At 68.4% G+C, this 57553-nt stretch carries 49 protein-coding genes and 2 tRNA genes (1 of these 51 cut by a window edge); 20 read left to right on the top strand and 31 right to left on the bottom strand.

Features of this window, described 5'->3' with window-relative positions:
• From atpD to B7Z76_RS07475, 14 genes are all read right to left on the bottom strand, one after another.
• Positions 1-467, bottom strand: the 5' portion of a protein-coding gene (atpD, locus tag B7Z76_RS07540; RefSeq protein ID WP_174504344.1) for a F0F1 ATP synthase subunit beta. It extends 964 nt beyond the left edge of the window; only the first 467 of its 1431 coding nucleotides appear in the window; the start codon lies at positions 465-467; its stop codon lies beyond the left edge, outside the window.
• A gap of 19 nt (positions 468-486) precedes the next feature.
• Positions 487-1377 (bottom strand): F0F1 ATP synthase subunit gamma, encoded by an 891-nt coding sequence (locus B7Z76_RS07535; RefSeq protein WP_291343107.1) that lies wholly within the window; start codon positions 1375-1377, stop codon positions 487-489.
• A 16-nt stretch (positions 1378-1393) separates the two neighbouring features.
• Positions 1394-2926 carry a F0F1 ATP synthase subunit alpha gene (gene atpA / locus B7Z76_RS07530; protein WP_174504346.1) on the bottom strand — a complete coding sequence of 511 codons (1533 nt, stop codon included), beginning with the start codon at positions 2924-2926 and terminating at the stop codon, positions 1394-1396.
• Between the two features lies 1 nt (position 2927).
• Positions 2928-3521, bottom strand: a complete 594-nt coding sequence (locus B7Z76_RS07525) for a F0F1 ATP synthase subunit delta (protein WP_174504347.1) — start codon at positions 3519-3521, stop codon at positions 2928-2930.
• A 154-nt stretch (positions 3522-3675) separates the two neighbouring features.
• On the bottom strand, positions 3676-5832 hold the full coding sequence (locus B7Z76_RS07520; RefSeq protein ID WP_174504348.1) for a primosomal protein N': 2157 nt from the start codon (positions 5830-5832) through the stop codon (positions 3676-3678).
• Between the two features lie 15 nt (positions 5833-5847).
• Positions 5848-6942, bottom strand: a complete 1095-nt coding sequence (gene ychF, locus B7Z76_RS07515) for a redox-regulated ATPase YchF (protein ID WP_291343103.1) — start codon at positions 6940-6942, stop codon at positions 5848-5850.
• Between the two features lies 1 nt (position 6943).
• On the bottom strand, positions 6944-7522 hold the full coding sequence (gene pth / locus B7Z76_RS07510; RefSeq protein WP_174504350.1) for an aminoacyl-tRNA hydrolase: 579 nt from the start codon (positions 7520-7522) through the stop codon (positions 6944-6946).
• 18 nt (positions 7523-7540) lie between these two features.
• Complete coding sequence (locus B7Z76_RS07505) at positions 7541-8194, bottom strand: 50S ribosomal protein L25/general stress protein Ctc (RefSeq protein ID WP_174504351.1); 654 nt, start codon at positions 8192-8194, stop codon at positions 7541-7543.
• A gap of 129 nt (positions 8195-8323) precedes the next feature.
• Entirely contained in the window at positions 8324-9127 is an 804-nt protein-coding gene (lptB, locus tag B7Z76_RS07500; RefSeq protein ID WP_291343101.1) for an LPS export ABC transporter ATP-binding protein, read from the bottom strand.
• Positions 9124-10137 carry an LptA/OstA family protein gene (locus tag B7Z76_RS07495; RefSeq protein WP_291343099.1) on the bottom strand — a complete coding sequence of 338 codons (1014 nt, stop codon included), beginning with the start codon at positions 10135-10137 and terminating at the stop codon, positions 9124-9126. The genes lptB and B7Z76_RS07495 overlap by 4 nt, the downstream gene beginning before the upstream one ends.
• Positions 10134-10874 (bottom strand): LPS export ABC transporter periplasmic protein LptC, encoded by a 741-nt coding sequence (gene lptC / locus B7Z76_RS07490; RefSeq protein ID WP_291343097.1) that lies wholly within the window; start codon positions 10872-10874, stop codon positions 10134-10136. The genes B7Z76_RS07495 and lptC overlap by 4 nt, the downstream gene beginning before the upstream one ends.
• On the bottom strand, positions 10871-11905 hold the full coding sequence (locus B7Z76_RS07485; RefSeq protein ID WP_174504353.1) for an SIS domain-containing protein: 1035 nt from the start codon (positions 11903-11905) through the stop codon (positions 10871-10873). The genes lptC and B7Z76_RS07485 overlap by 4 nt, the downstream gene beginning before the upstream one ends.
• A 63-nt stretch (positions 11906-11968) precedes the next feature.
• Positions 11969-12625 (bottom strand): ribonuclease D, encoded by a 657-nt coding sequence (locus B7Z76_RS07480; protein WP_291343095.1) that lies wholly within the window; start codon positions 12623-12625, stop codon positions 11969-11971.
• Between the two features lie 37 nt (positions 12626-12662).
• A tRNA-Leu gene (locus B7Z76_RS07475) sits at positions 12663-12748 on the bottom strand.
• A gap of 153 nt (positions 12749-12901) precedes the next feature.
• On the opposite strand from B7Z76_RS07475, the gene B7Z76_RS07470 reads away from it, so the two are divergent.
• The 3 genes from B7Z76_RS07470 to gltB all read left to right on the top strand — a co-directional run bounded on the left by B7Z76_RS07470 (position 12902) and on the right by gltB (position 20025).
• Positions 12902-13852 (top strand): complex I NDUFA9 subunit family protein, encoded by a 951-nt coding sequence (locus B7Z76_RS07470; RefSeq protein ID WP_174504355.1) that lies wholly within the window; start codon positions 12902-12904, stop codon positions 13850-13852.
• A gap of 177 nt (positions 13853-14029) precedes the next feature.
• Positions 14030-15481, top strand: coding sequence for an NAD(P)-dependent oxidoreductase (locus tag B7Z76_RS07465; RefSeq protein WP_291343091.1), 1452 nt, complete (start codon positions 14030-14032; stop codon positions 15479-15481).
• 5 nt (positions 15482-15486) lie between these two features.
• Positions 15487-20025 carry a glutamate synthase large subunit gene (gene gltB / locus B7Z76_RS07460; protein WP_291343089.1) on the top strand — a complete coding sequence of 1513 codons (4539 nt, stop codon included), beginning with the start codon at positions 15487-15489 and terminating at the stop codon, positions 20023-20025.
• Between the two features lie 15 nt (positions 20026-20040).
• Here gltB and rdgB read toward each other — a convergent pair whose 3' ends face one another.
• Together rdgB and rph are read right to left on the bottom strand one after the other, a co-directional pair.
• The gene (gene rdgB, locus B7Z76_RS07455; protein WP_291343087.1) at positions 20041-20628 is read right to left on the bottom strand and encodes an RdgB/HAM1 family non-canonical purine NTP pyrophosphatase; all 588 of its coding nucleotides are present in this window, start codon (positions 20626-20628) and stop codon (positions 20041-20043) included.
• A 7-nt stretch (positions 20629-20635) separates the two neighbouring features.
• Entirely contained in the window at positions 20636-21367 is a 732-nt protein-coding gene (rph, locus tag B7Z76_RS07450; RefSeq protein WP_291343085.1) for a ribonuclease PH, read from the bottom strand.
• A gap of 65 nt (positions 21368-21432) precedes the next feature.
• On the opposite strand from rph, the gene hrcA reads away from it, so the two are divergent.
• The 4 genes from hrcA (at position 21433) to B7Z76_RS07430 (ending at position 28075) form a co-directional block, all read left to right on the top strand.
• Positions 21433-22536 carry a heat-inducible transcriptional repressor HrcA gene (hrcA, locus tag B7Z76_RS07445; RefSeq protein ID WP_174504360.1) on the top strand — a complete coding sequence of 368 codons (1104 nt, stop codon included), beginning with the start codon at positions 21433-21435 and terminating at the stop codon, positions 22534-22536.
• A complete protein-coding gene (locus B7Z76_RS07440) occupies positions 22533-23162 on the top strand; it encodes a hypothetical protein (RefSeq protein ID WP_291343084.1) in 630 nt (209 codons plus the stop codon). The genes hrcA and B7Z76_RS07440 overlap by 4 nt, the downstream gene beginning before the upstream one ends.
• 179 nt (positions 23163-23341) lie before the next feature.
• Positions 23342-24739, top strand: coding sequence for a glycosyltransferase family 2 protein (locus B7Z76_RS07435; RefSeq protein ID WP_291343082.1), 1398 nt, complete (start codon positions 23342-23344; stop codon positions 24737-24739).
• A 510-nt stretch (positions 24740-25249) separates the two neighbouring features.
• On the top strand, positions 25250-28075 hold the full coding sequence (locus tag B7Z76_RS07430; protein WP_291343080.1) for a ribonuclease E/G: 2826 nt from the start codon (positions 25250-25252) through the stop codon (positions 28073-28075).
• A 147-nt stretch (positions 28076-28222) separates the two neighbouring features.
• Here B7Z76_RS07430 and mltG read toward each other — a convergent pair whose 3' ends face one another.
• The 6 genes from mltG to B7Z76_RS07400 form a co-directional block, all read right to left on the bottom strand.
• Complete coding sequence (gene mltG, locus B7Z76_RS07425; RefSeq protein WP_291343078.1) at positions 28223-29227, bottom strand: endolytic transglycosylase MltG; 1005 nt, start codon at positions 29225-29227, stop codon at positions 28223-28225.
• 17 nt (positions 29228-29244) lie between these two features.
• On the bottom strand, positions 29245-30513 hold the full coding sequence (gene fabF / locus B7Z76_RS07420; protein ID WP_174504364.1) for a beta-ketoacyl-ACP synthase II: 1269 nt from the start codon (positions 30511-30513) through the stop codon (positions 29245-29247).
• A gap of 19 nt (positions 30514-30532) precedes the next feature.
• Positions 30533-30772 (bottom strand): acyl carrier protein, encoded by a 240-nt coding sequence (locus B7Z76_RS07415; RefSeq protein ID WP_007422686.1) that lies wholly within the window; start codon positions 30770-30772, stop codon positions 30533-30535.
• A gap of 172 nt (positions 30773-30944) precedes the next feature.
• On the bottom strand, positions 30945-31694 hold the full coding sequence (gene fabG, locus B7Z76_RS07410) for a 3-oxoacyl-[acyl-carrier-protein] reductase (protein WP_291343071.1): 750 nt from the start codon (positions 31692-31694) through the stop codon (positions 30945-30947).
• Positions 31684-32643 (bottom strand): ACP S-malonyltransferase, encoded by a 960-nt coding sequence (fabD, locus tag B7Z76_RS07405; RefSeq protein ID WP_174504366.1) that lies wholly within the window; start codon positions 32641-32643, stop codon positions 31684-31686. The genes fabG and fabD overlap by 11 nt, the downstream gene beginning before the upstream one ends.
• 149 nt (positions 32644-32792) lie before the next feature.
• Positions 32793-33380: a polysaccharide biosynthesis/export family protein gene (locus tag B7Z76_RS07400; protein WP_174504367.1), complete on the bottom strand. Its 588-nt coding sequence runs from the start codon at positions 33378-33380 to the stop codon at positions 32793-32795.
• Positions 33381-33518: 138 nt separating this feature from the next.
• Here B7Z76_RS07400 and B7Z76_RS07395 point away from each other — a divergent pair, with 138 nt between their 5' ends.
• The gene (locus B7Z76_RS07395) at positions 33519-35690 is read left to right on the top strand and encodes a polysaccharide biosynthesis tyrosine autokinase (RefSeq protein WP_291343068.1); all 2172 of its coding nucleotides are present in this window, start codon (positions 33519-33521) and stop codon (positions 35688-35690) included.
• The gene (locus B7Z76_RS07390; protein ID WP_291343067.1) at positions 35644-37065 is read left to right on the top strand and encodes a hypothetical protein; all 1422 of its coding nucleotides are present in this window, start codon (positions 35644-35646) and stop codon (positions 37063-37065) included. Before B7Z76_RS07395 ends, B7Z76_RS07390 begins: the two co-directional genes overlap by 47 nt.
• On the opposite strand, the gene B7Z76_RS07385 is transcribed toward B7Z76_RS07390, so the two are convergent.
• The 3 genes from B7Z76_RS07385 to B7Z76_RS07375 are packed head-to-tail and all read right to left on the bottom strand — an operon-like array spanning position 37023 to position 39173.
• Entirely contained in the window at positions 37023-37244 is a 222-nt protein-coding gene (locus B7Z76_RS07385) for a hypothetical protein (RefSeq protein WP_174504369.1), read from the bottom strand. The two genes, B7Z76_RS07390 and B7Z76_RS07385, sit on opposite strands and share 43 nt — an antisense overlap.
• A 7-nt stretch (positions 37245-37251) precedes the next feature.
• Complete coding sequence (locus B7Z76_RS07380; RefSeq protein ID WP_291343064.1) at positions 37252-38247, bottom strand: acyltransferase; 996 nt, start codon at positions 38245-38247, stop codon at positions 37252-37254.
• Entirely contained in the window at positions 38244-39173 is a 930-nt protein-coding gene (locus B7Z76_RS07375; protein WP_174504371.1) for a glycosyltransferase family 2 protein, read from the bottom strand. Before B7Z76_RS07375 ends, B7Z76_RS07380 begins: the two co-directional genes overlap by 4 nt.
• Positions 39174-39250: 77 nt before the next feature.
• On the opposite strand from B7Z76_RS07375, the gene B7Z76_RS07370 reads away from it, so the two are divergent.
• From B7Z76_RS07370 to B7Z76_RS07325, 10 genes are all read left to right on the top strand, one after another.
• Positions 39251-40504, top strand: coding sequence for an outer membrane beta-barrel protein (locus tag B7Z76_RS07370; protein WP_291343120.1), 1254 nt, complete (start codon positions 39251-39253; stop codon positions 40502-40504).
• Positions 40501-41379, top strand: coding sequence for a WecB/TagA/CpsF family glycosyltransferase (locus tag B7Z76_RS07365; RefSeq protein ID WP_291343062.1), 879 nt, complete (start codon positions 40501-40503; stop codon positions 41377-41379). Before B7Z76_RS07370 ends, B7Z76_RS07365 begins: the two co-directional genes overlap by 4 nt.
• Entirely contained in the window at positions 41321-42928 is a 1608-nt protein-coding gene (locus tag B7Z76_RS07360) for a carboxyl transferase domain-containing protein (protein WP_291343060.1), read from the top strand. Before B7Z76_RS07365 ends, B7Z76_RS07360 begins: the two co-directional genes overlap by 59 nt.
• Positions 42929-42932: 4 nt before the next feature.
• Positions 42933-43721, top strand: coding sequence for an enoyl-CoA hydratase-related protein (locus B7Z76_RS07355; protein WP_291343058.1), 789 nt, complete (start codon positions 42933-42935; stop codon positions 43719-43721).
• 3 nt (positions 43722-43724) lie between these two features.
• Positions 43725-45713 carry an acetyl-CoA carboxylase biotin carboxylase subunit gene (locus B7Z76_RS07350; protein ID WP_291343056.1) on the top strand — a complete coding sequence of 663 codons (1989 nt, stop codon included), beginning with the start codon at positions 43725-43727 and terminating at the stop codon, positions 45711-45713.
• Positions 45714-45734: 21 nt separating this feature from the next.
• On the top strand, positions 45735-46034 hold the full coding sequence (locus B7Z76_RS07345; protein ID WP_291343054.1) for a putative quinol monooxygenase: 300 nt from the start codon (positions 45735-45737) through the stop codon (positions 46032-46034).
• Positions 46035-46178: 144 nt separating this feature from the next.
• Positions 46179-46655, top strand: coding sequence for a 30S ribosomal protein S6 (gene rpsF / locus B7Z76_RS07340; RefSeq protein ID WP_174504377.1), 477 nt, complete (start codon positions 46179-46181; stop codon positions 46653-46655).
• A 3-nt stretch (positions 46656-46658) separates the two neighbouring features.
• Positions 46659-46946, top strand: coding sequence for a 30S ribosomal protein S18 (gene rpsR / locus B7Z76_RS07335; protein WP_174504378.1), 288 nt, complete (start codon positions 46659-46661; stop codon positions 46944-46946).
• 12 nt (positions 46947-46958) lie between these two features.
• On the top strand, positions 46959-47519 hold the full coding sequence (gene rplI / locus B7Z76_RS07330) for a 50S ribosomal protein L9 (RefSeq protein WP_174504379.1): 561 nt from the start codon (positions 46959-46961) through the stop codon (positions 47517-47519).
• Between the two features lie 199 nt (positions 47520-47718).
• Positions 47719-48993 (top strand): cyclopropane-fatty-acyl-phospholipid synthase family protein, encoded by a 1275-nt coding sequence (locus B7Z76_RS07325; protein WP_291343050.1) that lies wholly within the window; start codon positions 47719-47721, stop codon positions 48991-48993.
• On the opposite strand, the gene murA is transcribed toward B7Z76_RS07325, so the two are convergent.
• The 3 genes from murA to B7Z76_RS07310 are packed head-to-tail and all read right to left on the bottom strand — an operon-like array spanning position 48930 to position 50914.
• Positions 48930-50186, bottom strand: a complete 1257-nt coding sequence (gene murA, locus B7Z76_RS07320) for a UDP-N-acetylglucosamine 1-carboxyvinyltransferase (RefSeq protein ID WP_291343048.1) — start codon at positions 50184-50186, stop codon at positions 48930-48932. The genes B7Z76_RS07325 and murA overlap by 64 nt on opposite strands.
• 6 nt (positions 50187-50192) lie before the next feature.
• Positions 50193-50747: a dCTP deaminase gene (dcd, locus tag B7Z76_RS07315; protein WP_174504382.1), complete on the bottom strand. Its 555-nt coding sequence runs from the start codon at positions 50745-50747 to the stop codon at positions 50193-50195.
• Entirely contained in the window at positions 50738-50914 is a 177-nt protein-coding gene (locus B7Z76_RS07310) for a hypothetical protein (protein WP_174504383.1), read from the bottom strand. Before B7Z76_RS07310 ends, dcd begins: the two co-directional genes overlap by 10 nt.
• Positions 50915-51002: 88 nt before the next feature.
• Between B7Z76_RS07310 and B7Z76_RS07305 the strand changes: the two genes are divergently transcribed.
• A tRNA-Thr gene (locus B7Z76_RS07305) sits at positions 51003-51077 on the top strand.
• 91 nt (positions 51078-51168) lie between these two features.
• On the opposite strand, the gene B7Z76_RS07300 is transcribed toward B7Z76_RS07305, so the two are convergent.
• From B7Z76_RS07300 to B7Z76_RS07290, 3 genes are all read right to left on the bottom strand, one after another.
• Complete coding sequence (locus B7Z76_RS07300; RefSeq protein WP_291343047.1) at positions 51169-54939, bottom strand: glycosyltransferase; 3771 nt, start codon at positions 54937-54939, stop codon at positions 51169-51171.
• A 31-nt stretch (positions 54940-54970) separates the two neighbouring features.
• Complete coding sequence (locus B7Z76_RS07295) at positions 54971-56227, bottom strand: FkbM family methyltransferase (RefSeq protein WP_291343045.1); 1257 nt, start codon at positions 56225-56227, stop codon at positions 54971-54973.
• Positions 56228-56672: 445 nt separating this feature from the next.
• Positions 56673-57248 carry a carboxymuconolactone decarboxylase family protein gene (locus tag B7Z76_RS07290; RefSeq protein WP_291343044.1) on the bottom strand — a complete coding sequence of 192 codons (576 nt, stop codon included), beginning with the start codon at positions 57246-57248 and terminating at the stop codon, positions 56673-56675.
• Positions 57249-57553 lie beyond the last annotated feature (305 nt).

Below are 57553 nucleotides of genomic sequence, written 5' to 3'. Positions count from 1 at the left end.
ACGCCGGCGCCGCCGAACAGGCCAATCTTGCCGCCCTTCAGATACGGGGCGAGCAGGTCGACGACCTTGATGCCGGTGACGAGGATCTCGGCCGAGGTGGCCTGCTCGTCGAAGCTCGGCGCCTGGCGGTGGATCGGCGCGGTGCGGGTGGTCGGAACCGGCCCGCGCTCGTCGATCGGCTCGCCGATCACGTTGAGGATGCGGCCGAGTGTCTCGGGGCCGACCGGAACGGCGATCGCCTTCCCGGTATCGCTCACCTCGTCGCCGCGGGCGAGACCGTCGGTGCTGTCCATCGCGATGCAGCGGACGGTGCGCTCGCCGATTTCCTGCGCCACTTCCAGCACCAGCCGGCGGTCGCCCACCTTGGTTTCCAGCGCGTTAAGGATGTAGGGCAGTTCGCCCTCGAACTGCACGTCGACCACGGGACCCATGATCTGCGTGATGCGGCCGGTAACGTTCTTTGCCATATGCGTAATTCCCTAAGCCTCAGAGCGCTTCCGCGCCGGAAATGATCTCGATCAGTTCCCTGGTGATGTTCGCCTGACGGGTGCGGTTGTAGTTCAGCGTGAGACGGTTGATCATCTCGCCCGCATTGCGCGTCGCATTGTCCATCGCGGTCATGCGCGCGCCCTGTTCGCCGGCGGCGGATTCGAGCAGCGCGCTGTAGATCTGCACCGCGAGGTTGCGCGGCAGCAGACGGTCGAGCAGCGTGCTGTCATCCGGCTCGATCTCGTAGTCGCCGGCGTGCTGGCCGGCCCCTGCATTGTCGTTCGCGGCCTGGCCGGCGCTCGCCGGGATCAGCGGCGTTTCGCTCGGAACCTGCGCCATCACCGAGACGAAGCGGTTGAACATCAGCGTGCAGATGTCGAACTTGCCGCCATCGAACGCGGCGACGATCTGCTGCGCGATCGCTTCCGCGTCGGCGAACTCGATCGTCTTCTTGCCGACGAAATTCGCCTCGCCGATGATCTTCTCGCGCATGTCGCGCCGGAAGAAGTCGCGACCCTTGCGGCCGACCGTGAACAGACGGACCTGCTTGCCCTCGGCCTCAAGCTTGCGCACCCGTGCGCGGGCGGCGCGGTTGATCGAGGAGTTGAACGGGCCGGCAAGACCGCGATCGGCGGTGACGACGACGATGAGATAGGTGCGGTCCGCCCCGTTGCCGACGAGCAGCGCCGGCGCGTTCGGGTTTGCCGCCGCGCCCTCGGCGAGGGCGCCCATCATCGCGGCCATCCTTGTCGCGTAGGGCCGCGCCGCCTCGGCCTGCGCCTGGGCACGGCGCAGCTTGGCGGCGGCGACCATCTTCATCGCCTTGGTGATCTTCTGCGTCGACTTGACGCTGGAGATCCGGTTCCTGAGGGCTTTCAGGCTGGCCATCTGTGCCGAGCGCCCCTTACGCGAAGCTGGACGCGAAGGACTTGACGAACTCGATGAGCTTCGCCTCGGTCTCCTTCTTGATCTCGCGGTCGTTGCGGATCGCGTTGAGAATGTCGGGCGAACGCGCCTTCATCTCGGAGATCAGCTGGGCCTCGAAATCGCCGATGCGGTTGACCGGCACCTCGTCGAGATAGCCGCGGGTGCCGACGAAGATCGACACGACCTGCTCCTCGACCGGCAGCGGCTTGAACTGCGGCTGCTTCAGCAGCTCGGTCAGGCGCGCGCCGCGGGCGAGCAGCTTCTGGGTCGAGGCATCGAGATCCGAGGCGAACTGCGCGAAAGCCGCCATCTCGCGATACTGCGCGAGGTCAAGCTTGATCTTGCCGGCGACCTGCTTCATCGCCTTGATCTGCGCGGCGGACCCGACGCGCGAGACCGAGTTGCCGACGTTCACCGCCGGGCGAATGCCCTTGAAGAACAATTCGGTCTCAAGGAAGATCTGCCCGTCGGTGATCGAGATCACGTTGGTCGGGATATAGGCCGAGATGTCGCCCGCCTGGGTCTCGATGACCGGCAGCGCGGTGAGCGAGCCGGCGCCGAACTCGTCGGACATCTTCGCGGCGCGCTCCAGCAGGCGGGAGTGCAGGTAGAACACGTCGCCCGGATAGGCTTCGCGTCCCGGCGGACGGCGCAGCAGCAGCGACATCTGGCGATAGGCAACGGCCTGCTTCGAGAGATCGTCGAACACGATCAGCGCGTGCATCCCGTTGTCGCGGAAATATTCGCCCATCGCGCAGCCCGTGTAGGGGGCGAGGAACTGCATCGGCGCCGGCTCGGATGCGGTTGCGGCGATGACGATGGAGTATTCCATCGCACCGTTTTCCTCGAGCGTGCGGACCAGCTGCGCGACGGTGGAGCGCTTCTGCCCGACCGCGACATAGATGCAGTAGAGCTTCTTGCTCTCGTCATCCTGCGCGTTCAGCGGCTTCTGGTTGATGAAGGTATCGACGATGATCGCGGTCTTGCCGGTCTGGCGGTCGCCGATGACCAGCTCGCGCTGGCCGCGGCCGATCGGGATCAGCGCGTCGATCGACTTGATGCCGGTCTGCATCGGCTCATGGACTGACTTGCGCGGGATGATGCCCGGCGCCTTGGTCTCGACCAGGCGACGTTCGGTCGCCTCGATCGGGCCCTTGCCGTCGATCGGGTTGCCCAGCGCGTCGACCACGCGGCCGAGCAGGCCCTTGCCGACCGGCACGTCGACGATGCGGCGGGTGCGGGTAACGGTGTCGCCCTCGCGGATCGCCTTGTCGTCGCCGAACACGACGACGCCGACATTGTCGTTCTCGAGGTTCAGCGCCATGCCCTGAACGCCGGCATTCGGGAACTCGACCATCTCGCCGGCCATCACGTTGGCCAGGCCGAACACGCGCGCGATACCGTCACCGACGGACAGGACCTGGCCGGTTTCGGCCACATCCGTCTCGGTGTCGAAGCTCGCGATCTGCTTCTTGAGGATCTCGGAGATTTCGGCGGGGCGGATCTCCATATCAGGCGGCTCCCTTCATCACATGGCGCAGGCGTTGCAGGCGCGATTTCAAACTGGTGTCGTAAAGCTTCGATCCGATCCGCACGGTGAGCCCGCCAAGCAGCGAGGGGTCGACCGTTTCGCGGATGGTGACGCGTCCGTATCCGGCCTCGGCGAGGCGGGCGGTGAGCTGGGCGCGCTGGGTGTCGGTCAGCGGATGCGCCGAGGCGATATCGGCCGCGACCACGCCACGCTTCTCGGCGACGTAGGACGCGAAACCGGAGAGCAGCGCCGGCAGGTCGGCAAGGCGACGATTGGCAATGGCGGTGCCGATGAAATTGCGGACGAGATCGGATGCACCCTGGCTGGCGAGCACCGCCTCCATCGCGCGCCCGGCCTCGCGCATGTCGATCGCGCGGCTGGCGATCAGGCGGCGCAGCGACGGGTCTTCGGCGAACAACCGGCCGAGCGCCGCCATTTCGGAGACGACGGCATCGAGGACCTTGCGTTCGTCGGCGAGCTCGTACAGCGCCCGCGCATAGCGGGCGGACAGGCCGGACGCACGATCCTGCTGGGGGGAATTGGCTTGCGGCGATGCGGAAACGGCGGACGACACCAGTATGACCCTGCCTTCGATCTCGATTCTTGCGTTTCAACCCCGGATCGATCCGCCGCATCCCGTCAGAAGGATTGCGGACACACCTTTCCGTGCGCTTTTTCAAGCGATGCGCGCCAGTAGCATACGGCCCCCGCCCGCGCAACGCATGCGCTCACAGGAATGAGATCGGATCGACGTCGATATCGACCCGCGCGGCGCGGGGCAGCCCCCCGGCGCGGGCGCGGGCGAGCCAGTCGCGCAGCACCGGCTGGACCGCAACCCCGCGCGGGGCGCGCAGCAGCAGGCGACGACGGTGCCGGCCGCGCAGCATGGCGAAGGGCGCGGGGGCGGGGCCGAGCACCTGCACGCCCTCCTGCGGCTGGGTGCGGGCGAGGGCGGCGGCGGCGGCATCCGCGATGGCGGCGTCATCGGCGCTGACGATCAGCGCGGCAAGGCGGCCGAAGGGCGGCCAGTGGCCCGGCGCGCGCAGATCGGCCTCGGCGCGGCGAAAGCCGGCAAGGTCGTTGCTCACCAGCGCGCGCATCACCGGATGCTCCGGCGCGTAGGTCTGCAGCAGCACCCGGCCTTGCAGGCGTCCGCGCCCGGCGCGGCCGGCCACCTGGTGCAGCAGCTGGGCGCTGCGCTCGCCGGCCCGCAAATCGCCGCCGCCAAGGCCGAGATCGGCATCGACCACGCCGACCAGCACGAGATCGGGGAAGTGCCAGCCCTTGGCGATCATCTGCGTGCCGATCACGAGGTCGATCTCGTGCGCGACGATCGCGCGCAGCGCGGCCTCGGCCTGTTCGGCTGTGGTGATCGCATCGCTCGCCATCAGGATGGTGCGGGCGGTGGGAAACAGTTCCGCGACTTCCTCGGCGATGCGTTCCACCCCCGGGCCGATCGGCACGAAACTCTGCTCGGCGGCGCAGTCCGGGCATTTGGGAGGCACCTGTGCGGCGTGGCCGCAATGGTGGCAGAGCAGGTGGCCGGGACGGCGGTGTTCCACCAGCCAGGCGGTGCAGTTCGGGCAGGTGAGCCGGTGCCCGCAACCGCGGCAGAGGGTGAGCGGCGCATAGCCGCGGCGGTTGAGGAACAGCATCGCCTGGCCGCCGCCTTCCAGCGTGGTCTCCAGCGCGCCGGCCAGCACGGGCGAGAGAAAGCGCCCGCGCGCAGGCGGGGCGGCGCGCAGGTCGATCGCCTCGATCGCCGGCAGCGTCGCGCCGCCATGGCGGGCGGCGAGGGTGATGTGGCGGTAGCGGCCGGTCTCGGCGTTCACCGCCGATTCGAGGCTCGGCGTCGCGGAGGCGAGGATGACGGCGCAGCCGGCGATCCGCCCGCGCACTACCGCCATGTCGCGCGCGTGATAGGTCACGCCGTCCTCCTGCTTGTAGGCCGCCTCGTGCTCCTCATCGACCACGATCAGCCCGGGATCGGCGAAGGGCAGGAACAGCGCCGAGCGGGCGCCGAGCACCAGCTTCGCCGCGCCGCTCGCGACCGCGTGGTAATTGGCGCGGCGGGTCGCTTGCGTCAGGCCGGAATGCCACAGCGCCGGTGCGGCGCCGAAGCGGGCGGCGAAGCGCGCGGCGAACTGGGCGGAAAGCGCGATCTCCGGCACCAGCACCAGCGCCTGTCGCCCCTCCCGCAGGCAGGCGGCGATGGCCTCGCAGAACACTTCGGTCTTGCCCGCGCCGGTAACACCTTCGAGCAGCGTGACCTCGAATCCACGTGAAGCGACCGAGGCGCGCAGGGCGGCGGCGGCGTCTTCCTGGGCCGGCGACAGCGAAGGTGGCGCGTGGTCGGGGTCGGGCAGCGGAACGGACGGATCCCGCGCGGCGGGGCACAACAGCCCGGCATCGGCAAGGCCGCGCACCAGGGCGGCGCTGGTGCCGGCGGCGGCGGCAAGTTCGGCGGTGGTCGGGCGGTCAAGCGTCGCCAGCGTATCGAGCACGCGCTGGCGCGCCGCGGTGATCCGCCCGGCCGGTGCCGTGCCCGCCGCCCAGCCGGCGCGGGGGGCGGGCGGTTCGAGCAGCGCGGTTTTCAGGGCAAGGGCGAGAACCTCGCCGCGCGGCGCCATCGTGTACTGCGCGACCCAGTCGATGAAGCGGCGCAGCGTGTCCGGCAGGGCAGGGGTGGCGATAACGGTGTGCAGCCGCTTCAGCCGGGCCGGCGCGATGTCCGGCTCCGCCGCGTCGTCCCACACCACGCCATGCGCGATCCGGCGGCCGAGCGGGACGGTGACGACGGTGCCGGGCGGCGGCGCGCCCTCCGACGCCTCATAGGTGAAGGCGGCGTCGAACGCGTAGGGCAGCAGGACGGAGACCAGCGCCATCAGGCGCGGGCCGGGTCAGACGTTGAAGCGGAACAGCAGGACGTCGCCATCCTGGACAATATAATTGCGCCCCTCGATTCGCAGCTTCCCCGCATCGCGCGCGCCGGCCTCGCCGTTGCAGGCGACGTAGTCGTCATAGGCGATGGTTTCGCAGGCGATGAAGCCGCGCTCGAAATCGCCGTGGATCACGCCCGCGGCTGCCGGGGCGGCGGTGCCGCGCGTGATCGTCCAGGCGCGGGTCTCCTTCGGGCCGCAGGTGAAATAGGTGATGAGGCCGAGCAGGTCGTGGCCGGCGCGGATCACCCGGTCGAGCCCGGAATCGGCGAGGCCCAGCCCGTCGAGGAACTCCTCGCGCTCGCCGGCGGGCAGCTGCGCCACCTCGGCCTCGATCGCGGCCGAGACGATCACATGCGCCGCCCCCTGCGCCACCGCCATTTCGGCCACCCGTGCCGATTGCGCGTTGCCGGTCGCGGCCGAGGCTTCCTCGACATTGCAGACATACAGAACCGGCTTCGCGGTGAGCAGTTGCAGCCGCCGCACCGCCTCCTCCTCGCCGGCGGGAATCGCGGTACGCGCCGGCTTTCCGTCTTCCAGCACCTTCAGCAGCGGCTCGATCAGGGCGAGTTCGGCGGCGGCGGCGCGGTCATTGCCGCGGGCCTTCTTCTGCAGGTTGGGCACGCGCTTTTGCAGGCTTTCGAGATCGGCCAGCATCAGCTCGGTCTCGACCGTGTCGGCATCGCGCAGCGGATCGATATGGCCCTCGACATGGGTGATGTCGTCATCCTCGAAGCAGCGCAGCACGTGGATGATGGCGTCGACCTCGCGGATATTGGCGAGGAACTGGTTGCCGAGCCCCTCGCCCTTCGCAGCCCCGCGCACGAGGCCGGCGATGTCGACGAATTCGAGGCTGGTGGGCACGGTCTTCACCGACTTGCCGATCTTTGCCAGCACGTCGATCCTGGGATCGGGCACGGCGACGCGGCCGACATTCGGCTCGATCGTGCAGAATGGATAATTCGCCGCCTGCGCCGCGACGGTCGCGGTCAGCGCGTTGAACAGGGTCGACTTGCCGACATTGGGCAGTCCGACGATGCCGCAGTTGAAACCCATCTCAGGCGGTGTCCTTGGTCAGGAGGGCGACTTTCGTCATGAAATCTTCCGGCTTGCCGGCAGCGAGCAGGGGGGCGGCGTCGGAGACGGCTTCGAGCGTATCGACCAGCCAGTCCTCGTCCGTCTTCGCGAAATTGCCGAGCACATGGCCGTGCACCCGCGCCTTGTCGCCCGGATGGCCGATGCCGAGGCGCACACGCCAGTAATCCTGGGTGCCGAGCGTGCGGTCGATGCTGCGCAGGCCATTATGGCCGGCCGCGCCGCCGCCGCGCTTCACCCGCACCTTGCCGGGGATCAGGTCGAGCTCGTCGTGAAACACGGTCACGGCATCCGGCGCCAGCTTGAAGAAGGCGCTGGCCGGCTGCACCGCGCGGCCCGACTCGTTCATGTAGGTCAGCGGCTTGAGGGCGACGATCTTCTCGCCGCCGACGCTGCCCTCGCTCACCAGGCCGGAAAAGCGCTTCCGCCACGGTGCGAAACCGTGGCGGTCGGCGATCACGTCGATCGCCATGAAGCCGATATTGTGACGGTTCCGTGCCATCCCGGGTTCGGGATTGCCGAGGCCGACCCACAGCTTCATGGCGAGGGTTCCGCGATATTACTTCTTGCCGCCCTTGGCGCCGCCCTTGGCACCGCCCTTGGCCGGCGCGGCCGCGGCACCTTCGGCGGGCGCGGCCTCGGCCACCACGGTCGGCGGCGCGATCGTCGCGATCACGAAGTCACGGTCGGTGATGGTCGGCTTGGCAACGCCGGTGCCCTTGAGATCGGACCAGCGGATGTTGTCGTTGATGTCGAGCGGGCCGAGATCCGCCTCGAAATGATCGGGGATGTGATCCGGGTCGCACATCACCTCGACGGCGTGGCGCACGACGTTCAGCACGCCGCCACGCTTCATGCCCACCGAGATCAGCTCGTTGAGGAAGTTGACGTTCACCGCGACGCGAACCGGCTCGCCGGCGGCGAGGCGCTGGAAATCGACATGCTCGGGCTGGTCGGTGACCGGATGCAGCTGGATGTCGCGCATCAGGGCACGGGCCTTGCCCGTCGCGGTCTCGATCTCGTAGAGGCGCGAGCGCCAGCCGCCACGCTTCATCTCGCGCAGCACGATACGCGGATCGAGCGCGATCAGGGAGGGTTCCTGCTTCGCCCCGTAAATCACCGCCGGCACCTTGCCGGCCCGCCGTGTCGCCCGCGCCACCCCCTTGCCGGCCCGCGTGCGATCCTCGGCCGCAATGGTCTCAAACTTGGCCATTCTTCGCTCCATGAACTCAATGAAAAAAACCGGCCTCCAGGGGTGCCGGCAGGGTTCGCCTAGCCCATCGGGGCCGGCGTGACAAGATTTGCCGCCGCATGCACGCGTTTCGCGCGGCGGCGGGCGGGGTCAGAGCATGAAACGGTCGCCGAGATACACGCGGCGGACCTCGGGATGCGCCACCACCTCGTCGGGCACGCCCTCCATCAGCACATGGCCCTCATGCAGGATATAGGCGCGGTCGATCACTTCCAGCGTCTCGCGGACATTGTGGTCGGTGATGACGACGCCGAGGCCGCGCTGCTTGAGCTGGGCGACCATGTCGCGAATCTCGCCGACCGCGATCGGGTCGATGCCGGCCAGCGGCTCGTCGAGCAGGATGTAGCTCGGCCCGGTCGCCAGCGCGCGGGCGATCTCGACGCGGCGGCGCTCGCCGCCGGAGAGGGCCAGTGCCGGGGTGCGGCGCAGATGCGAGATGCCGAACTCGGCGAGCAGGTCGTCCAGCATCGCCTCGCGGCGGTCGGGGTCGGCCTCGACCACTTCGAGCGCCGCGGTGATGTTCTGCTCCACCGTGAGGCCGCGGAACACGCTGGCCTCCTGCGGCAGGTAGCCGATGCCGAGCCGCGCGCGGCGATACATCGGCAGGGTCGAGATGTCGGCGCCGTCGAGCAGGATCGAGCCGGTATCCGGCTGGATGAGCCCGACGATCATGTAGAAGGTGGTGGTCTTGCCGGCGCCGTTCGGCCCGAGCAGGCCGACCGCCTCGCCCCGCCGCAGCGTCACCGAGACATTGCGCACCACGGGACGCTTGCGGAAGCTCTTGCCGAGGCCGCGGGCGACGAGCCCGTGCTCGGCGGCGGCGGCGGCGGCGGCGGGCGTGCTGCCCTGCTGTGCCGCGATGCCGCCCGGTATGACGCGAAGCTGGTCCTTCATGGCCCTGCCTTCGCGCTCGAATGCGGCGATTTCGCGGCGCCTTGCCGCTGCGCTTGTGTGGTGTCGGGAATGATCAGCCCCTCGACTCGGTGGCCCGGACGGGAGACCAGCGTCGCGATGCCGGTCTTCATGTTGATCTGCGCGATCTGGCCGGCGAGCTCGTTGGGGCCATGGGTGATGTGGACATTGCCGGTCAGGATCGCGATGCCGCTCGCCGGATGGTAGACGCCGTGATCGCCGGTCGCGACATCGCTTTGCGTGGTCACCACCACATGCCCCTCGGCCACCACCTTGCGCAGCTTGCTGGCGTCGGTTTGCGCGGCGGAGGGCGGAGCGCCGGCAGGCGCCTTGGTCACGGGCGCTGCCTGCGGCTTCGCCGCGGGCGCTGCCGGCGCGAAATAGCCGGTCAGCCGATCGGCGGTGACCGAGCGGCCATCCTTGCCGACCACCCTGGCATGCCCGATGGCGACCGCCTTGCGCGCATCGGACCAGTATTGCAGGGCGCGTGTGGCGGTGACGGTCTCGCTCGGCGTGACCAGCCTGAGCCCGTGGCCGGTCAGCACCAGCTCGTGGCGGCTCATGTGATAGACCGCGAGATCGCCGAAGGCCTGTTCCGTCGCGGTGAAGATGTGGACATGGCCGACCGCTTCGAGCCGGGTGATCTGCGAGGCGCCGGAATCGAGCCCGCCGAGGCCGGTCGCCGGGGTCGTCTGCTGGGGCGTCTGCGGGGTCGCCTGCGGGGCGGCCGGCTTGCCAGCGCCGGCCGGGGCCGGGCTGTAATGGGCGACGAGCTGGTCCGCCGTCACCGTGACGCTGCCGCGCACCGCCTTCGCATTGCCGCTGGCGGTGACGATCCGCGTCTTCTGGTTCCAGGCGATGCCGTTCTGCGCGGTGATGTCGATCGGCGTCGGTTGGCCGCCGGCGGGACCGAAGCCGAGCGACTGCGCGACCGCGGTGCCGGGGAGGGCGACGAGGAGCAGCGCTGCGGCGCGCCGGGCCTGTACGATCATGAGCCGCTTCCGTCCTGTCCGGGGGGGGATGACAGGTTCGCCTGGTCGAGCACGAGATGCGAGGGGCCGGTGAAGGTGACGGTCTGGCCGTGGTTGCGGGCGACGAAGCCATCCGCCGCGGTCAGCGTGCCGAACGGTCCATAGGCGGAGACCGGCGTCTTGCCGGTCGCGACGCCGGCCTTGATGTCGATCGTCGCACGGCGCGTGCGCATGGTGGTGCCGTCGGCGCGGTAGAGCGTGACCTTGCCGGCCAGATCGAGACGCTGGGATTTCTGGTGGTAGACCCCGTTGCTCGCATCGAGCATGAACCACGAGCCGCTGCGGGTCGTGATGTCGCCTTTCGGCCGGTCGAGATCGAGCTGGTCGCCGCCGCTCTGCACCGCATGGCTGGCGGTGATGGTGAATTTCTCGCCCCGCGCGTCGATTCCGCGATATTGCGCGCCGGTCAGCCGCGACAGCGCGGCAGCGTTGCTGCCCGGCATCTCGCGATAGGTGACGCGGCCGAAGCGCGCGCCGCTGCGCAGGCCGGGAAAGATGACGATGGCGACGAGCAGGATCGCGGCCAGGGCGGGAAGGATGACCTTGGCGGCGCCGACGATGCGCCGCTGGCGACCGAGCGCGGCGCGCTGGCGATCGCGCGAGTCGGTGAGGGAGGCGAACCATGCTTCGGACCGGCTCCGCAGGCCGCCCCGCGGCCGCGGCGGGCCGGGCTGGTGCGGTGTGCGCGCCGCGTTCACGCGACACCCGCCCGCAACAGGTCGTGCATGTGGACGATGCCGAGCACGCGCGTCGCGCCATCCACCACGAACAGCGACATCACCCGCGGGGTCAGCGCCGTCATGTCGTGCAGCGCGTCCTCGGCCAAGCGTTCCGGCCCGATCACCCGCGGGTTCGGGGTCATGACCTGGCCGACCTCGCGGGCCAGCAGGTCCGGCGCCATGGCGCGGCGCAGGTCGCCATCGGTGACGACGCCGAGCAGATGACCCCCGCCGTCGACGACGCCGAGGCAGCCGAAATGCTTTGCGGTGATCAGCAGGATCGCCTGGTCCATCCGCGTGCCCGGGGCGGCGAGCGGCACCTCCTCGCCGGTATGCATCAGGTCGCGGACCCGCCGGAGCCGGGCGCCGAGCTTGCCGCCGGGATGGAACAGGCCGAAATCCGCGGCGGTGAAGCCGCGCCGGGCGAGCAGGGCGACGGCGATGGCATCGCCGAGCGCCATCTGCATCGTCGTGCTGGTGGTCGGCGCCATGCCGATCGGCCCGGCCTCGGGGGCTGTGGGCAGCAGCAACACGAGATCGGCGGCGCGGGCCAGCGTGCTCTCCGCCCGGCTGGTGATCGCGATCAGCGGCAGCGCGAAGCGGCGGACATGGGAGACGATGTCGGCCAGTTCGGCGGCCTCGCCGGAATTGGACAGGGCGATGACCGCATCGCCCGGCACGATCATGCCGAGATCGCCATGGCTGGCCTCGGCCGGATGGACGAACAGCGCCGGCGTGCCGGTGGAGGCGAGGGTGGCGGTGATCTTGCGGGCGACATGCCCCGACTTGCCCATGCCGGTGACGACGACGCGGCCGCCGATTCCGGCCAGCAGCGCGATGGCGGCGGCGAAGGTCTCGCCCAGCGTGCCCGCGAGCGCGGTCAGCGCCGCGGCTTCGGTCGCCAGCACGTCGCGCGCGATGGCGAGATCGGCGGCGGCAGCGGCTTCATCCGGGGCAGGCGCGGCAGTGTCGCGGGTGGGGGCAACAGGCATGGTCTGTCCGCTCGTCATGGTCCTGTATGGGACGATGCGCCGTGCCGGGTCAACACGATCGCGCGCGGCGCGGCGCGGCTGTCAGCGATGGCTGAAAATATCCGGCTCTTCGAAGCCGAGCAGGTCGAGCTTCGCCCGCGCCGGCAGGAAACGGTAGCACGCATCGGCCAGCTCCCGCCGCCCCTCGCGCACCAGCAGCGCTTCGAGCCGGGCCCAGATCGCATGCAGATGCAGCACGTCCGATGCGGCATAGGCGCATTGCTCCGGCGTGAGGTCCGCGGCCCCCCAGTCGCTGGTCTGCTGCTGCTTCGAAATCTCGACGCCGACGAGATCGCGGCAGAGATCCTTAAGCCCGTGACGGTCGGTGTAGGTGCGGACCAGTTTCGAGGCGATCTTGGTGCAGACCACCGGCGCGGTGGTCACGCCGAGCGCGTGATGCAGCATCGCGAGGTCGAACCGGGCGAAGTGGAACAGCTTGGTGACGCGCTCGCTTTCCAGCAGGCGCTTGAGGTTGGGGCAGTCCGCGCCGCGGCCGCCGAGGCCGGGTGGGATGATCTGCACCAGATGCGCCGTGTTGTCGCCGGCGGAGAGCTGCACCAGGCAGAGCCGGTCGCGCCGCGGGTCGAGACCCATCGTCTCGGTATCGACCGCGACGACCGGGCCGAGATCGAGCCCGTCCGGCAGATCGTGGCGGTGGATATGGATGGTTGCGCCGGCGGCAAACTGGGTTTGGCTCATCGGCCCGTCACGATCCCGGATCAAAGATTTGAAAGCATGGTGCCCAGGAGAAGACTCGAACTTCCACAGCCTTGCGGCCACAGGTACCTGAAACCTGCGCGTCTACCATTCCGCCACCTGGGCAAGGGGGCTTCAAACCGCGCCGAGTGGCGCGCTTCGGTGAAAGGGGCTGTAGCGAAGCGGCGCCCTGCCGTCAATCCGCCTTCGCGCCGGAGGCGGTTGTCTTGCGCGGGCCAGTCATGCGAACAGAAGGCGCCCAGTGAAAAGGAGCTCTTCATGGCATCGCGCAAGGTTGCAACGGTTTTCGGCGCTTCCGGCTTCATCGGCCGCCATGTCGTGAAACGCCTGGCCGCTGCCGGCTGGGTCGTCCGGGCCGCGATGCGCGATACCGAGGCCGGCGCCTTTCTCCGCCCGCTCGGCGATGTCGGCCAGGTCGTGCCGCTGCACGCGCCGCTCGACAACGAGGCGGCACTGCGCCGCGCGATCGAGGGAGCGGCGTGCGTGGTCAATCTCGTCGGCATCCTCGCCGAGCGGCATCGTGGCGATTTCGACCGCGTGCAGCACCAGGGCGCCGCGCGGATCGCCCGACTCGCGGCGGAAGCCGGGGTGAGCGCGCTGGTGCAGGTCTCGGCGATCGGCGCCGATCCGAAGGCGGCGAGCCTGTACGCCCGCAGCAAGGGGATGGGCGAGGCGGCGGTGCGCGCGGCATTTCCGGCCGCGACGATCCTGCGCCCCTCTATCGTATTCGGACCGGGGGACGGTTTCTTCGGCCGCTTCGGCGCCATGGCGGCGCAACTGCCGTTCCTGCCGGTGATCGAGGGCGAGACGAAATTCCAGCCCGTCTATGTCGGCGACGTCGCCGCCGCGGTGATGGCCGCGATCGAGCGTCCCGAACTCGCCGGGGCGACCTATGAACTCGGCGGGCCCGAGACCCGCAGCTTCCGCGACCTGCTCTCCTATATCAACGCCGAGACCGGACATCACCGCGCCCTGGTCGGCGTGCCGCGCTGGGCGGCATGGCTCCAGGCCTCGGTGCTCCAGCACCTTCCGGGCCGGCTGCTGACGACCGACCAGCTCCTGCTGCTGCGGCGCGACAATGTGGTGGCGCGGAATGCGCTTACCCTCGCCGACATGGGCATCGTGCCGACGCCGATCGACCTCGTCGTGCCCGCGTTGTTGCGGCGGTTCCGACAGGGCGGTGGCCGCCCGACAGGGGGTGAGGCGTGATAGGTCACGAATGAGACATAAATTTCTGCCATGAACGCGGGTAAAAATCCGCGCAGGGCAGGTAATCACGATAATACGACAATTATACTGTCGTATTATCAAAAAATTGCTGGCCTTCTTTGTTCCGCTGCGCTAGGGACACCGTGAAACAGCCATTCACGGAACGGAGTTGTGCCGATGACCGAGCACATGCAGCAATTCGTGCGTCTTGCGCAGCAGCCGCCGGAAAAACGTGCGGCCGGCGAGCGCCGTGAGGATTTCGGCGAGATCTATCGCGATTTCGACCCGAAGGCGGCGGCGGCCCAGGCCAGCCGGTGCAGCCAATGCGGGATTCCGTTCTGCCAGGTGCATTGCCCGCTGGGGAACAACATCCCAGACTGGCTGAAGCTCTCGGCCGAGGGGCGGCTCGAGGAAGCTTACGAGATTTCCGCCGCCACTAACACGTTCCCCGAAATCTGCGGCCGCATCTGCCCGCAGGATCGGTTGTGCGAGGGCAACTGCGTCATCGAGAAGGGGTTCGAGAGCGTCACCATCGGCGCCGTCGAGCGCTACATCACCGACACCGCCTTCGAGAATGGCTGGGTCCGGCCGATCCGGCCGCGGCACGAGCGCGCGCAGAGTGTCGGCATCATCGGCGCCGGGCCGGCCGGCCTTGCCGCCGCCGAGGCGCTGAGGCGCAAGGGCTATCAGGTCCATGTCCATGACCGGCACGACCGGGTGGGCGGGCTGCTGATCTACGGCATTCCCGGCTTCAAGCTGGAGAAGGAGATCGTCGCCCGGCGGCGCGCCTGGCTCGAGGATGGCGGCATCCACTTCCATCTGAACGAGGATATCGGCGGCGCCCTGAGTTTTGCCGAGCTGCGCGCGCGCTACGACGCGGTGCTGGTCGCCACCGGCGTCTACAAGGCGCGCGAGATCGACGTGCCGGGCACCGGGCTCGACGGCGTGGTGCCGGCGCTCGACTATCTCATCGCCTCGAACCGCAAGGGGCTGGGCGATGCGGTGGCGGACTACGATTCGGGTGCGTTGAACGCCGCCGGCAAGCGCGTCGTCGTCATCGGCGGCGGCGACACGGCGATGGACTGCGTGCGCACCGCCATCCGCCAGGACGCCGCCGCCGTCACCTGCCTCTACCGGCGCGACCGCGCCAACATGCCCGGCTCGGCGCGCGAGGTCGCGAACGCGATCGACGAGGGCGTCGAGTTCACCTGGCTCTCCGCGCCGGAAGCCTTCACCGGCGCCGGGCGGGTCAATGCGGTCAAGGCGATGCGGATGCATCTCGGCCTCGCCGACGCGTCCGGGCGGCAGACCGTCGAGCCGATCGCGGGCTCGGAATTCACCATCGAGGCGGATCTCGTCATCAAGGCGCTCGGCTTCGACCCCGAGGATCTGCCCGGCGCCTTCAACGAGCCCGGCCTCGCGCTCACCCGCTGGGGCACGCTGAAGGTCGATTCGAAGAGCTTCATGACGGCGTTGCCCGGCGTGTTCGCCGCCGGCGACATCGTCCGCGGCGCCAGCCTCGTCGTCTGGGCGATCAAGGACGGCCGCGATGCCGCCGACGCCATGCACACCTATCTCGAAACCGCCGCCGCGCGCCCCGGCGCCGCGCTTGCCACCGCCGCGGAGTGATGACCATGACCCATGAAACCGCCTCCGAATTCCTCGCCGCATGGCAGCGCAACACCACGGCGCTCGCCGGCAGCTACGATCCCGCGCAGGAGCATGACGCCTGCGGCGTCGGCCTGATCGCGGCGCTCGACGGGCGCAAGCGGCGCGATGTCGTCGTTGCCGGCATCGATGCGCTGAAGGCCGTCTGGCATCGCGGCGCGGTCGATGCCGATGGCAAGACCGGCGATGGCGCCGGCATCCATGTCGAGATCCCGCAGGATTTCTTCACCGATGCGGTGGAGCGCGGCGGCGACCGGATGCGCCGCGGGCCGATCGCGGTGGGCATGGTCTTTCTGCCCAAGACCGATCTCGGCGCGCAGGAGCGCTGCCGGCAGATCGTCGAGACCGAGATCCTGAATTTCGGCTACCGCATCTATGGCTGGCGCCAGGTGCCGATCGACGTGTCCTGCATCGGCGAGAAGGCGAACGCGACCCGCCCCGAGATCGAGCAGATCATGGTGTGGAACGCGCTCGGCAAGTCGGAGGAGGAGTATGAGCGCGACCTCTACGTGATCCGCCGGCGGATCGAGAAGGAAGCGATCGCGGCACAGATCCCCGAGCTCTACATCTGCTCGCTCTCCTGCCGCTCGATCATCTACAAGGGCATGTTCCTCGCCGAGAGCCTGACCGAATTCTACCCCGACCTGCTCGACGAGCGCTTCGTCTCGCGCTTCGCGATCTACCACCAGCGCTATTCGACCAACACTTTCCCCACCTGGCGGCTCGCTCAGCCGTTCCGCACGCTCGCGCATAACGGCGAGATCAACACGCTGGCCGGCAACGTGAACTGGATGAAGAGCCACGAGACGCGCCTCGCCGCCGGCGCGCTCGACGCCTATCTCGGCGACATCAAGCCGGTGATCCAGGCCGGCAGCTCCGACACCGCGACGCTCGATGCCGTCTTCGAACTGCTCGTCCATGGCGGGCGCGACGCGATGATGGCCAAGACGCTGATGATCCCGCCCTCGATCGGCGCCGATGCGACGATGAAGGCCGAGCATCGCAACCTGATCAGCTACAGCAACGCGGTGATGGAGCCGTGGGACGGCCCGGCCGCGATCACCGCGACGGATGGCCGCTTCGTCATCGCCGGGCTCGACCGCAACGGGCTGCGGCCGCTGCGCTTCACCCGCACCAGCGACAATCTGCTGATCGTCGGGTCGGAAACCGGCATGGTCAAGCGCGAGGAGGCGGAGATCGTCGAGCGCGGCCGCGTCGGGCCGGGCGAGACCATCGCCGTCGATCTCGCCGATGGGCGTTTCTACCATCATGCCGAGCTGATGGACGATCTCGCCGGCCGGCAGGATTTCGGCGCCTGGACCGCCGGCATCAAGGTGATCGACCATATCGTGAAAACCGATGCGCCCGAGCCGGTTCTCTTCGAGGGCGAGGCGCTGCGCCGCCGCCAGCTCGGCGTCGGCTACACGCTGGAGGAGCTCGAACTCATCCTGCATCCGATGGTCGAGGACGCCAACGAGGCGACCGGCTCGATGGGCGACGACACGCCGGTCGCCGTGCTGTCGGAGCGTTATCGTGGCTTGCACAATTATTTCCGCCAGAGCTTCAGCCAGGTCACCAACCCCGCGATCGACAGCCTGCGCGAAACCCGCGTGATGTCGCTCAAGACGCGGCTCGGCAATCTCGGCAACGTGCTCGACGAGGATTCCAGCCAGTGCGATCTGTTGCAGCTGGAAAGCCCGGTTCTCTCGACCGCCGAGTTCGACGCGATGCGCCGGACGATGGGCGACAATGCCTGCGTGGTGAACTGCACCTTCCCGGTCGCCGATGGCGAGGGCGGGCTGCGCGCCGCGATCGAGCGGATCCGCCGCGAGGCGGAGGAGGGCGTGCGCGCGGGCTGCACCCATGTCATTCTCACTGACGAGACGTTTGACGAGGCGCATGCGCCGATCCCGATGATCCTCGCGACCGGCGCCGTGCATACGCATCTCGTCCGCCAGTCGCTGCGGACCTTCACCAGCCTCAATGTGCGCGCCGCCGAGTGCATGGACGTGCATTACTTCGCCGTGCTGATCGGCGTGGGGGCGACCACGATCAACGCCTATCTCGCGCAGGAAAGCATTGCCGACCGGCATCGCCGCGGCCTGTTCGGGTCGATCAGCCTGAAAGAGTGCATCGGCCGCTACAAGAAGGCGGTGAACAAGGGGCTGCTCAAGGTGATGTCGAAGCTCGGCATCTCGGTGATCTCCTCCTATCGCGGCGGCTACAATTTCGAGGCGATCGGTCTCTCGCGCGCGCTGGTCGCCGAATTCTTCCCCGGCATGCCCTCGCGGATTTCCGGCATCGGCCTGCCCGGCATCGCCCACAAGATGCTGGAACTGCACCGCACCGCCTGGGATGCGGACGCCGTGACCCTGCCGGTCGGCGGCGTCTATCGTCTGCGCCGCAAGGGCGAGACCCATGCGTTCGACGGCCAGATGGTCCACATGCTGCAGACCGCGGTCGCGACCGACAGCTTCACCCTGTATCGCAAATACGCCGATGCGGTGAACGCGCAGCCGCCGGTCGCACTGCGCGACCTGCTCGATTTCCGCAGCGAGGGGCTGACGCCGATCCCGGTGGACGAGGTCGAGAGCATCACCGAAATTCGCAAGCGTCTGGTCGCACCGGGCATTTCGCTCGGCGCGCTCAGCCCCGAGGCGCACGAGACTCTGTCGATCGCGATGAACCGCATCGGCGCGCGCTCGGATTCGGGCGAGGGCGGCGAGGACGCGGCGCGCGCGACGCCGCGGCCGAACGGCGATAACGCCTCGTCAGCGATCAAGCAGATCGCCTCGGGCCGCTTCGGCGTGACCGCGGAATATCTCAACAATTGCCGCGAGATCGAGATCAAGGTCGCCCAGGGTGCGAAGCCCGGCGAGGGCGGCCAGCTGCCCGGCTTCAAGGTCACCGAGCTGATCGCCAAGCTCCGGCATTCGACGCCGGGGGTGATGCTGATCAGCCCGCCGCCGCATCACGACATCTACTCGATCGAGGATCTCGCGCAGCTGATCTACGATCTCAAGCAGATCAACCCGCAGGCGACGGTGTGCGTGAAGCTGGTCTCGCGCTCGGGCATCGGCACCATCGCCGCCGGCGTCGCGAAGGCGAAGGCGGATGCGATCCTGATCTCCGGCCATTCCGGCGGCACCGGCGCCTCGCCGCAGACCTCGATCAAATATGCCGGCCTGCCCTGGGAGATGGGCCTGTCGGAAACGCATCAGGTGCTGATGCTCAACCGGCTGCGCCACATGGTGAAGCTGCGCACCGATGGCGGCATCAAGACCGGGCGCGACGTTGTGATCGCGGCCATGCTCGGCGCCGAGGAATTCGGCATCGGCACCGCCTCGCTGGTGGCGATGGGCTGCATCATGGTCCGCCAGTGCCATTCCAACACCTGCCCGGTCGGCGTCTGCACGCAGGATGAGGCGCTGCGCGCGAAGTTCGAAGGCACGCCGGAGAAGGTCATCAACCTGTTCTCCTTCATCGCCGAGGACGTGCGGCACATCCTGGCCTCGCTCGGCGTGCGGCGGCTCGAGGACGTGATCGGCCGGACCGACTTCCTGCACCAGATCTCGCGCGGCTCCGAGCTGCTCGACGATCTCGATCTCAATCCGCTGCTCGCCCAGGCCGACCCCGGCCCCTATGCGCGCTTCTGCACGTTGCAGGGCCGCAACGAGGTACCGGAGACGCTGGACGCGCAGATGATCGAGGATGCGACACCGTTCTTCGAGCGCGGCGAGAAGATGCAGCTGCAATACGGCATCCGCAACACGCATCGCGCGATTGGCACCAAGTTCTCGGGGCAGATCGTGCGGCGCAAGCGCGGCGCCGACCTGCAGGCCGACCACGTTACCGTGCGGCTGCGCGGGGCTGCGGGCCAGTCGCTCGGCGCCTTCGCGGTGCGCGGGCTCAAGCTCGAGGTCTTCGGCGATGCCAACGACTATGTCGGCAAGGGCCTGTCGGGGGCGACCATCGTGGTGCGGCCTGCGCCGTCGTCGATGCTTGTCAGCCAGGATAACACGATCATCGGCAATACCTGCCTCTATGGCGCAACCTCCGGCCGGCTGTTCGCCGCCGGCCAGGCGGGCGAGCGCTTCGCGGTGCGCAATTCCGGCGCCGTGGCGGTGGTCGAGGGGGCAGGGTCGAATGCCTGCGAATACATGACCGGCGGAACGGTCGTGATCCTCGGCCCGGTGGGCGATAATTTCGGCGCCGGCTTCACCGGCGGCATCGCCTTCATCTACGATCCCGCCGCCGAATTCGAGATGCGGATCAACCCCGACACGCTGCTCTGGAACCGGGTGACCGAGACCTATTGGGCGCAGCATCTGCGCGACCTCGTGACCGAACACGCGCGCGAGACGCAGAGCCTCTACGCCGAGCGCCTGCTCAACGAATGGGAGCGCACGCTGGCGCGGTTCTGGATGGTGGTGCCGCGCGACTATGCGCGCTTCCTGCCGGTGCCGATGACGGCGCCGGCGGCAGCGAAGATTCCTGCCGAGTAATCGGCAGGAATACCTTCAACCGAGATGCGCTGCGGCGAACTGCCGCAGCGCCCGGTAGCGGTGGCTGATCGCCGATTTCTCGGCCTTGTTGAGTTCGGCGAAGCTGCGCGTCTCGCCGAGCGGCACGAAAACCGGGTCATAGCCGAACCCGCCGGCGCCGCGCGGTGCCGGGGCGATGCGCCCGCGGCACCAGCCGAGATAGGTGAAGGTCCGCCCTTCCGGTGTCGCGAGGCAGATCGCGGCGGCGAAGGCGGCACGGTCATCCGCCCGGCTGGCGGCGATGATGTTTGCCATCGCCGCTTCATAGCCGCCCGCCTCCTGCGCAAATCGCGCCGAGCGCACGCCTGGCGCACCGCCGAGGGACGCGACCTCCAGCCCGGAATCATCCGCGATCGCCGGCAGGCCGCTCGCTTTTGCCGCCGCCAGCGCCTTGATCCGCGCATTGCCGGCGAAATCCGGCGCATCCTCCGCCGGCTCAGGCAGGCCGAGCGCGCCGGAGGATGTACAATCGAGCCCGTGCGGGGCCAGCAGCAGGGCGAATTCGGCGAGTTTGCCCGCATTGTGGGTGGCGATCACCACTCGCTGGCCGCGTTCGAGCCGCATGGCCGCCTCAGGCCGCATCGAGGGCCGCGCGCTGGGCCGCGAAGAGTTCGGCGGTGCCCTTGCGGGCAAGGCCGAGCAGGGTGCCGAAGGTTGCCTCCTCGAAGGTGGCGCGCTCGGCGGTCGCCTGGATCTCGACGATGCCGCCCGTGCCGGTGAGGACGAAATTGGCATCCGCCTCGGCATTGGAATCCTCGGCGTAATCGAGGTCGAGCACCGGCACGCCCCCGAACACACCGCAGGATACCGCCGCAACCTGGCCAATCAGCGGGTCGGTCCCGATCACGTTCGCTTTGCGCAGCTTGCGGATCGCCAGCGCGAGCGCGACCCAGGCGCCGGTGATCGCGGCACAGCGTGTGCCGCCATCGGCGTTCAGCACGTCGCAATCGAGGGTGATGGTCATCTCGCCCAGCGCCGTGCGGTCGATCACCGCGCGCAGCGAGCGGCCGATCAGCCGCTGGATTTCCTGCGTGCGGCCGGATTGCTTGCCGCGCGTCGCCTCGCGGTCGCCGCGGGTGTGGGTCGCGCGCGGCAGCATGCCGTATTCCGCCGTCACCCAGCCCTGGCCGGCACCGCGCAGGAAGCCCGGCACCCGGCCCTCCACGCTCGCCGCGCACAGCACCTCGGTGCCGCCCATGCGGATCAGTGCCGAGCCTTCGGCATGGTGGGAGAAGCCGGTGACGATCTCCACCTGGCGCAGCGCATCGGCCGCGCGGCCGCTCGGTCTCTTGATTTCGGGCATCGGTCCACTCCTGTCGGAAAAACGTGTCGCTTGATTTTCGCCCCGCGATACCCGACTCTGGCGCCATGGACCAGACATCCAAGCGTTCCTCCGCCCGCACCGGTCGGCCGAAGCCGGCGATCGGGCCGATGCGCCTGCCGCCGGGGCTCGATGAACGCTCCGCCGCGGTGCTGCGCGAAATCGTTGAACAATATGTCGAGACCGGCGAGCCGGTGGGCAGCCGCACGCTCTCGCGCCTGCTGCCGATGGGCCTGTCGCCGGCGACGATCCGCAACGTGATGGCAGACCTGACCGATGCCGGGCTGCTGTTCTCGCCGCATATCTCGGCCGGACGACTGCCCACCGAGCGCGGCTTGCGCCTGTTCGTCGACGGGTTGCTGCATTTCGGCGAATTGTCGGACGAGGAGCGCGAGCGGATCGAGGCCGCACTCGCCCAGTCCGGCCGGTCGATCCAGGACACGCTGACCGAGGCCTCCGCCCTGCTCTCGGGCCTGTCGCAGGCGGCGGGGATCGTGCTGGCGCCGAAATCGGAAGGGGCGGTGAAGCATATCGAATTCGTGCCGCTGAGTTCCGGCCGTGCCCTCGTCGTGCTCGTCTCGGCGGATGGCCAGGTCGAGAACCGGGTGATCGAAACGCCGCCCGGCGTGCCGCCCTCGACGCTGCAGGAGGCGAGCAACTACCTCAATGCCCAGCTCTCCGGCCTGTCGCTTGGCGAATTGCGGGTTCGCGTCGCCGATGACATGAAGGCCGACCGCTCGGCGCTGGACGATCTCGCCGCCGGTATCGTCGAGGCCGGTCTCGCGACCTGGTCGGCCGAGGGCAGGGGCGGCTCGCTGATCGTGCGCGGCCAGGCGCGGCTGCTCGCCGATGTCGACCAACTGGAAAAACTCGCCTCCGTCCAGCAGCTCTTCGAGCGTCTGGAAGCGCAGGAGACGATGCTGAAGCTGCTCGATCTCGCCGAGCGGTCCGACGGTGTGCGCATCTTCATCGGCGCCGAAAGCGGGCTGTTCGGCGCCTCCGGCATGTCGATGGTCGTCGCCCCGGCGCGCTCGCGCGACGACCGCATCGTGGGCGCGATCGGCGTGATCGGGCCGACGCGGATCAATTATGGGCGCATCATCCCGGTGGTGGACTATACCGCGCGGGTGATCGGGAGGCTGCTGGGATGAGGCGAATTGGGAAACGGCTGCCGCGTGGCGGCTTCAAGCGCAATGCGGCGGCGGCTTTCGGGCTGCTGCTCCTGCCGGCCCTCGCACAGGCAGCGCCGCGCGTCATCCCCGTGCGCGATGCGCGCGCGGTCTATCGGGTGAGCCAGCCCGGCCGCCCCGCGCAGACCTGGGCGGTGCGGTTCGATGCGGCTGACGGCCTGGTGCGAGCGACCAGCCTGTCCGGCACGCCGATGCCGATGACCGTCCTGCTCGACCTTCACGACGGGCGGGCCCAGCTCGTGCTGACGCAGATGCACGCGCTGGTGAACGTTCCTGGCGTTGCCGGCGCCATGGCGCGGGTGATGGCGATGCAGGGCGCGCATTTCACCCCGCTGGGGCCGGCAACCATCGCCGGCATGCGCTGCACCCGCTACCTCGTCCTGCGGCGCAACGCCTCGGGCACCGCCTGCCTGACACCGGATGGCTTCGCCCTCGCCGCCGCGGGTGGCGACACACACGGGCATGTGAGCGTCGAGGCGCTGTCCTTGCGCCTTGCCCCGCAACCGGCGAGCGATTTCGCGCCGCCCGCCGGCTATTCGCAGGTCACCCTGCCGCCATCGATGCTTGCGGGGTTGCTCGGACAATAGAGCATCATCCGATCAGATGGAGTCATATGATCGAATAAAGATGCTCTGTTTCCAAATATGGTAGAGCACGACATCCGATCCGAACGGATCGGAAAGCGTTCTAAACTACGACAGGATACGATTTCTTCGCCCGTTATCTTCATTGTTCTCGTTTTTATTTCAAAAATTTTTGATCCAACATGGCAAGATACAGATTTTCCGTTGTCGCCTGTGCGCGCTGGGAGTCGCCATTCATCGTCGAGTGGCTGAACTACTACCGATCGATCGGCTTCGATCATGTGTTCCTCTACTGCAACGACGACGATCCAAGGGAACTCTACGGCACGTGTCTGCCGTTCGTTCTGGGCAATGATCCGTTCGTCACCTTCCGGCATTATCCGGTGCAGGGCGAGCAATTGCGGATGTACAGTCACTTCCTGCGGCACGACCGGGACCTGACCGAATGGGTCGGCTTCTTCGACATCGATGAATTTCTGCGCCTGCCGCCCGGCCGGACGATCGGGCAGTTCGTCGGCGGCATCGGCGCGCCGGCGGATTGCGTGCTGTTCAACTGGATCTTTTTCGGGCCGAACGGGCATCAGGACAGGCCGGGAGACAGCATTCTCGGCGACTACACACGTCGCCAGAAGATCATTCATCCTTTGACCAAATATGTCGCCCGGTCGGCCATACTGTCGGACATGCTGAAGGGATCGCAACTGCAAAATGTTGCGAAGGAGAATCCCTTCTGGCACAGCCCGATCAGCCATGTCGACGGTCCTGTTCGGGTTGTGAATGCGATCGGCGAGGACATGTCGCGCTATTACGAAGGGTTTCCCGAGGCGTCTGCGGCATTCGCCAACGATCCGGGCCGCAGCGCCGCCCTGCTCGCCACGGCGATGGTCCATCACTACGCATTCCGCACGGAAACCGCCTTTGTCGAACGGGCGAAGCGCGGGCTTGGCGGCGCGTTCGGCGACCAGACCATCTGGAGCGACCTCGCCGCCGGTGCTGGTTTCGCTTCGTTTCTGGCCGGTCTTCACGAGGTCGAGGACCGCTCGCTCGCGCATTTCTGGCCGGATCTGCTCGGCAAGGCCGGTGCCACGACCATCCCGGTGACCGGCCAGCCCGGCCTGCCGGCGAGCCGGGGGAAGGTCGCGACCCAAAGCTCGATCTCGGCCTGGTCGGCGGGGTCGTCACCCGAAGCCGATGCGATCCGGGCGCTGAACGGCGTGATCGATGGCCGGGGCAAATTCCACACCGATCTCGACGATGTCCCGTGGTGGCGGGTCGATCTCGGCGCGGTTCACGGCATCAGCGCGGTCAAGCTGTTCAACCGCATGGAGTTGCCGGCCATCGCTGCGCGGGCGAACCGGCTCGCCATCGATATCGGCTTCGATCCGGAGCGCCTCATCGAGGTGTTCCGCCGCGAGAGTGAAACCCCGTTCGGCGGCGCCGATGGCCAGCCGCTGGTCTTCGCGCCCGCGATCCCCATCCCTGGCCGCTTCGTGCGGATTCGCCTGTTGGAGAAGAATTACCTGCACCTTGATCAGGTGGAGGTGTATGGCGAGGCGCTGCCGCTGGCCTCCCATCCCTGAAATCGGGGGTGGTTTCGGCGTGATTGCGGATGGCTGGCACATCGCGGATCGGGCGCGAACGCGATGGGCAGGGATGCTGGAGGCCGTCTCCCCGGACAAGGCAGGGTTGGCTGGCCGGTCGGGCCCGGTTTCGGCCGGTTCGGAAACAACCCTTGCCATGAACCCGGCTTTGCGCCATTGAGAGAGAATCAATGGGTTGATCCGCGGTGCGAAAAACTGCGTGGTCCCTCATCCACTGATAAACGGGCGCCGGCCGGGTCGCGACAGCGGGCCGTAATGCGCCGAACCGACTCGGCCAGGCTGCGGGCATGTCGCAGCCAGCCTACGAGACAAGGACCGATGACCGCGCTTTCCGTCGCACAATTCTCAAGCAGCGCCTGTCCATCCGGCGCTTCATGCGGCCAGCGCACCAGTCCTTGACCATGTTTCGAACAATCTTGCCCCAACATCCGCGCCCGCAGGCAGGTGACCCCACGGTCCCGCCGCCGGCGCGCAGGAGTTTTTCCCCAAATGACCAAGACCATGCTCATCGACGCCAGCCACGCGGAGGAAACCCGCGTGGTGGTGTTGGACAACAACCGCCTCGATGACTTCGATATCGAAACCGCCGACAAGAAGCAGATCAAGGGCAATATCTATCTTGCCAAGGTCATTCGCGTAGAGCCCAGCCTGCAGGCCGCCTTCGTCGAATATGGCGGCAACCGGCACGGCTTCCTCGCCTTCGCCGAAATCCACCCCGATTATTACCAGATCCCCGTTGCCGACCGGCAGAAGCTGCTCGAACTCGAAGCCGAGGAGGCCCGCCGCCGCGTCGAGGCCGAGGAGGCCGAGGATGCGCGGGAGGCGGCCCTCGAAACCGGCCGCCCGCCCCAGGTCACCGAAATCCCGATCGCCGATGCGCCGCCCGCTTCAGCAGGTGACGATACCGAAACCGCATCCGGCGATACCGAAGATGCCGCGCCGCAGCCGCAGGACGCCGGTTCCGCCGACATGCAGGACGCCGAGCCGGCCGAGCCGACCGAAGGCGTCGCCACCGATGCCGCCGCCCCCGAGCAGATCGGCGGTGATGACGGGGTCGACGGCGCGGAAGAGGCGCGGGAGCGCCGGCGTGCCCGCGCCCTGCGTTCCTACAAGATCCAGGAAGTGATCCATCGTCGCCAGATCATTCTGGTGCAGGTGGTCAAGGAGGAGCGCGGCTCGAAGGGCGCCGCGCTGACGACCTACATTTCGCTGGCCGGCCGTTTTTCCGTGCTGATGCCGAATTCGCCCAATGGCGGCGGCGTTTCGCGCAAGATCACCTCGCTGGCGGATCGCCGGCGGCTCAAGGAAGCGGTGTCCGAGCTGGACGTGCCCCATGGCATGGGCATGATCGTCCGTACCGCGGGCGCCAACCGGCCGAAGCCGGAAATCAAGCGCGATGGCGAATACCTGCTGCGGCTGTGGGACGATATCCGCGAGCGCACCCTGGCCTCGATCGCACCCGCGCTGGTGTATGAGGAAGCCTCGCTGATCAAGCGGACCATCCGCGACGTCTATACCCGCGATGTGGACCAGGTGCTGATCGAGGGCGAGGAGGGCTTCCGCTCCGCGCGCGATTTCATGCGGATGCTGATGCCGACGCATGTGAAGAAGGTTCAGCAATGGAGCGAGCGGCAGCCGCTCTTCGCCCGCCACAATGTCGAGCAGATGCTCGATCAGATGTTCCAGCCGACAGTGCAGCTCAAATCGGGCGGCTATCTGGTCATCAACCAGACCGAGGCGCTGGTCGCGATCGACGTGAACTCCGGGCGGTCGACGCGCGAGCGCAATATCGAGGATACCGCGCTGCGCACCAATCTGGAAGCGGCCGACGAAGTGGCGCGGCAGCTGCGCCTGCGCGACCTTGCAGGGCTGATCGTCGTCGATTTTATCGACATGGAGACCCGCAAGCACAACGCGATGGTCGAGCGCCGGCTGAAGGATGCGCTGAAGAACGACCGCGCGCGCATCCAGGTCGGCAGCATCAGCCATTTCGGCCTGCTGGAGATGAGCCGCCAGCGGCTCCGGCCGTCGCTGGCCGAGACCATGCTGATCCCGTGCCCGCATTGCCAGGGTGTCGGCCATGTCCGCAGCACGGCGAGCACGGCGCTGGCGGTGCTGCGCGCGATCGAGGACGAGGCGGCCGGCCGCGCCGCCGAGCTGCTGGTGCACCTCACACCGGATGTCGCGCTCTATATCTTCAACCACAAGCGCGCCCAGCTGGCCGCCATCGAGGCGCGCTTCGGCATGCAGGTCGCCTTCGTGGCCGATGGCACGGTACCTGCCACCTTCAAGATCGAGAAGGTGAGGACGCACGCCGCATCGCGGCCGCAGGAAGCGCCGGTCGCCGCACAAAGCGCGCCGGTCGTCGAGGCCGAGGAGGTTGAGGCCGAGGCCGAGGCGCCGGATCAGGGCGATGAGGCCGAGGCGCCGGTCGCCGACGCCGCCGGCAAGGCCGCAGCGGACGATGGCGAGCGCCGCCGCCGTCGCCGCCGCCGCCGCCGTGGCGGGCGGCGCGAGGAGCAGCCCGTGCTGCCCGGCGCCGAACAGCCGGACATGACCGAGATGCCGGCTGAATTCGCCGTGCGGCTTGACGAGACGCTGGGCCAGGACCGGGGCCGGCGCCGGGCGATGCGGGATGCCGTGCCCGAAACCATGACCGAAACCATGACCGAAACCATGACCGAAACCATGCCAGCGCCTGTGTCGGAGAGCGATCAAGAAGCCGCGCCCAAAAACGCACAGGAAAACGCACAGGCAACCGTGGCGGAGTCGGCACAGGCCTCCGCGCCCGAGCCGGAAGCGGAACCCGAAGCCGCAATCCCAGCTTCGGCGAATGTGGTGGAATCGCTCCCGGAAGAGGCCGCAGCGTCGGCCGAGCCGCAGGCGAAGCCGAAGCGCCGCGCCGCCGCCACCCGCACCCCGGCAAAGACGCCGCGTCCCCGCCGCACAAAGGCGAAGGAGGCCGCATCCCCCGAGCCACAGGAGCCGGTCTTCACCGACATCGCGGATATTTTCGAAGCGGCGGAGAGGGCTGAAGCCGCCGCGCCGAAACCCGCCCGCCGGCCCCGGCGGACCCGTGCCACGAGTGCAGCGGAAACCGCTTCATCCGAGCCCATCGTCGGAACCGAAGCCGCTGCTGCGGCGGAAAACGGTCTCGCCCTCGCCGCACCCGAGGCGCCCGCACCTGAGGCCGCAATAGCCGCCGATCAGGCAGCCGAGGCGCCGCGCGGCCCCGCGGTCCAGCCGGTGGTGATCGGCGGCAGCGAAGCCGCACCCGCCCAGCGCAAGCGCGGCTGGTGGAAACGCCCGGCCTGACCACGCCGAAACCGGCCGGCTCCCCAACCAGAGCATCCTTATCCGATCAGATGAATCCCGTCTGATCGGATGATGCTCTGGTTATCAACAAGATAGAGCGCTGTATCCGATCCCTCAGAATCGGAACGTGCTCCAGGGGAGCCGGACTTATTTCACGCCTGGTGCGGTGCCGGGCGCGGCATCGCGTTTCGACCTGACGGCGTCGTAGCGAGCGATATTCCTGCGCTGCTCCGCGAAGGTGCGCGCGAAGACATGCCCGCCGGTGCCAGTTGCAACGAAATAAAGCGCGTCGGTCGTCGCCGGATGCAGCACGGCGCTGATCGCGGCAAGTCCTGGCGCGCAGATCGGGCCGGGCGGCAGTCCCTTGTGGCGATAGGTGTTGTAGGGGCTTGCTGTGGCGAGATCCCGCTCATCGACCCGGTGGGGAAGGGCGGTCGCAGCCCCCTTGGTCACGGCGTAGATCACCGTGGGGTCGGCCTGCAGCTTCATTCCCCTGGCCAGCCGGTTCTCATAGACCCCGGCGATTTTCGGCAACTCGGCGGCAAGCGGCGTTTCAAGCTGCACGATCGAGGCAAGGATCAGCGCCTGCCGTTTCGTCGCCACCGGCAGGCCGGGCGCGCGGGTGGCCCATTCCTTTACCAGCGCCGCCTGCATCGCCGCCTGCATGCGTGCGACGATGGCAGCGCGCGCCGTGCCATAGGTATAGTCGTAGGTTTGCGGCAGCACGCTGCCTTCGGGCGGCGGCGACACCTGGCCGGTTGCGTGCGGCAGGGCGTTCAGGATCGCCGCGATCCGAGCTGATGTCAGCCCCTCGGGAATCGTCGCCTTGAACTGGATTTCCGGTGCGAAGCGCAGCGTGTGCAGCACGGCGCGCAGGCTGGCATGATCGGTAAAGCGGAAATCGCCGGACCGGATGGGGCCCTGGCCGCGTGTCAGAAAGGCGGCGATCTCGAATAATCGCGCCGAGCCTATGGCCTTCTCGCGCGCCAGAAGCCTGGCCACCTGATGTGTGCCGCCGGGCGGGATGAAAATGTCGGAAGTGACAGGCAGCGGGCCCGGGCCGTCATAGAGCTGACTGGCCGCCATTCTGCCCATCTGCAGCAACACCAGCACGGTGAGCAGCAGAAGGATCAGGCGCCACGGGCCGCGCATGCGAAGGAAAGCCTGGCTCAGCCAGGCTTGCGGAACAGGATCGATGCGTTGGTGCCGCCGAAGCCGAAGCTGTTGGATAGCACGATATCGATCTTGCGCTGCTGTGCTGTGTGGGCCACGCGGTCGATCACGCTGGCGCGGCTCGGCTCGTCGAGGTTGAGGGTCGGCGGGGCGACGCCATCGCGCAACGCGAGGATGGAGAAGATCGCCTCGACCGCGCCGGCAGCACCGAGCAGATGGCCGGTCGCCGATTTGGTGGACGACATCGCCACGTTCCGCGCCGCATCGCCGAACAGGTTCTCGACCGCTTCGAGTTCCAGATCGTCGCCCATCGGCGTCGATGTGCCATGGGCATTGATGTAGTCGACATCGGCGGCAGTGAGCCCGCCCGATTTCAGCGCCGCCTTCATCGCGCGGAACGCGCCGTCGTGATGCGGGGCGGGGGCGGTGATGTGATGCGCATCGCCGGACATGCCGTAGCCGGCGATCTCGGCGTAGATCTTGGCGCCGCGCTTCTTGGCGTGCTCATATTCCTCGAGGAACAGCACGCCCGCGCCTTCGCCCATCACGAACCCGTCGCGATCCTTGTCCCACGGGCGGGACGCGGCCTTGGGGTTGTCGTTGAAGGCGGTGGACAGCGCGCGGGAGGCGCAGAACCCGGCAATCCCGATCTCGCAGACTGCCCCTTCGGCGCCGCCGGCGAGCATGATGTCGGCATCGCCGAGGGCGATCAGCCGCGCCGCGTCGCCAACCGCGTGAACCCCGGTGGCGCAGGCGGTGACGGCGGAATGGTTCGGCCCTTTCAGACCGAACCGGATCGAGACGTGGCCGGAGACGAGGTTGACCAGGGCGGACGGAATGAAGAAGGGCGACAGGCGGCGCGCCCGGCCTTCATGAACCATGATCGAAGCATCGTAGATGGTCTGCAACCCGCCGATGCCCGAGCCGATCATCACGCCAGCGGCATAGCTGTCCTCGTCCGTCGCGGGGGTCCAGCCGGAATCTTCCATCGCCTCGACGGATGCCGCCATCCCGAGATGGATGAAGCGATCCATCTTCTTCTGCTCTTTCGGCGGGATCCACTCGTTGAGATCGAACCCGCCATCCGCCCGCGACCCCGCGGGCAGTTCGCCCGCGACCTTGCAGGGCAGATCCGCCGGGTCGAACCTGGTTATCGGACCGATGCCCGATTCCCCGGCAATCAAACGCCGCCAGACATGCTCGACCCCGACGCCCAGAGGGCTCGCGATCCCCATGCCTGTCACCACGACCCGACGCATGCTCATGTTCCGTCCGATACCTGACTTATTCGGCTTTCTTCTTTTCGATGTAGTCGATCGCGTCCTTGACGGTGCCGATCTTCTCGGCCGCGTCCTCGGGGATCTCCACACCGAAGGCTTCCTCGAAAGCCATGACCAGCTCGACCGTATCGAGGCTGTCAGCGCCCAGATCGTCGATGAAGGAGGCTTCCGGCGTCACCTTTGCCTCGTCCACGCCGAGGTGCTCGACGACAATCTTCTTCACTTTTTCGGCGACTTCACTCATCGAATTCATGCTCCTGTAGAGATCGTTGGGCGATATGTACCGGCGGCATCGACCATCCCGCCTCCGGTCGTATGGATAACACGCAATATTCGTGGCGCACGAGGCCGGCTCCACGATCATTGCCAAAGTCCGGCGCGCTTAGCATGGTTCGCCCGGTCGCGCCAACCGCAGCTCAGATCATGGCCATGCCACCGTTCACATGCATGATTGCACCGGTGACCCAGGCGGCGGCATCCGACGCCAGATAGGCCACGGCGGCGGCGACGTCCTGCGGCCTGCCGAGGCGGCCGAGCGGGATCTTTTCGGCCAGTGCGCCACGCTGCGCTTCGCTCAGCGCATCCGTCATCGCGGTTTCGATGAAGCCCGGCGCCACGAGATTGACGGTGATGTTGCGCGAGGCGACTTCCTGCGCCATCGATTTCGTCATCCCGATCAGCCCGGCCTTGGCCGCGGCATAGTTGACCTGGCCGGGATTGCCGGTGCTGCCGACGATGCTGCCGATATTGATGATGCGCCCGGCGCGCCGGCGCATCATGCCCTTCATCACCGCGCGCGACAGGCGGAACGGGGCGGCGAGATCGACATCCATCACCTGGTTCCAGGCCTCGTCGGACATGCGCAGCACGAGGCCGTCGCGGGTCAGGCCGGCATTGTTCACCAGGATGTCGATGTGCCCGACCGCCGATTCGGCGGCGCCGATCAGCGCCTCCGCCGCCTTGGGGTCGGAGAGGTCGGCGGGGCAGACATGAGCGCGCTCGCCAAGCTCGGCCGCGAGCGCGGCCAGGGCGGATTCGCGGGTGCCGGAGAGTGCGACAGCGGCACCGAGCCCGTGCAGCGTGCGCGCGATGGCGGCGCCGATGCCGCCCGAGGCGCCGGTGATGAGAGCGGTGCGTCCGGCCAGCGAGAAAAGATCAGCCGACATGTTTGACGAGCTCCTCGAGTTCGGCCGGCGTGCCGCAAGACATGGCCTCGGCATCGGGGGCGATGCGCCGCGCAAGACCGGAGAGCACCTTGCCCGCGCCGAGTTCGACGAAGCGGGTCACGCCGAGGCCCGTCATCGTGCCAACCGATTCGCGCCAGCGGACCGGCGCGGTCACCTGCTCGACCAGCCGTGCGGCGATCTCCGCCGGGTCGGTGACCTTCGCCGCGGTGACATTGGCGATCAGCGGAACGACCGGCGCCCTCAGGGTCACGCCGGCCAGCGCCTCGCGCATCGTCTCGGCGGCGGGGGCCATCAGCGCGCAGTGAAACGGCGCCGAAACCGGCAGCTTCAGGGCGCGCTTGATGCCCTGCGCGCGGGCGATCTCGATGGCCCGGTCGACCGCCGCGGCGGCGCCGGAAATCACCACCTGGCCGCCGCCATTGTCATTCGCGACCGAGACGACCTGCCGCCCCTCCGGCCCTTCGGCCGCCGCGGCGCAGATCTGCTCGGCAGCGTCGCGCTCGACGCCGAGGAGCGCCGCCATGGCGCCCTCGCCGGGCGGCACCGCCTGCTGCATCGCGGTGCCACGAATGCGCAGCAGGCGCGCGGCATCGGCGATCCCGAACGTGCCGGCGGCCGCGAGTGCCGAATATTCGCCGAGCGAATGGCCGGCGACCACCGCCGCGCGATTGCCGAGCACAATGCCGGCTTCCTTCTCAAGGCAGCGCAGCACCGCCATCGACATCGCCATGAGGGCGGGCTGGGCGTTCTCGGTGAGGGTGAGTTCCTCAGCCGGGCCCTCGAACATCAGCCGGGAGAGCTTCTGCTTGAGAACCTCGTCCACTTCCTGGAATACCTCGCGCGCCGGCGCGAAGGCGGCAGCCAGGTCGCGCCCCATGCCCACGGCCTGGCTGCCCTGTCCTGGAAAGATGAAGGCGTTCACCGCCATATTCCGTTTCTCCTGTCGTCCCGGCGACGCGGTCGGCATGGCCCTGCCGGCCCTGAATATCCCGCAATCGCGTGCTCTGACGCTGGCGCGGGGTAGATGCAGGGCGCGCGCAAGTCAATCTTTCGTAATCCGCTGGCCGGCACGATTGTTCAGAAATGTCGCTGGAACACCCGTATCACGTCGCCCGGTGCTACCAGCGCCGAAACCGGCGCGCGATAGTCATGCGGCACGCCGCCGGTCATCCGGATCACGCCGACCTGCGATTCCACCGCCCGATAGGTGAAGCCGCCCGCGCGCGAGACCGCGGCAAGCACGGTCATGCCGGGCTCGAACGGATACTGGTCGGGCCGGTTCACCTCGCCCAGGATCGAGAATGGCCGGTAGTGCCGCACCTCCACCGCGACGGCGGGATGGCGCAGGATGCCGCGCGCGACCAGCGTTTGCGCGATGGCGTGGCCCAGCATCGCCGTGCTCCGCCCTGCCGCGCGCACCGGCCCGGCAAGCGGCAGTTCGATCATGCCCGAGGCATCGACGTCATATGTCGCGGTGAGCTGCGGCTGGCCGAACACGATCACCCGCAGCCGGTCTCCCGGGCCAAGCCGGTAGACGTCGGCCGTCGTCGTCGGCAGTTCCGGCAGGCGCGTCCATGCCGCGCAGCCGGACAGGGCCGGGACGACGATCCCGCCCAGCGCGGTGGCAAGCAGGCGGCGGCGGGTGACGCGGCGAAATTCCGGCATGATATTCAACCTTGAAATGATTTGATATTCATAATACAACTTTAAATAGATAATGCTGGATTGCCTGCGAGAATGCACAGGCGCGCGCTCGCTTTGCAACAATGGATGAGGCTTCCCGATGACAGGCCAGTCCCAGAGATGAGCGCCGCGGCAGACCCGCAAGGCCGCGCCCGGCCGGCAAGAGCCCCGGATGATCCGCTCGACGCGCTGCGTGCCGTCCGCCGGCACTGGCGGCTGGCGGCCCTGGTCGCCCTGGGCCTGCCGCTGCTGTCGTTGATTGCGCTATGGCGCATGACGCCGGTCTATACTGCGACCGGCGTGCTGCTCTACGACCCGATCGGTTTCAATCAGAAGCTGCTGCGGGACGTGGTCGAGACGGCGCCGGTGACCGGCATGCTGATGGCAAGCCAGGTCGCCATCCTGAAAAGTCCGCAGGTGATGCGGCACGTCCTCCGCCGGATCGGCGCCGGCCCGCATCCGCCGCGCGCCCCGGAGCCGGGCTTTCCGTCCATGCTGCGGCGCTGGTTCGGCCCCGGCCTTGCGTCTTCCCGCCTTGCGTCCCGGCCGGTCGCCCCAGCCGCCCTCGACGATGACCTGGCCGCCCGGTTCCGCATCGAAATCCCTGCAAGTTCGCAACTGATCGACGTCTCCTACACCGGCCACGACCCGCGCCGCGCTGCCCGGGCGGTGAACGCCGCCATGGCCGCCTATCTCGACCGCGAGCGGAGTGACCGGCTGCAAGTGCTGCACCGGGCGCGGCTCTGGTTGCGGCGGCGGGCGCGGGCGACTTCATCCCGCCTCGAATCGCTCGATGTCGCGATCGCGCTGGAGCGCGCGCACAGCGGCACCGAGCGCGGGGCCGGCACGGCGTCGCTGACCCATGAGCAGGCGGGACAGCTCACCGCCAGCCTCGCCGCCGCCCAGGCCGATCTCGCGGCGGCGCGGGCCCGGCTCGTGGCATTGCAGGGGAGCAGCGAGGCCGCCACCGCCGCCGAAGTGGCGCCGGAGATCGGGCCGATGCGCGCGCGTGCTGCCGATCTCGCGGCAAGGCTGCGCGCGCTCGCCAGCACCGAGGGGCCGAACAATCCCGAATATCGCGCCGCCGCCCGGGCGCTCGCGGCGCTGCGCGGACAGATCGGGGCGGAAATCGGGCGGTTCGTGGCCGCGGACCGGATGCGCGCCGCCGCCGATGCGGCGCGCGTCGCCAGTCTCCAATCTGCCATTGCCCGCGTGCGCGGCAAGGCGGCGGCGCAGGCGGTGGTGGCAGCACCCCTCGCGCGCCTCGAAGAGCAGCGCGAGGCCGAGAGCAGCTTGCTGCGCGCGGAGACCGAGCAGATCGGCGCGCTCGAAAGCCGCAGGGCCCTGACGCGGCCGAGCGCGCGGATCATCACCCCCGCCATGCCGCCGCTGCACGCGAGCGGCCCGCGCGGCGTGGCCATCCTGTCCGGCGCGGTCCTGCTCGGCCTCTGCCTCGGCCTGCTGGCGGCGCTGGCGGCGGATTCGCTGAACGGCAGTTTCCGATCCGGCGGGCAGGTGCGCGAGGCGCTGGGCCTGCCCTGCATGGCGCTGGTGCCCGAGATCGCGCGGCGGACGCGGCGCGGCCTCGCGGTGCCCGACTATGCCCGCCGGTATCCGTTTTCCGCCTTCGCCGAACAGATCCGGGCCCTGCGCACCGGCCTCTGGCTGGCGCAAGGCGCGCCGCGCAGCCTCGCGATCACGGCGGCGCGGCCGGGCGAGGGCAAGACGACGCTTTCCGTCAGCCTCGCCCTCTCGATGGCGGCCAGCGGGGCGCGCATCCTGCTGATCGACTGCGATATCCGCCAGCCGAGCCTCGACATGGTCTTCGGCCTTGGCGGCCTGCCCGGCCTGACCGACCATCTCGCCGGGCGCGTTGCGCTGGAGGCGGCGATCCACCGCCCCGCCATCGAGGATGACGACGCCGTTCCCGACGTCATGCCGGCCGGGGCGGTGCCGCGCGAGGCGCTGGCCTTGTTCATGTCCGACCGGCTCGGTCTTCTGATGGACGAACTTCACCAGCGCTACGACCTCGTGATCCTCGACCTCCCGCCGGTCTTCGCCCTGGCCGAGGCGCAGGTGCTCGCCCGCGCCGCCGCGGCCGTGCTGCTGTGCATCCGCTGGGGGCAGACCCCCCGGCGGACCGTGACGGCGGCGATGGCGCTGCTGGCACAGCCGGGGCTGCGTATCCAGGGCGCGGTGCTCACCCGGGTCGACGGCGCGCGCCACGCCCGCTCCGGATTTCCCGATGCCGAGCTCTATCATCCGCGCTATGGCGGCTATTTTCGCTCCTGACGCCCAAGGCCGGACGCGCACCGCCCGGCGGGCGGACCTCCTGCTGTGCGGGGGCGGGGCGCTCATGCTGCTCTGGCCGGCGCTGGAAAACGGATATCCGCTGATCTTCTCGGATACCGGAACCTATATCTCGCAGGTTCTCGAGCTGCATCTCGGCTGGGATCGGCCGCCATTCTACAGCCTGCTGGTGATCGTCGCCGGGCTGGGGCGGTCGCTCTGGCCGGTGATCATCGTGCAGGCGCTGGCCGCCGCCTGGCTGGTCCGCGCCATCCATCGCCAGCTCGCGCCCGCCGCCGGCGCGCTCGAAACCGGCGTGCTGCTCGCGGGCCTTGCCGCCGGAACCTCGCTGTCCTGGACCGCGTCGCAAGTGATGCCGGACATCTTCACGCCGCTGATGGTGCTCGCCTTCGCCGGCCTCGTGCTCGATCCCGCCGCGAAGACCGCGGGTGCCGGCCACGCGCTGGCGATCGGCGCCGCGATCGTCGTGCATCTGAGCAACATGCCGATCTATGCCGGGCTCTGCCTTGCGGTCCTGCCGCTGCGCTGTCTGCGCCACCGGGTCCGCTGGCGGGTGCTGCTGCTGCCGTTCCTGCTCGGCGTTGCATGCCTGACGGCGGTCAACACGCTGGCGCGCGGCAGCCCCTCGCCCTCGCCCTATGGCGCGACCTTCCTCCTCGCCCGGCTGATCGAGAACGGGCCGGCGCGCGCGACGCTTGCGGCCGATTGTCCGCGCGCGGGCTGGGCGCTCTGCGCCTATCGCGACGACATGCCGCGCACCGCCGATGCGTTTCTCTGGCGGGCCGACAGTCCGCTCTACCGCGCCGGCGGTCCGCGCCGTCTTGTCGCGCAGACGGATGCGATCGTCGACCGGACGCTCGCCGCGCATCCGCGCGCCGTGCTGCGCGCGGCGGGGCGGGATTTTGCCCTGCAACTCGTCACCTTCGCGCCGGGCAGCGGCCTGCGCCCCTGGTATGCGACCGCCTGGCAAACGATCCGGCGCGACCTGCCGCGCCCGGCCTATGAAAGCTATGTCGCCAGCCGCCAGGCGCGCGGGCGAATGGTCGTCCCGCCTTTCCTTGCCGCGCTCATGCGCCTGCTCGCCGCTGGCGGCATGGCGGCGACCGCGCTGTTCGCGCTGTTCACGCTCTTCGCCGTTTCACGCCGCGACATCGGCGAGGCGGCGCGATCGCTGGGTTTGCTCTGCTGGATCGTCCTGCTCGCGCTGGCGGGCAACGCGGCGGTGACGGGCGCGCTCTCCGGCCCCCATGCCCGCTACCAGAGCCGGGTTGTCTGGCTTGCGGTGCTCTCCGGCTGGCTGGTGCTGCGGCAGGTTCAGGCCGGGTGCCGGTCCCGCCCGACCAGCAGCACGAAATAGAGTCTCAGCCGGCCGAAGCCGAGCCGGCGCCGCCAGTCGATCATGTGGGTCGGGCGATGGCGCATCCCGAAATGCAGCTCGATCGCGCGGAGCTGGGCGTCGGAAAAACTGACCGCGAGCTCACGCGGCAGCGCGTCGAGAAACCGGCCGAGCGGGGCCGAATGGTCTGGCGCGGCCATGGCCGCATCACTCGGTCATCCGGTCGAGCACGGGTATGGCGCGCAGAACCCTTTGCTTGAGCAGGATCGGGCCGATCAGCCCGGCGCTCATCAGCGTTGCGGCGAACGGGAGGAATCGCGCGCCGTTCCAGCCCGTGACCAGCAGCAGGAGCCCCTTGGCGAGGCCGATGAAAATGGTGTTGAAAAGATAAATCATCAGGGAATTCCGCCCGATCGTTTCGACAATGCGGACGGATGATAGGCATGAAATCCTTACCAGCGCATGAAGCGCCGGGATGGCCGCAAGCCCGAGCCCGAGCAGCCGCAGGTTGAACGGCAGCGCGCCGCCATCGGCCGCGATGGCCGTGCAGCCGGCCGCGAACACCGCGAGCAGCGGCCACCGCCAGTGGTCGATCCATCCCGTCCAGCGATCGCCCAGCGCTCCGGCGGCAAGGCCCGCGCCAAAGAAAATCGCATAGCGCCCGGCCTCGGCCAGATAGAGATGCCAGGGCAGGGGGGCGAGCTGGACCGCCGCGAACACCCCGATCACCGGCCAGAGGCGGCGGCCGCAGGCGGCGAACAGCGGCGGCGTCGCCACGCTGAGCAGGAACAGCGTCGCCAGGTACCAGAGCGAATAGGCCGGGCTCGCCAGCGGTCGCCACAGCACGTCGACAAGCCCGGCGACCAGGCCGCCCGGCATGTTGTCGACATGGATGAAGCGCGCGGCGGCGAGCTTTCCCGCGGTGATGACGAACGCCATGACGCCGAAGGGGATCAGCAGGCGCCGCACCCGCGCGCCGAACAGCGCCGGCCAGCGCGCGGGCGGCGCCGTCGCGTGGCCCGCCAGCCAGGCGACCAGCCCGCTCAGGTAGAAGAAGAACGGCATGTGAAAGCCATAGATCGCGCGACGCAGCGCCGGGTACCACACCACATGCGACGGCTCCTGCCGCGCCACGATGTGGCCAAAGACAACGAGAACGATCGCCAGCCCCTTGGCGCGGTCGATATCCGCCCGCCGGCTCACGGCAGGGCGGTGTCGATGGCGCGGCCCTCGCCCAGCGTGCCCCGCAGGAAGCCCCGCGCATAGGCAGCCTTGCACCGCAGGCCGATCTGGGCGGTGCTTCCTGCCGGCAACAGCCCGAGCGGGGCGAGCAGCAGCGCGTGCAGCAGGAAGCGCGCCGCCCGGTGAAGCCGCTTCTCGCCCAGGGCGCCGAGCATCACCGCCTCTGACACGCCCGACCAGTATTGCCGGCCGACCAGCCAGACCGGGTTGAGCCGGGCGCGGTCGATCTCGTGATACACGACGAGATCGGGGGTGAAGCGCACGCTCAGCCCGCTCTGCCGCAGCCGGCGCAGCACGTAGGTCTCCTCGTTCGAGATCATCAGCCGGCCGCGCCGGCCGAGGCAGGTGGGAAATCCGCCGAGGCGGGTGAGAACCTCGCGCCGGAAGGCGATGTTGGCGCCGTAGGGGTCGAGCCCCGCGGTACTCTCGTCCGTGCAAGGCGGGTCGATGATGGTCAGCACGGCGCGCAGCGCCGGCGGCCACCAGCCCGGCAGTTGCGCCTGCCATTGCGGCAGGATCAGCCCGCCGGTCGCCGCGAGATCGGGATCGGCGGCGATCGTGCGCAGCAACACCGCACACCAGTCCGGCCAGGGCGTCGCATCGTCGTCGAGATAGGCGATCCAGTCGCCGCGCGCGGAGGCGAGGGCGGCGTTGCGCGCCTCGCTCAGCCCGGGTGTTGGCAGCCGCAGGTGCCGCGCGCCGTGCTGTGTCGCTGCCGCGCGGATCGTCTCGGCCTGGTCCGGCGCCGAACCGGAATCGATCACGATTGCCTCAACTGTCTCCGGCAGTGGGGCCAGGGCGGCGAGGCAGCGTTCGGTCTGGCGACCACGATTATGGCTGCAAATCGCGATGCTGAGGCGGGCGGGACCGGCGGCTTCGTGGCGCATGGGTTCGTTTTTCCGCGACATGCAATTAAAGGTTGTGTATATCTGAACCTAATTGACCAGTAATTGCAATTTAATTGATGCGATATCGGCATTTCTCCTGCCTCGCGGCCGCAGCATTGCTCGCCTGTCTGCCCGCCCGGGCGGCGCACGCGGGCGGGCTCGGCAGCCTGTTGCCAATGTCGGTGCCGGGCTTCGGCACGGCGCCGGGCGTCTCGGCCCGGTCCCGGCTCTACCGTGGCGATCTGCCGGTGCCGGTTGCCCCACTCGCGGCGGCGGGGCTGGAAATTTTTCCCCGCCTCACGACCGCCGCGGGGCTGGACACGGCGCCCGCTTCCGGCGCGCCCGCCACCGCAACCGCCAGCCTGCGGCCGGAAATCCGGCTGCTCGACCAGGATCTCGGGCTTGCCGGTTTCGCCGCCGTCACCCTCGACCGCTATGCCCGCGATCCCGCTGCCAATGCCAACCGGCTGACCACGGCGCTCGGCCTCGCGCTGCCCTTCGGCCCCGACCGGCTGACGCTCGGCGTCGCCCATGTCGATGCGGCGGAGACGGCGCTCGGCCTCGCCGCGGATGGCGGTGCCGCGCCGCTCGATGTCACCACCGATTCCGCCCGGGCCGGGCTCAGGCTCGGCCTCGGCGCGCTCGACGCCGCCGGAAGCATCGCGTTCGATGGCGAACGGGTGAGCGGCACCGCCGCCGCGGCGACCGGGTTTCGCAGCCGCCAGGGGCTGCGCGCGGAACTGCGGCTGGAAAATGCGGCACCGGCGCCGCTGCGCGCGCTGCTGATGCTGCGCGCCGGCACCGTACGCTATCCCGGCAGCGTCCCCGGCGGCATCGTTGCCGACAGTTCGAGCCTCGATGCGCTGGCCGGGATCGTGACGGACCCGCGGGCGATCTGGCGCCTGCGCGTCATCGCCGGCGCCGAGCGGACGCGATACGGGGCTGGCGGGCCGGCCTCCGGCATCGCCGCGATCGGCGATGTCGCGGTGGAATGGACGCCGGATGACCTCATCGCCGTCGATCTCGATCTCTCGCGCCGCGCCGGCCAGGATGCGGGCTTCGGCAGCCCCGGCAGCATGCTGACCACGGAGCGTCTCGGCCTTGCCGGGTCCTATTCGCGCTCCCTGCTGCTCACGCTCGACGTCGCCGCACGCCAGGGCCGGATCGCCGGCCATGCCGCCGCCGAGATCGACCTTGCCGCCGGCGCGCGATGGCGGCTTTCGCGCGCCCTGTCGCTCCGCCCGTCGTTTCGCCTCGCCGGCCGTCACAACCTGCCCGGTGCCGCGTCGCGCCAGCTGTCGCTGACGCTGTCCCTGGTCTGGACGCCGTGAGCGGCGCGCCCTTCGCCCCGTTCGGCCTGCGGTTCGATGCCCCCGGTCCGGACGCCGTGCGCGATCTCGTGCTGGGCTGGGACCGGCGGCGACCCTTCGGCTATGTCGTGACCCCGAACGTCGATCATCTCGGCCGGCTGCGGCGGCAGCAGGCATTGCGCGCCGCCTATGACGAGGCCGCGCTCTGCCTGCTGGATTCGCGCGTGGTTGCCGGTCTCGCCCGCTTGTGCGGGGTGGCCCCGCCGCCGGTGGTCACCGGGGCGGACCTGCTTGCGGCCATCATGCCGGCGCTCGCCGCGCGCGGCGCGCGCGTGGCCGTGGCAGGGCTTGATGCGGCGGCGATGGGCGCCTTCGCGGCGCGCTGTCCGGGCATCGATTTCACCCATCACGAACCGCCGCGCGGCTTCGAGCACGACGCCGCCGCCCTCGGCGCGGTGGTGGCGTTCATCGAGCGCGCGCGGGCGGATTGCACGATCCTCGCCGTCGGCTCGCCGCGGCAGGAGGTGCTGGCGCGGGCGGTGCGCCGGCGCGGCCGCGCCGTCGGCATCGGGTTATGCGTCGGCGCCGCGCCGCTGTTTCTCGCCGGGGTGCTGCGCCGCGCGCCGGCGCCGCTGCGTGCGGCGGGGCTGGAATGGGCGTGGCGGCTGCTGTGCGAGCCGGCGCGTCTCGCACGACGATATCTGATCGACGGGCCGCCGGTCCTGCTCGCACTCGCGCGCGAGTTCCGTCGCCCCGCCTTGCCGCGGCCCGGCAGTTGCGCGATAGACGAACGCATAATCAACGGGATGAAGGCGCAATGTTCAGGCAGGCTGTCGCATGACGGCGTTCCGCTCGTCCCTCGATCCGCGCAGCGCCGCGTTCCGGGCGAATCATGAGGCGATGCGCCGGCTGGTCGAGGATCTGCGCGACAAGGTGGAGGCCATCCGCGAAGGCGGCGGTGAAGCGGCGCGCGAGCGGCATCTGGCGCGGGGCAAGCTGCTGCCGCGCGAGCGCATCCGCACCCTGATCGACCCGGCCTCGCCCTTTCTCGAATTCTCCCAGTTCGCCGGCCACGGCATGTATGACGAGCCGGTGCCGGCCGGCGGCATCATCACCGGGATCGGCCGCGTATCGGGGCGGGAATGCGTGATCGTCGTCAACGACGCGACGGTGAAGGGCGGCACCTACTACCCGATCACGGTCAGGAAGCATCTCCGCGCCCAGGCGATCGCGATGCAGAACCGGCTGCCCTGTGTCTATCTCGTCGATTCCGGCGGCGCCAACCTGCCCAACCAGGACGAGGTTTTCCCCGACCGCGAGCATTTCGGCCGCATCTTCTACAACCAGGCGCAGATGTCGGCGGCGGGAATCGCGCAGATCGCGGTGGTGATGGGCTCCTGCACGGCGGGCGGCGCCTATGTGCCGGCGATGGCCGATGAGAGCATCATCGTCCGCGAGCAGGGCACGATCTTTCTCGGCGGCCCGCCGCTGGTCAAGGCGGCGACCGGCGAGGTCGTCACCGCCGAGGCGCTGGGCGGTGCGGATGTCCATACGAGGGTCTCCGGCGTCGCCGATCATTTCGCCGAGTCGGACGCGCACGCCCTCGGCATCGCCCGGCGGATCATCGCCGGGCTCAACACCCGCAAGCCAGCCCAGATGGACCTCCTGCCGCCCCGCCCGCCGGTGGGTGCGCCGGATACGATCTATGGCGCAATCCCGGCCGATCCGCGCACGCCCTACGACGTGCGCGAGGTGATCCGGCTCATCGTCGATGCCGGCGAATTCGACGAGTTCAAGGCCCGCTACGGCACGGCGCTGGTGACTGCCTTCGCCCGCATCTGGGGCTACCCGGTCGGCATCGTCGCGAATAACGGCGTGCTGTTCTCCGAATCCGCACTCAAGGGCGCGCATTTCATCGAGCTTTGCGCCCAGCGGGGGATTCCGCTGGTCTTCCTGCAGAACATCACCGGCTTCATGGTCGGGCGGAAATACGAATCCGGCGGCATCGCCCGCGATGGCGCGAAACTCGTCACCGCCGTCGCCACCGCGAACGTGCCGAAATTCACCGTGATCATCGGCGGCTCCTTCGGCGCCGGGAATTACGGCATGTGCGGCCGCGCCTATGATCCGCGCTTCCTGTGGATGTGGCCGAACGCGCGGATCTCGGTGATGGGCGGGCCGCAGGCGGCCGCGGTGCTGGCCACCCTCCGGCGCGACAATATCGAGGCCAAGGGCGGCGCCTGGTCGGCCGAGGACGAGCAGGCCTTCCGCGCCCCGATCGAGGCGCAATACGAGCGTCAGGGCCACCCCTATTACGCGAGTGCGCGGCTGTGGGACGATGGCGTGATCGATCCGGCGGAGACCCGCATGACCCTCGCCCTCGGCCTCTCGGCCGCGCTCAATGCGCCGATCGAGCCGACACGCTTCGGCCTTTTCAGGATGTGATGTGATGAGTGATCCGGTTGAGCTTGCCGTCGGCGCCGACGGCACCGCGACGATTTCGATGAACCGCCCGCAGCTTCACAACGCGTTCGACGAGGCGATGATCGCCGCGCTGACCCACACCTGCCAACGGGTGGGCGCGGATCCGCACGTCCGCCGCGTCGTGCTGGAGGGGCGGGGGAAAAGCTTTTCCGCCGGTGCCGATCTCAACTGGATGCGCCGCAGCGCCGCCTACACCCCCGACCAGAACCGGGCGGACGCGATGGGGCTGGGCCGGCTGATGCGGACGCTGAACGACCTGCCGAAGCCGGTGATCGGGCTGGTGCAGGGCGCGGCCTTCGGCGGCGGCGCCGGGCTTGCCGCGTGCTGCGACATCGTGATCGCCGCCGAGGATGCGAAATTCTGCTTCTCCGAGGTCCGGCTCGGCCTGATCCCGGCGGTCATCAGCCCCTATGTCATCGCCGCGATCGGGCCGCACCAGGCGCGGCGCTATTTCTGCTCCGCCGAGGTGATCCCGGCGCCGGAGGCGATGCGGATCGGGCTGGCGCATATCGTGGCGCCGCGCGACGGGCTGGCGGCGGCGCGGGACGCGATGATCGCGACCCTCGCCCAGGGCGGGCCCGAGGCGCAGGCCGATGCGAAGGCGCTGGTGGCCGATGTCGCCCATCGCGTCATCGACGATTCGCTGGTGGCGATGACGGCGCGCCGCATCGCCGACCGCCGCGCGACCGCCGAGGCACGGGAAGGCCTGACCGCCTTTCTCGAAAAACGGCCGCCCGCCTGGCGGGAGGGCTGAGCCGTGTTCGGGTCGGTCCTGATCGCCAATCGCGGCGAGATCGCCTGCCGGGTGATCCGCACGGCGCGGCGGATGGGGCTGCGCAGCATCGCGGTATTCTCGGACGCCGATGCCGGTGCCGCGCATGTCGCGCTGGCTGACCACGCGATCAGGATCGGGCCGCCGGCGGCGGCGGAGAGCTATCTCGCGATCGAGCGGATCATCGCAGCAGCGCGCCGCACCGGCGCCGAGGCGATCCATCCGGGCTACGGGTTTCTCAGCGAGAACGCTGATTTCGCGGAAGCCTGTGCCGCTGCGGGGATCATTTTCGTCGGCCCGCCTGCCGCAGCGATCCGGGCGATGGGCTCGAAATCGGCGGCCAAGGCGTTGATGGAGCGGGCCGGCGTGCCGCTGGTCCCCGGCTATCACGGCGCCGATCAGGATCCGGCGATGCTGGCGCGGGCAGCGGCGGCGATCGGCTATCCGGTGCTGATCAAGGCCTCCGCCGGCGGCGGCGGCAAGGGCATGCGCGTGGTCCGCGCGCCGGCCGATTTCGCCGCCGGGCTCGACCTCGCGAAGGGCGAGGCGCGCGCCGCCTTCGGCGACGACCGCGTGCTGGTCGAGAAATACCTGACCAGGCCGCGCCATATCGAGATCCAGGTCTTTGCCGACAGGCACGGCAACGTCGTCTCGCTGCACGAGCGGGACTGCTCGATCCAGCGGCGGCACCAGAAGATCATCGAGGAAGCCCCGGCGCCGCTGATCGACGAGACGATGCGCGCGGCGATGGGACGTGCCGCCTGCGATGCGGCGCGGGCGATCGGCTATGAAGGCGCCGGCACGGTCGAATTCATCGCCGAGGACGGCGCGTTCCACTTCATGGAAATGAACACCCGCCTGCAGGTCGAGCACCCGGTGACGGAAATGATCACCGGGATCGACCTCGTGGAATGGCAGTTCCGCGTCGCCGCCGGCGAGGCGCTGCCATTGTCGCAGGAGCGGATCGCCCGGCGCGGCCATGCCGTGGAGGTGCGGCTCTATGCCGAGGATCCGGCGCGCGACTTCGCACCCTCCACCGGCACGCTGGCGCGGCTGCGGCTGCCGGCGGAGAGCCGGCATGTGCGGATCGAGTCCGGCGTGCGCGAGGGCGATGCGGTATCGGTGCATTACGACCCGATGATCGCCAAGCTCGTCACCTGGGACGAGGACCGCGACGGCGCGCTGCGGCAGATGGCGCAGGCGCTCGCCGCTTGCGAGATCGACGGGGTGCAGACCAATCTCGGCCTGCTGCGCCGCATCGTCACCCATCCCGATTTCCGCGCCGCCTCCTTCGACACCGGCTTCATCGCCCGCCACGAGGCCTCCCTGCTGCCGGCCCGCGAAGCCGCCCCGCTCGCCGTGCTGGCGGCGGCATCGCAGTGCTGGCTCGCCGCCCAGCCGCATGTGCCCGACCCGGCCGATCCGTGGTCGCCCTGGGCCACCCGCACCGCCTGGCGGCTGAACGGCGCGCGCCATCAGGACGTGGCCTTCGCGGAGGACGGCACCACCCACCATCTCCGCCTGCATCTCCAGGATGCAGGCCGCTTCCGGCTCGAAAGCGGGGGCAGGGCGGTCGCGGTCAGCATCGCGACCGGCGCGGAAGGCGCGCAGCTGGTCGAGCTTGAGGGCGAGGTGACGCGGCTGCGCGCCGCCTGGCAGGGCGAGCGGATCGTCGTCTTCGCCGATGGGGTCCGCCACGCGCTGGTCCCGGTCGACCCGCATGAAGCGACGGGCGAGGCCGAAGGGGCGGATTCGCGGGTGCGCAGCGTCATGCCCGGCAAGGTGGTCGAACTGGCCGTCGCTGCGGGCGACAGTGTAAAGGCGGGCGATCTGCTCGCGGTAATCGAGGCGATGAAGGTGCAGTTCCGCATCACCGCCCCGCGCGACGGCACGATCGCCGCCATCGACTGCGCGGTGGGCGACCTCGTCGAGGACGGCGCCGAGCTGATGGCCTTCGCCGACGATCACGACTGACAAACAATGGGGAGACCAAGCATGCTGTGCATCATGGGAACGATCAGGCTGCCGGCGGAGCGGATGGCGGCGGCGCGCGCGCCGATGGCGGCGATGATCAACGCGACCAGGGCGGAGGCCGGCTGCATCGAATATGCCTTCGCCGAAGACGTGCTCGAACCCGGGCTGATCCGCGTCAGCGAGCGCTGGACCGACCAGGCGGCGCTCGATGCCCATGCCGCCTCCGCGCACATGCAGGTCTGGCGCGCGGCGCTGCGCGAAATCGGCGTGCTCGGCCGCGATATCACGCTTTACGACATCGCCGTGCCGCGCCCGCTCTGACCCGCCCGCTTGCCATCCGGCGGGGATTGTGCAATTCTCGCTGCACCCTGCCGGGCGAATGGCATTTCGCCCGGCTATGCCCGTTTCCATGGGGGAAATTGGCGCCCACCGGCGCCGGGGCTGACATCAACCATAGGGGGACAGATGCCGCTTTATGAATGCGTGCTCATCGCGCGCAGTGAAATCACGCAACAGCAGGTCGACACCATTACCGACGCCGTGGCCGCACAGGTCGAGGGCGAAAGCGGTGCGGTGAAGAAGCGCGAATACTGGGGCCTGCGCAATCTCGCCTACCGGATCAAGAAGAACCGCAAGGGCCACTACGTCCTGCTCGGGCTCGACGCCGAACCGGCGACGATCAGCGAGATGGAGCGTCAGCTCGGCCTGAACGAAGACGTGCTGCGCTTCATGACCATTCGCATCGACGAGATCGACGAAGCGCCCTCCGCGCCGCTCGCCCGCCGTGGCGATGACCGTGACCGCGAGCGCGGGTTCCGTGGGCCGAAGCCGGCTGGCCGCTTCGATTCCGGCCGCCGCCGTGGCCCGGATGACCGCGAGGAATTTCGCGCCCGCGACGAGTTCCGCACCGATCGCGACGACGAGAACAACGAGGAGAACTGAGCCATGTCCGACAGCATCGAGACCGCGCCGGTCAATACCCCGGCCGCCCGTCGCGCCGCGGTCGGCGCACGCCGCCCGTTCTACCGCCGCCGCAAGGCCTGCCCGTTCTCCGGCCCCAACGCCCCGAAGATCGACTACAAGGACGTGCGGCTGCTCTCGCGCTTCCTCTCCGAGCGCGGCAAGATCGTGCCGAGCCGCATCACCGCCGTCTCGGCCAAGAAGCAGCGCGAACTCGCGCGCGCCATCAAGCGCGCCCGATTCCTCGCCCTGCTCCCCTACGTGGTCGATTGAGGAGCTAGAATCATGGCACAAGTCGAACTGATCCTGCTCCAGCGCGTCGAGCATCTCGGGCAGATGGGCGATGTGGTGAAGGTGAAGCCGGGCTACGCCCGCAACTTCCTCCTGCCGCAGGCCAAGGCCGTGCGCGCCACCAAGCAGAACCGCGAGCGTTTCGAGCGTGAGCGCGCCCATCTCGAGGCGCAGAACCTCAAGCGCCGCGAGGAGGCCGAGCGCATCGCCGAGCGCGTCGCCGGCCTGACCGTGACGCTGATCCGCCAGGCGAGCGACGCCGGCTCGCTCTACGGCTCGGTCACCTCGCGCGACGTCGCCGATGCGTGCGGCGAGGCGAGCCTCGGCATCGCCCGCAGCCAGGTGCTGCTGGTCAACCCGATCAAGACGCTGGGTCTCGCCACCGTTCACGTGGCGCTGCATCCGGAAGTCGTGATCGACGTTGTCGTCAACGTCGCCCGCTCGCCGGAAGAGGCCGAGAAGCAGGCGCGTGGCGAGTCGATCGTGCGCGAGGAAAGCGAATACGAACTCGAGACCGGCGAGGAAGACGCCGAGGCCGCGGAACAGACCGCCTGACCGTAGCCTGACGCTTCCAGAGCTGACAGACGGCGCCGATCCACGGATCGGCGCCGTTTTTTTTTGCAGTTTGCTACGATCCCCCGCCGCCGGGCAGCGCTCCGGCATGGAATGGTAGCCTTTCTGCCATTTCCCTCTTTTACGCGACAGTGCCCGTTACCAAATCCTTTCCAGGTTCTTCAGCCGGCGGAGATTTGTCATGCGGAAGTTACTGGACAAGCTGTTGAAACGCCTGGTTGCCTGCGGCGATCTGGGCGTGGTCTGGCCCGATGGAACGACCTCCCACTATGCCGGCCGCCCCGGCCGCACGGCGACCATCGCCCTTCGCGACGAGGCGGCGATCCGCCGTCTCGTGACCGATCCCGCCATGGCCCTCGGCGAGGGATACATGGACGGTTCGATCGAGCCGGTCGACGGCACGATCTACGATGTCCTGCATGTGCTGCTGTCGAGCGTGCAGGATATCGAGGGGCGGGTTCCGGTCCTGCGGGCGCGCCGGGCGCTGGGCCGCCTGCTGCGGCCGCTGGCGCAGCTCAACGACGCTCGCCGCGCGAAGCGCAATGTCGCGCATCACTATGATTTGAACGGCCGTCTCTACGCCCTGTTCCTCGATCGCGACCGGCAATATTCCTGCGGCTATTTCCCGCGCGGCGACGAGACGATCGACGAGGCGCAGGCGGCGAAGAAGCGGCATATCGCCGCCAAGCTGCTGCTCGACCGCCCGGATCTGGAGGTGCTGGACATCGGCTGCGGCTGGGGCGGGATGGCGCTGACGCTGGCGCGCGACTACGGGGCCAGGGTCACCGGCATCACCCTGTCCGAGGAGCAACTCGCCGAAGCCCGAAGCCGCGCCGCCGCCGAGGGGCTGGCCGATCGCGTCAGGTTCGAGCTGCTGGATTACCGCGCGATGACCCGCCGCTTCGACCGCATCGTCTCGGTGGGGATGTTCGAGCATGTCGGCCAGCCCAATTACCCCGGCTTCTTCGCCACGATCGAGCGCTGCCTGAAGCCGGATGGCGTGGCGCTGCTGCATGCCATCGGCCGGTTCGACGGCCCGGATGTGACCAGCCCGTGGCTTGCGAAATACATCTTCCCCGGCGGCTATTCGCCCTCGCTCTCCGAGGTGTTCGCCCCGCTCGAGCGCTCCGGCCTGCGCAGCACCGATATCGAGATCCTGCGGCTGCATTACGCGAAGACGCTTGCCCTCTGGCGGAAGCGCTTCGCCGCCAACCGCGATGCCATCGCCTCGCTCTACGACGAGCGTTTCTGCCGCATGTTCGAATTCTACCTCGCCGGCTCGCAACTCGCCTTCGAGGTGCAGGACCACATGGTCTTCCAGATCCAGCTCGCCCGCCGCCAGGATGCCGTCCCGCTCACGCGGGACTACATGATGGATGCCGAGCGGGCGGCTCAGTCCCTGAGCCGCTCGATCTCCGCGCCGCAGGCGGCGAGTTTCCGCTCGACCGCCTCATAGCCCCGGTCGAGATGATAGACGCGGTTGACGATGGTCTCGCCCTTCGCGGCGAGGCCCGCGAGCACCAGCGAGAACGAGGCGCGCAGGTCGGTCGCCATCACCGGCGCGCCGGATAGCCCCGGCACGCCCCGCACGATCGCCGACGAGCCATGGACGTTGATGCGCGCGCCCATGCGGTTCAGCTCGGGCACATGCATGAAGCGGTTCTCGAAGATCGTCTCGGTGATCATCGAGGCCCCCTCGGCCACCGCCATCAGCGTCATGAACTGCGCCTGCATGTCGGTCACGAAGCCGGGGAAGGGCTCGGTCATCGCATCGGTGCCATGCAGCCCGTTGCGCCGGCTGATGGCAACGCCGTCGGCGGCTTCCGTCACGTCCACCCCGGCCTCGCCGAGGGTGGCGACCAGCGCGCCGAGGTCGAACAGCCGCGCGCCGCGCAGCAGAACGCCACCGCCGGTGATCGCGGCGGCACAGGCATAGGTGCCGGCCTCGATCCGGTCCGGCAGGATCGTGTGCCGCGCGCCGTGCAGCGCCTTCACCCCGCGAATCGTGAGCCGGTCCGAGCCGATGCCGGTGATCTCTGCGCCCATCTTGTTCAGGCATTCGGCGAGATCGCCGATCTCCGGCTCGCGCGCGGCATTGACCAGCACGGTCTCGCCCTCCGCCAGCGTGGCGGTGAGCAGAAGCTGCTCGGTCGCGCCGACCGACACGAAGGGAAAGGTGATCGTCGCGCCATGCAGCCCCTTCGGCGCGCGGGCGTTGATGTAGCCGCCATCGAGGGTGATCTCGGCTCCCATCGCCTCCAGCCCCTTGAGGTGCAGGTCGACCGGGCGGGTGCCGATCGCGCAGCCGCCGGGCAGCGACACGCGCGCTTCGCCGGTGCGCGCCAGCAGCGGGCCGAGAACGAGGATCGAGGCGCGCATCTTGCGCACGATGTCGTAGGGCGCCTCGGTATTGGTGATGGCGCCGCCCAGCGACAACCGCTTGGCCCCGGCTTCCTCGACGGCGATGCCGTGCTGTGCCAGCAACTGCGCCATGGTCGCGACATCGGCGAGCGCCGGAACGTTCTCGAGTTCCAGCCGCTCATCGGTGAGCAGGCCGGCGACCATGACTTTCAGCGCCGAATTCTTGGCGCCGGAAATGTCGATGACGCCCTCCAGCGGGCGGCCGCCGCGGATGCGGATTCTATCCATGAAGCCTCACAGTCTGGGGAGTGAAACGCCGCGCTGGCGCATGTATTTGCCGGCCTTGTCGGCATAGCTGATCTCGGGAGGTGAAGCGCCCTGGAGAAAGAGGAACTGGCAGATCCCCTCATTGGCGTAGATCTTGGCGGGCAGGGGGGTGGTGTTCGAGATCTCGATCGTCACCTGGCCCTCCCATTCGGGTTCGAGCGGGGTGACGTTCACGATGATCCCGCAGCGCGCATAGGTCGACTTCCCGAGGCAGATCACCAGCACGTCGCGCGGGATGCGGAAATATTCGACCGTATGCGCCAGCGCGAAGGAATTCGGCGGGATGATGCAGACCGGCCCCTTGCGGTCGACGAAGCTGTCGGATGAAAAATCCTTCGGATCGACGACCGCGGAATCCACATTGGTGAAAATCTTGAAATCGTCGGCCACCCTGGCGTCATAGCCGTAGGACGACAGGCCGTAGGAAATCACCCCGTCGCGCTTCTGGGTCTCGACGAAGGGCTCGATCATCCCGTGCGAAACGGCCTGCGCGCGAATCCAGTGATCCGGCATCACCGGCATGGCGAGTCTCCCGCCGGTTCCTGCGCTGGCGGCGGTGTCTCCGCGCGGGCCCGCGATTGCTGCTTGCGGCGCGCGAGATTGGCGCGCAGCGCCTCGGCCTCGCGCTGCCTGCGCGCTGCCGCGGCGGCCTCGGCTTCCGGGCGCCTGTCTTTTGTCCTGCCGTTCATGGCAGGACAAAGCGGGTTTGCGGCGCCGGCGTCAAGTGGCCGGCTTGCGCCCCGCGGCACCTTTCGATATACCGCCCCGCAACGCGGCGCTGTCATAGCTCAGGGGTAGAGCACCTCATTGGTAATGAGGAGGTCGAGGGTTCAATTCCCTCTGACAGCACCAGTTTCCCCGTAAATCCTGATTTCCCCATAAATCCTGATATAGCGTAACGCGGCGGCAGCATTGCTCACGCCGCTACCCTGCCCCATGAGGGTCAGGATTCTGTCCCCATGCCGAGATGCCGGCCAATCATGGCGGTGGTCTCTTCCCAGGTGATCCAGGGAATACGTGCCGGATCGGGGGTTTCGCCGCGCCGGAACCTCGCAAGCCAGTCCTCGACCGCGTCGGCGAGATCCGCCGCCGCCTTGCCGGAAAAATAGATCGCCTGCTCGCCCGCCACTTCCCTGAACACCGGCAGATCGCGTGCCAGAATCGGCAGGCCGTGCTGCGCCGCCTCGATCAGCGGCAGGCCGAAGCCTTCGCCCTCGCTTGCCGCGATCAGGCAGGTGCTGGCCGCATAGACGGCCTCCAAATACTCGTCGCTGATCCCTTCGAGCCAGAACAGGCGTCTGCCCCGTTCCGGATGGGTGCGCAGCGTCTCCACGATACGCGGAATGGTTCGCCTCTGCGCATCCGGCAGCACCTTCCAGCCCTCCTGGCCGACGATGACGAGCGTCGCCTCGACACCTCGTGCCCAGAGCTGCTCGAATGCCGCGATGGCCTGCAGATGCCCCTTGCGGGGCTCGATCGTGCCGACCATCAGAAACGCCGGATGCTCGCCCAGCCTCGCCAGCACTTGCCGCGCATCGTCGGGCATGCCCCGGCTTGGCGCGGACTGCATCAGATCGGCGCCGTGATGGATCCATTCCCGGCGCTGCGATGGGGACGAGGCGCCGTCGGCATACCAGGCCGTCGCATCGGCCAGGACGGATCTCGAGACACAGATGATCCCGTCGAACCGACCGATCGTCCGCAGCCATCGCGCATGGCCCTGATCAACCCCCTCGGGAAACATCTCAGGCGTCAGGACCGGCAGGAGATCATGGACCAGGAACCAGACCTTCACGCCCCGGTTCTGCCACGCGCGCAAATGATCCTGCTGCAACTCGACGATGTCCGGCGCGAAGTCGAGGCCGAAAAACACGTCACCGGACCACGCCTCGACCACGCCATCCTCGATCCCGGAGTCCTCTATGCCAAGGAAGCGGCAGGTGAATTGCCTGGCATAGCGATAGCCGGCGGTGGTCGCGGTGGCGTAGACCGGCTCGATCCGCCATCCCGCCGGCGGATGGGTGAGCCATTGCCGCAGCACCGCCCGCGCCACGCGCTCGATCCCGGTGCGCAGATCCGTCCGTGCCAGGGTGGAGACATCGACGAGCAATTGCCGGCAGCGCGGATGCGCGGGAAAATTCCGGGCCAGCGAGGTTGCGACCCGCTGCTGCTCCGCGGGTGGAATCGCCATCGCGCGCAGGCCGTGGATCAGGCCGCCAAGCCCCCTTGCGTCGCGTGCATACGCCGTCTCGATCGCCTGCTCATATCGCGCGGCGCATATTCCCGGCGCGTGCTGCGTCCGGATGATCGATCGCGCACGCTCTCCGAGAGCGCTGCGCGCGCCGGCATCCCCGGCAAGCGCGCTGAGGGCATCGAGAAGTTCATCGGTCCGGAATTCATCCGGCAGCATCCGGACCCCGGAAGGATCGAGTTCGGCCATCGTGCCGTGGGCATTCACGATCGTCGGAATGCCGTGGTTCATGCAGTCGATCACGGCGGCGGAGGTTTCGCCGCGCGATCCCGTCCTCAGCTGGACCGCGATATCGGCGGCCGCGAGATAGGTTTCGTAAACCCCGCGCTGTGTCCACCCGGTGATCCGCACACGATCCCGGTACGCCGAAGTGCGGATGCGCTCGGCGAGGGCGCGGCCATAGACGCCGCCCTCGTTCTGGCCGACGAAAGCCAGAAGCGTCCTGCCATCGCTCTCCAGCCTGCTGCCCAGCCAGGCATCGAGCAGCCTGTCGTTGAGCTTCACCGGGTCGAGAAATCCGAACGAGCAGATCAGCAGGTCGTCGGGCCCGATGCCGAGCGATGCCCGCGCCGCTTCGCGGTCACGGTCCTGGGTCGGGGCCCGCAAAAGCGGGATCGCAACGAAATCCCGCGCGCCGGTCGCCCCGAACCAGCTTGCCGCGAGCTGTCGCGCGTGTTCGCTATGGACGATCACGCCGATCGCCCCCTGCAAAAGCTGCAGGTTCGCGGGGTAGTTCCCCAGCGCGCGGCGCACATCCGCGGCGTCGCGCACATCCATCGCCGCGGCGTAGCCATGCTCGCCGACCAATTCCCGCGCCACGGCCTCGCGGCTGAACTGCAGCCGGTGGCCGAACAGGCCGCACATGAAGAAGTCATGCAGCACGATCATGCCCGGATGCGCCGGGAGCGTCTCGAACATGTAGTCGTGGAACGGCGAATTGCCGAACTGGTAGAGGATCCTGTCGTAGTCGTGCGCGTGCTCCCTGAACCACGCGGCCGACCGGACGCCGATCGATGCGGGCAGCCCGTCTTTGTCGATGCTGGTCTGCTCCACGACGATATCGATGTCGTAATGGGCGGCCAGCGCCGGGAGCAGTTCCATGCTGTAGTCGCTGATCCCGCTCGGTTGCGGCGGCATCGGCGAGAAGAAGGCGAGGCGCTTTCTGCCGTTCCCGTCCCTGTACCCGGCCTTGGCCCCGTCCTTGGCTCCGTCCCGCGCCGGCGCCGGCGGTGGGCTCGCGGTGGCGTCAGCGGTCCGGGCGAAAGCCTCCAGCGCCTTCGCCGCCACCCGATCCCAGGTGAACTGGCGCGCATGCGTAATGGCGTGCGCCTCCAGCTCCGCGCGCCATGGGTCGTCGGTGGCGAGGCGATGCAGCACGAGGCGCATGTCCGCGACGTCGAACGGGTCGAACAGCGCGTCATCCCGGCCGATGACCTCCGGAAGGCTGGCGCGTCGGCTGCCGATCGCGGCGCGGCCGCAGAGCATCGCCTCGACCGCGGGCAGCCCGAACCCCTCATGCCAGGATGGCATGACGAACCCCTTGGCCAGGTTGTAGAGCGTGTTCAGATCATCATCCGCCACGCCGTCGATCATCACCAGCTCGTCGGCCGCAAGCCCGCAGCCCGCGGCATGACGCTCGAAGGCTTCGCGTTCCCGCGGCTGGAAATGGCCGATGAAGGCCAGTTGATGCGCCTGCCGCACCGTGGCGGGCAGACCGGCATAGGCCTCGATCAGCCGGCGATGGTTCTTGTGGGCATCCGGCGCGCTCACATACATGAAGAATGGCCGGCGCAGCCCGAGCCGGCCAAGCAGGGCGAGGCGCGCCTCGGCGCCGATGTCGCTCCGCCTGAACCGCCCATCCGCACCGGTGCCGACGGCGACGATCTTCGCTGGATCCCAGCCGAGATGATCCATCGCCTCGCCGGCGGCCGAGCCGGAAATGGCCAGCAGCAGTGAAGCGCGTTTCAGATCTTCCAGCTTGCGGAAATAATGCGCCGCATAGGCCGGATTATCCTTCATGATCTGGTCCTGGTTGAGCAGGGGGATCAGATCGTAGAGCGTGGCGCTCACCCGGCACGCGGCGCCATGGCGGCCGATGCTGGTGACCGCGTCATCGACGAAGCCTTCGAACAGGCTCGAGAGATGGACGATGTCGGGGGCGAGGGAGGCGATGAACGCCTCGCGGATCCGTTCCGTCACCGCCTGCCGCCCGGCATTCGCAGGGTCGATCGCGGCGACGGGGCCGGGCGCATCCCAGACCACGATATTCTCCGCCGGCAGCACGCCCTCGAATACCGCGCGGATGGGCCGGATGGTCTCGGGAAACAGCGCATTCAGCGCGATGATGATCTCGTGGCCGGTATTGTTGCGTGCCAGCGCCTGGGCGAAATTGAGCGAATATCGGCCGATCCCGCGTTGGCCGCTGGCGCTCTGCGCGCCTTGCAGGTCGATGACGATGCGCATGATTGCCGGTTCCCGTCAGCCAGAATTCGGTTCAGGACTTCATCCAGAGATGGATTTGCCGTGCCCGTGGCGACAGGCCGGCCGGTCCGGGCAACCGCCACATCATCGACCCCGCCGCCTCGTGTGACCGGGTGAAGCGGTGGAGCAGGGCGCGCGCGGCGGGAACCCGATCGAGCAGCCGCACCGCCATGTCATGCTGACGGGGATGGTGAAGCAGCCAGCGCGACAAGGCTTGGATCATCCGCAGTCCGACCCGGTGCGGCCGGCTACCCGGCGCGAGCCGGGCCCAGGCCCGCGCCCCGTTCCGCAGCCATCGCAGCCTCGTCGTCGCGGCTCGCAGCGGACCGGTCATGCGCCAGGACCGGCTGGCATGGATCGCTTGCAGCTGCTGCCTTGCCTCGTCGAGCCACGCCTTGCCCTGTTCGAGTTGGCGCCTCGTCGCCGCCTGCCGCGCCTCTGCGTCTTCAGCGAGCCTCGCCGCCTCCCGCAGGCGGGTTTCGAGGCTGGCGATCCGTCCGAGCAGGTTCGCCCGTTCCGCCTCGGCCTCCTGCACGACGTGATGGCACAGGCGCGACGAGGCCCGTCCGCTCAACTTGAAATAATCGAATACATTGGGCGGAACATCGAAATGATGCTTCAGGTCGAGATGGTCGTGGCTCAGATAGAAATGGTTCAGCCCGTCGCGATACACCAGCTCGTAGCCATGGCCGAGCAGGGCGTTCTCCCAGGGCCTGCCGGTCGGGTCGGGCAGACCCGGACGGGTGCTCTCGACCACCACGATCCACGGCCTGACGGTCGAGGGCGCCCAGCTCGCAATGACATCCTCTTCCATGCCCTCGACATCGATCTTCAGCCAGTGAACCTCGGTTCCCTCGAAGCGGTCCAGCACGCGGGACAGCGTCATCGCCGGCACCTCGATCCGCCGCGACGCGAAGCCCTCGTGCCGATGCGCCTCGGCGATCGCGGCGACGCCGGTGCTCAGCCCGGTATCCGCAATCTCGAAGAACGAAATGGTCCCGCCCGTCGGGCTGATGGCGGCCTCGATGACCGTCTCGTCCGGCCGTGCCGCGCGCAGAAGCGACGCGTAATCCGGATTAGGCTCGACATGCACGCCCCGCCAGCCGCGCTCGTAGAAGGCGAGGCTGACCGAATCGATCGTCGGATCCTGGGCGCCGATATCGACATACCTGCCCGCGCCGACATGTTTCAGGGCACGCCAGAGCATGACGTCTTCGAAATTCTGCGCGTAGGATATGAAATCAACGAATGCGTCGGTCTGTGCGTCCATGATGTCCAAAATCGGGTCTTGCCGCCGCAGCATGTCCGGCGCTGCCGCGCGCCATGCCGTCCATTTTCCGAATGATCGTTTTGTGTTTACGAAAGTATCAGGATGCTCCGCTTGTCCACGCGGATTAGACGATATTAAGGCTTCGTCGCAATAATAACATCGGACTAAATAAAATATAATTCCTTGTAGAAATACGGAAAATCGTGGCGCGGCGGCGGTGCCGCAGCGCGGCTTCCAGGCTACGGAAGCCGCCGAGGCGAGGATGCCCGCCATGGCGTGCGCGTCCGCCAACCAACGCGCATCCTGAGGCTCCCTGGAGCCTCATCTGATCGTATGATCATGTTATGAACAAAAAACGCCTTCCGGCGATCTTGCCGGAAGGCGCCCTGAAATCCGGTGTGCGATCCCCCATCCGCTCCGACATGGACCGGATGGGGCGCAATGATCAGGCTGCGGCCGGCAGCTTGTAGCCGGAGAACATGCTGTCCACCTCGGTGTGGAACAGGTGGTTGGCGTAGTTGCTGAGCGTCTTGACCGCCATGGCGAGAACGATTTCCAGCGCGTGCCGGTCGACGTAGCCGGCGGCGCGGAAGCGTTCGAGATCCTGCTGCGTCGGGCGGCCGCGGGTATCGAAAATCACCTGGGTGAAGTGCGCCAGCTCTGCGAGCTTCGCATCGGCGATGGTCCGGCCCTCGCGCAGCGCGGCCAGCACATCGGCCGGCACCTGCGACATCTTGTCGGCGATCATGCTGTGCGCCGCGGTGCAGTAGCCGCAGCCATTGGCCCGGCTGATCACCAGAAAGACCACTTCCTGCTCCACAGGAGTCATGCCGGAATCGGTGCGGAACCGCACATAGCCGTCGAGATACGTGTCAAGGAAACCGGGCGAATTCGCCATGTTCGCATACATGTTGGGAATGAAGCCAACCTGTGCCTTGGCCTTTTCCAGCACGGCGCGCGCGGTGGGCGATGCGGTTTCGAGCGTGAGGGCGGGGAGGTTCAGTCTTGCGTCAGCGGTCATCGTAACCTCTTCATGAATGGGTGGGTGGCACGACAGGCGCGGCCCGTCGCTCTTCCATCTGTGGGTTGTTTATAATCAAACGTTCGTTTGAAAACAATCCCCGATAAAATTCCGCGCTAGAGCACTTTCCGATCCGGCTGGGTCGGATGTAGTGCTCTATCTTGTTGATAATTAGAGCATCTTTATCCGATCAGATGATTCCATCTGATCGGATGATGCTCTAGGCTCTGGACTCAACTGATCCATGATGTGACGGCGAGGACGAGGCAAATACCAGCGAGGAAATTTCGTGCGGTTTTGTCATA

Origin of the sequence: Acidiphilium sp. 20-67-58, from assembly GCF_002255515.1 — a bacterium.
Lineage (GTDB): Bacteria > Pseudomonadota > Alphaproteobacteria > Acetobacterales > Acetobacteraceae > Acidiphilium.
This window is presented reverse-complemented; position numbering and strand designations above follow the sequence as displayed.

Coding starts and splice junctions, on each gene's coding strand:
- rdgB (WP_291343087.1), bottom strand. CDS start 20,628: ATGCGGCTCGAACGCGGCCAGCGAGTGGTGATCGCCACCCACAATGCG.
- fabF (WP_174504364.1), bottom strand. CDS start 30,513: ATGAGCATGCGTCGGGTCGTGGTGACAGGCATGGGGATCGCGAGCCCT.
- B7Z76_RS07480 (WP_291343095.1), bottom strand. CDS start 12,625: ATGAGCCAAACCCAGTTTGCCGCCGGCGCAACCATCCATATCCACCGC.
- lptB (WP_291343101.1), bottom strand. CDS start 9,127: ATGAAGGACCAGCTTCGCGTCATACCGGGCGGCATCGCGGCACAGCAG.
- B7Z76_RS07390 (WP_291343067.1), top strand. CDS start 35,644: ATGCCGAGCTCTATCATCCGCGCTATGGCGGCTATTTTCGCTCCTGAC.
- B7Z76_RS07310 (WP_174504383.1), bottom strand. CDS start 50,914: ATGAACGGCAGGACAAAAGACAGGCGCCCGGAAGCCGAGGCCGCCGCG.
- pth (WP_174504350.1), bottom strand. CDS start 7,522: ATGAAGCTGTGGGTCGGCCTCGGCAATCCCGAACCCGGGATGGCACGG.
- B7Z76_RS07300 (WP_291343047.1), bottom strand. CDS start 54,939: ATGCGCATCGTCATCGACCTGCAAGGCGCGCAGAGCGCCAGCGGCCAA.
- B7Z76_RS07535 (WP_291343107.1), bottom strand. CDS start 1,377: ATGGCCAGCCTGAAAGCCCTCAGGAACCGGATCTCCAGCGTCAAGTCG.
- B7Z76_RS07385 (WP_174504369.1), bottom strand. CDS start 37,244: ATGGCCGCGCCAGACCATTCGGCCCCGCTCGGCCGGTTTCTCGACGCG.
- B7Z76_RS07435 (WP_291343082.1), top strand. CDS start 23,342: ATGGCAAGATACAGATTTTCCGTTGTCGCCTGTGCGCGCTGGGAGTCG.
- B7Z76_RS07295 (WP_291343045.1), bottom strand. CDS start 56,227: ATGGACGCACAGACCGACGCATTCGTTGATTTCATATCCTACGCGCAG.
- B7Z76_RS07355 (WP_291343058.1), top strand. CDS start 42,933: ATGAGTGATCCGGTTGAGCTTGCCGTCGGCGCCGACGGCACCGCGACG.
- murA (WP_291343048.1), bottom strand. CDS start 50,186: ATGGATAGAATCCGCATCCGCGGCGGCCGCCCGCTGGAGGGCGTCATC.
- B7Z76_RS07400 (WP_174504367.1), bottom strand. CDS start 33,380: ATGCCGGAATTTCGCCGCGTCACCCGCCGCCGCCTGCTTGCCACCGCG.
- B7Z76_RS07440 (WP_291343084.1), top strand. CDS start 22,533: ATGAGGCGAATTGGGAAACGGCTGCCGCGTGGCGGCTTCAAGCGCAAT.
- atpA (WP_174504346.1), bottom strand. CDS start 2,926: ATGGAGATCCGCCCCGCCGAAATCTCCGAGATCCTCAAGAAGCAGATC.
- hrcA (WP_174504360.1), top strand. CDS start 21,433: ATGGACCAGACATCCAAGCGTTCCTCCGCCCGCACCGGTCGGCCGAAG.
- B7Z76_RS07485 (WP_174504353.1), bottom strand. CDS start 11,905: ATGACGAGCGGACAGACCATGCCTGTTGCCCCCACCCGCGACACTGCC.
- dcd (WP_174504382.1), bottom strand. CDS start 50,747: ATGCCGGTGATGCCGGATCACTGGATTCGCGCGCAGGCCGTTTCGCAC.
- B7Z76_RS07345 (WP_291343054.1), top strand. CDS start 45,735: ATGCTGTGCATCATGGGAACGATCAGGCTGCCGGCGGAGCGGATGGCG.
- B7Z76_RS07415 (WP_007422686.1), bottom strand. CDS start 30,772: ATGAGTGAAGTCGCCGAAAAAGTGAAGAAGATTGTCGTCGAGCACCTC.
- B7Z76_RS07505 (WP_174504351.1), bottom strand. CDS start 8,194: ATGGCCAAGTTTGAGACCATTGCGGCCGAGGATCGCACGCGGGCCGGC.
- B7Z76_RS07430 (WP_291343080.1), top strand. CDS start 25,250: ATGACCAAGACCATGCTCATCGACGCCAGCCACGCGGAGGAAACCCGC.
- B7Z76_RS07360 (WP_291343060.1), top strand. CDS start 41,321: ATGACGGCGTTCCGCTCGTCCCTCGATCCGCGCAGCGCCGCGTTCCGG.
- fabD (WP_174504366.1), bottom strand. CDS start 32,643: ATGGCGGTGAACGCCTTCATCTTTCCAGGACAGGGCAGCCAGGCCGTG.
- B7Z76_RS07470 (WP_174504355.1), top strand. CDS start 12,902: ATGGCATCGCGCAAGGTTGCAACGGTTTTCGGCGCTTCCGGCTTCATC.
- B7Z76_RS07465 (WP_291343091.1), top strand. CDS start 14,030: ATGACCGAGCACATGCAGCAATTCGTGCGTCTTGCGCAGCAGCCGCCG.
- mltG (WP_291343078.1), bottom strand. CDS start 29,227: ATGCGCGGCCCGTGGCGCCTGATCCTTCTGCTGCTCACCGTGCTGGTG.
- B7Z76_RS07290 (WP_291343044.1), bottom strand. CDS start 57,248: ATGACCGCTGACGCAAGACTGAACCTCCCCGCCCTCACGCTCGAAACC.
- B7Z76_RS07375 (WP_174504371.1), bottom strand. CDS start 39,173: ATGCGCCACGAAGCCGCCGGTCCCGCCCGCCTCAGCATCGCGATTTGC.
- rph (WP_291343085.1), bottom strand. CDS start 21,367: ATGCCCGAAATCAAGAGACCGAGCGGCCGCGCGGCCGATGCGCTGCGC.
- rpsR (WP_174504378.1), top strand. CDS start 46,659: ATGTCCGACAGCATCGAGACCGCGCCGGTCAATACCCCGGCCGCCCGT.
- B7Z76_RS07495 (WP_291343099.1), bottom strand. CDS start 10,137: ATGATCGTACAGGCCCGGCGCGCCGCAGCGCTGCTCCTCGTCGCCCTC.
- gltB (WP_291343089.1), top strand. CDS start 15,487: ATGACCCATGAAACCGCCTCCGAATTCCTCGCCGCATGGCAGCGCAAC.
- fabG (WP_291343071.1), bottom strand. CDS start 31,694: ATGTCGGCTGATCTTTTCTCGCTGGCCGGACGCACCGCTCTCATCACC.
- rpsF (WP_174504377.1), top strand. CDS start 46,179: ATGCCGCTTTATGAATGCGTGCTCATCGCGCGCAGTGAAATCACGCAA.
- B7Z76_RS07370 (WP_291343120.1), top strand. CDS start 39,251: ATGCGATATCGGCATTTCTCCTGCCTCGCGGCCGCAGCATTGCTCGCC.
- B7Z76_RS07325 (WP_291343050.1), top strand. CDS start 47,719: ATGCGGAAGTTACTGGACAAGCTGTTGAAACGCCTGGTTGCCTGCGGC.
- rplI (WP_174504379.1), top strand. CDS start 46,959: ATGGCACAAGTCGAACTGATCCTGCTCCAGCGCGTCGAGCATCTCGGG.
- B7Z76_RS07520 (WP_174504348.1), bottom strand. CDS start 5,832: ATGGCGCTGGTCTCCGTCCTGCTGCCCTACGCGTTCGACGCCGCCTTC.
- B7Z76_RS07395 (WP_291343068.1), top strand. CDS start 33,519: ATGAGCGCCGCGGCAGACCCGCAAGGCCGCGCCCGGCCGGCAAGAGCC.
- ychF (WP_291343103.1), bottom strand. CDS start 6,942: ATGGGTTTCAACTGCGGCATCGTCGGACTGCCCAATGTCGGCAAGTCG.